This window comes from Acidovorax sp. JHL-9, assembly GCF_000426205.1.
Taxonomy (GTDB): Bacteria; Pseudomonadota; Gammaproteobacteria; order Burkholderiales; family Burkholderiaceae_C; genus Acidovorax; species Acidovorax soli.
Genome location: NZ_AUEX01000022.1, coordinates 1 through 57,310, shown reverse-complemented (window position 1 = coordinate 57,310; position 57,310 = coordinate 1). Strand labels below are relative to the sequence as shown.

46 protein-coding genes, 1 rRNA gene and 1 pseudogene (1 of these 48 cut by a window edge) are annotated in these 57,310 nt (G+C 66.2%); 12 read left to right on the top strand and 36 right to left on the bottom strand.

Annotated elements, in window-relative coordinates:
• Nucleotides 1–5,888, bottom strand: partial view of an excinuclease ABC subunit UvrA gene (locus K225_RS0114220; RefSeq protein WP_026437041.1) — the 5' portion only. 67 nt of this gene lie to the left of the window's left edge; 5,888 of the gene's 5,955 nt are visible here — the first part of the coding sequence; it begins with the start codon at nt 5,886–5,888; its stop codon lies beyond the left edge, outside the window.
• A 209-nt stretch (nt 5,889–6,097) separates the two neighbouring features.
• On the opposite strand from K225_RS0114220, the gene K225_RS0114215 reads away from it, so the two are divergent.
• The gene (locus tag K225_RS0114215) at nt 6,098–7,216 is read left to right on the top strand and encodes an ABC transporter substrate-binding protein (RefSeq protein WP_034712783.1); all 1,119 of its coding nucleotides are present in this window, start codon (nt 6,098–6,100) and stop codon (nt 7,214–7,216) included.
• A 148-nt stretch (nt 7,217–7,364) separates the two neighbouring features.
• Nucleotides 7,365–8,480 (top strand): ABC transporter substrate-binding protein, encoded by a 1,116-nt coding sequence (locus K225_RS0114210; RefSeq protein ID WP_026437039.1) that lies wholly within the window; start codon nt 7,365–7,367, stop codon nt 8,478–8,480.
• A gap of 405 nt (nt 8,481–8,885) precedes the next feature.
• On the opposite strand, the gene K225_RS0114200 is transcribed toward K225_RS0114210, so the two are convergent.
• The 4 genes from K225_RS0114200 to K225_RS22240 form a co-directional block, all read right to left on the bottom strand.
• Nucleotides 8,886–9,893: a porin gene (locus K225_RS0114200; RefSeq protein WP_026437038.1), complete on the bottom strand. Its 1,008-nt coding sequence runs from the start codon at nt 9,891–9,893 to the stop codon at nt 8,886–8,888.
• 242 nt (nt 9,894–10,135) lie between these two features.
• Entirely contained in the window at nt 10,136–10,318 is a 183-nt protein-coding gene (locus tag K225_RS0114190; RefSeq protein WP_026437037.1) for a hypothetical protein, read from the bottom strand.
• A 143-nt stretch (nt 10,319–10,461) separates the two neighbouring features.
• Nucleotides 10,462–12,135 carry an MFS transporter gene (locus tag K225_RS0114185; RefSeq protein WP_026437036.1) on the bottom strand — a complete coding sequence of 558 codons (1,674 nt, stop codon included), beginning with the start codon at nt 12,133–12,135 and terminating at the stop codon, nt 10,462–10,464.
• 95 nt (nt 12,136–12,230) lie between these two features.
• Complete coding sequence (locus K225_RS22240; protein ID WP_155885282.1) at nt 12,231–12,500, bottom strand: hypothetical protein; 270 nt, start codon at nt 12,498–12,500, stop codon at nt 12,231–12,233.
• Between K225_RS22240 and K225_RS0114180 the strand changes: the two genes are divergently transcribed.
• Both K225_RS0114180 and K225_RS0114175 read left to right on the top strand, forming a co-directional pair.
• The gene (locus K225_RS0114180) at nt 12,499–12,807 is read left to right on the top strand and encodes a DUF485 domain-containing protein (RefSeq protein WP_026437035.1); all 309 of its coding nucleotides are present in this window, start codon (nt 12,499–12,501) and stop codon (nt 12,805–12,807) included. The two genes, K225_RS22240 and K225_RS0114180, sit on opposite strands and share 2 nt — an antisense overlap.
• Before the next feature lie 32 nt (nt 12,808–12,839).
• Nucleotides 12,840–14,549 (top strand): cation acetate symporter, encoded by a 1,710-nt coding sequence (locus K225_RS0114175; RefSeq protein ID WP_034712794.1) that lies wholly within the window; start codon nt 12,840–12,842, stop codon nt 14,547–14,549.
• A gap of 1,050 nt (nt 14,550–15,599) precedes the next feature.
• Here K225_RS0114175 and K225_RS0114170 read toward each other — a convergent pair.
• The 5 genes from K225_RS0114170 to K225_RS0114150 are packed head-to-tail and all read right to left on the bottom strand — an operon-like array spanning nt 15,600 to nt 19,494.
• Nucleotides 15,600–16,235 carry a 3'-5' exonuclease gene (locus tag K225_RS0114170; RefSeq protein WP_026437033.1) on the bottom strand — a complete coding sequence of 212 codons (636 nt, stop codon included), beginning with the start codon at nt 16,233–16,235 and terminating at the stop codon, nt 15,600–15,602.
• Nucleotides 16,232–18,052: a putative nucleotidyltransferase substrate binding domain-containing protein gene (locus K225_RS0114165; protein ID WP_026437032.1), complete on the bottom strand. Its 1,821-nt coding sequence runs from the start codon at nt 18,050–18,052 to the stop codon at nt 16,232–16,234. The genes K225_RS0114170 and K225_RS0114165 overlap by 4 nt, the downstream gene beginning before the upstream one ends.
• A 43-nt stretch (nt 18,053–18,095) precedes the next feature.
• Entirely contained in the window at nt 18,096–18,737 is a 642-nt protein-coding gene (locus tag K225_RS0114160; protein ID WP_026437031.1) for a 2-hydroxychromene-2-carboxylate isomerase, read from the bottom strand.
• Nucleotides 18,734–19,009: a DUF1289 domain-containing protein gene (locus K225_RS0114155; protein ID WP_026437030.1), complete on the bottom strand. Its 276-nt coding sequence runs from the start codon at nt 19,007–19,009 to the stop codon at nt 18,734–18,736. The genes K225_RS0114160 and K225_RS0114155 overlap by 4 nt, the downstream gene beginning before the upstream one ends.
• A complete protein-coding gene (locus K225_RS0114150; protein ID WP_034712779.1) occupies nt 19,006–19,494 on the bottom strand; it encodes a YbaK/EbsC family protein in 489 nt (162 codons plus the stop codon). The genes K225_RS0114155 and K225_RS0114150 overlap by 4 nt, the downstream gene beginning before the upstream one ends.
• A 110-nt stretch (nt 19,495–19,604) precedes the next feature.
• Here K225_RS0114150 and K225_RS20855 point away from each other — a divergent pair, with 110 nt between their 5' ends.
• Complete coding sequence (locus K225_RS20855; RefSeq protein ID WP_051248968.1) at nt 19,605–21,332, top strand: diguanylate cyclase; 1,728 nt, start codon at nt 19,605–19,607, stop codon at nt 21,330–21,332.
• Between the two features lie 30 nt (nt 21,333–21,362).
• Here K225_RS20855 and K225_RS0114140 read toward each other — a convergent pair whose 3' ends face one another.
• Both K225_RS0114140 and K225_RS0114135 read right to left on the bottom strand, forming a co-directional pair.
• On the bottom strand, nt 21,363–22,271 hold the full coding sequence (locus K225_RS0114140) for a hydroxymethylglutaryl-CoA lyase (protein ID WP_026437028.1): 909 nt from the start codon (nt 22,269–22,271) through the stop codon (nt 21,363–21,365).
• A 100-nt stretch (nt 22,272–22,371) separates the two neighbouring features.
• Nucleotides 22,372–23,289: a LysR family transcriptional regulator gene (locus tag K225_RS0114135; RefSeq protein ID WP_026437027.1), complete on the bottom strand. Its 918-nt coding sequence runs from the start codon at nt 23,287–23,289 to the stop codon at nt 22,372–22,374.
• A gap of 99 nt (nt 23,290–23,388) precedes the next feature.
• Here K225_RS0114135 and K225_RS0114130 point away from each other — a divergent pair, with 99 nt between their 5' ends.
• The 3 genes from K225_RS0114130 to K225_RS0114120 all read left to right on the top strand — a co-directional run bounded on the left by K225_RS0114130 (nt 23,389) and on the right by K225_RS0114120 (nt 26,319).
• The gene (locus tag K225_RS0114130; protein ID WP_026437026.1) at nt 23,389–24,372 is read left to right on the top strand and encodes a 3-hydroxyacyl-CoA dehydrogenase family protein; all 984 of its coding nucleotides are present in this window, start codon (nt 23,389–23,391) and stop codon (nt 24,370–24,372) included.
• A complete protein-coding gene (locus K225_RS0114125) occupies nt 24,369–25,217 on the top strand; it encodes a 3-keto-5-aminohexanoate cleavage protein (RefSeq protein ID WP_026437025.1) in 849 nt (282 codons plus the stop codon). Before K225_RS0114130 ends, K225_RS0114125 begins: the two co-directional genes overlap by 4 nt.
• A gap of 73 nt (nt 25,218–25,290) precedes the next feature.
• On the top strand, nt 25,291–26,319 hold the full coding sequence (locus K225_RS0114120) for a tripartite tricarboxylate transporter substrate binding protein (RefSeq protein ID WP_034712776.1): 1,029 nt from the start codon (nt 25,291–25,293) through the stop codon (nt 26,317–26,319).
• 25 nt (nt 26,320–26,344) lie between these two features.
• Here the strand turns inward: K225_RS0114120 and K225_RS0114115 are convergent, their stop codons facing one another.
• The 5 genes from K225_RS0114115 to K225_RS0114095 form a co-directional block, all read right to left on the bottom strand.
• Entirely contained in the window at nt 26,345–27,265 is a 921-nt protein-coding gene (locus K225_RS0114115; RefSeq protein ID WP_026437023.1) for a glyoxylate/hydroxypyruvate reductase A, read from the bottom strand.
• A gap of 63 nt (nt 27,266–27,328) precedes the next feature.
• Entirely contained in the window at nt 27,329–29,356 is a 2,028-nt protein-coding gene (locus tag K225_RS0114110; protein WP_026437022.1) for an acetyl/propionyl/methylcrotonyl-CoA carboxylase subunit alpha, read from the bottom strand.
• Nucleotides 29,357–29,358: 2 nt separating this feature from the next.
• Nucleotides 29,359–30,078, bottom strand: coding sequence for a DUF4126 domain-containing protein (locus tag K225_RS0114105; RefSeq protein ID WP_026437021.1), 720 nt, complete (start codon nt 30,076–30,078; stop codon nt 29,359–29,361).
• A 16-nt stretch (nt 30,079–30,094) separates the two neighbouring features.
• Nucleotides 30,095–30,874, bottom strand: coding sequence for an enoyl-CoA hydratase/isomerase family protein (locus K225_RS0114100; protein ID WP_026437020.1), 780 nt, complete (start codon nt 30,872–30,874; stop codon nt 30,095–30,097).
• A 16-nt stretch (nt 30,875–30,890) separates the two neighbouring features.
• Nucleotides 30,891–32,498, bottom strand: coding sequence for a carboxyl transferase domain-containing protein (locus K225_RS0114095; RefSeq protein WP_026437019.1), 1,608 nt, complete (start codon nt 32,496–32,498; stop codon nt 30,891–30,893).
• 255 nt (nt 32,499–32,753) lie between these two features.
• Between K225_RS0114095 and K225_RS20850 the strand changes: the two genes are divergently transcribed.
• Nucleotides 32,754–33,842 carry an AraC family transcriptional regulator gene (locus K225_RS20850; protein WP_051248965.1) on the top strand — a complete coding sequence of 363 codons (1,089 nt, stop codon included), beginning with the start codon at nt 32,754–32,756 and terminating at the stop codon, nt 33,840–33,842.
• Between the two features lie 134 nt (nt 33,843–33,976).
• A complete protein-coding gene (locus K225_RS21485) occupies nt 33,977–34,861 on the top strand; it encodes a LysR family transcriptional regulator (protein ID WP_026437018.1) in 885 nt (294 codons plus the stop codon).
• A gap of 7 nt (nt 34,862–34,868) precedes the next feature.
• Here the strand turns inward: K225_RS21485 and K225_RS0114080 are convergent, their stop codons facing one another.
• The 3 genes from K225_RS0114080 to K225_RS0114070 form a co-directional block, all read right to left on the bottom strand.
• Complete coding sequence (locus tag K225_RS0114080) at nt 34,869–35,822, bottom strand: tripartite tricarboxylate transporter substrate binding protein (protein WP_162143895.1); 954 nt, start codon at nt 35,820–35,822, stop codon at nt 34,869–34,871.
• A gap of 60 nt (nt 35,823–35,882) precedes the next feature.
• Nucleotides 35,883–37,958, bottom strand: a complete 2,076-nt coding sequence (locus K225_RS0114075; RefSeq protein WP_026437016.1) for an acetate--CoA ligase family protein — start codon at nt 37,956–37,958, stop codon at nt 35,883–35,885.
• Between the two features lie 82 nt (nt 37,959–38,040).
• Complete coding sequence (locus tag K225_RS0114070) at nt 38,041–38,835, bottom strand: SDR family oxidoreductase (protein ID WP_034712770.1); 795 nt, start codon at nt 38,833–38,835, stop codon at nt 38,041–38,043.
• A 619-nt stretch (nt 38,836–39,454) separates the two neighbouring features.
• Here K225_RS0114070 and K225_RS0114065 point away from each other — a divergent pair.
• Complete coding sequence (locus tag K225_RS0114065) at nt 39,455–41,104, top strand: AMP-binding protein (protein ID WP_026437014.1); 1,650 nt, start codon at nt 39,455–39,457, stop codon at nt 41,102–41,104.
• A 210-nt stretch (nt 41,105–41,314) separates the two neighbouring features.
• On the opposite strand, the gene K225_RS0114060 is transcribed toward K225_RS0114065, so the two are convergent.
• The 6 genes from K225_RS0114060 to K225_RS0114035 all read right to left on the bottom strand — a co-directional run bounded on the left by K225_RS0114060 (nt 41,315) and on the right by K225_RS0114035 (nt 47,190).
• The gene (locus K225_RS0114060; protein ID WP_026437013.1) at nt 41,315–42,286 is read right to left on the bottom strand and encodes a tripartite tricarboxylate transporter substrate binding protein; all 972 of its coding nucleotides are present in this window, start codon (nt 42,284–42,286) and stop codon (nt 41,315–41,317) included.
• 19 nt (nt 42,287–42,305) lie between these two features.
• Nucleotides 42,306–44,213, bottom strand: a complete 1,908-nt coding sequence (locus tag K225_RS0114055) for an aconitase family protein (protein WP_238323239.1) — start codon at nt 44,211–44,213, stop codon at nt 42,306–42,308.
• 176 nt (nt 44,214–44,389) lie between these two features.
• Nucleotides 44,390–45,277 carry a LysR substrate-binding domain-containing protein gene (locus K225_RS0114050; protein ID WP_026437011.1) on the bottom strand — a complete coding sequence of 296 codons (888 nt, stop codon included), beginning with the start codon at nt 45,275–45,277 and terminating at the stop codon, nt 44,390–44,392.
• Between the two features lie 11 nt (nt 45,278–45,288).
• Complete coding sequence (locus K225_RS0114045; protein WP_026437010.1) at nt 45,289–45,990, bottom strand: DUF4197 domain-containing protein; 702 nt, start codon at nt 45,988–45,990, stop codon at nt 45,289–45,291.
• 26 nt (nt 45,991–46,016) lie between these two features.
• Complete coding sequence (locus tag K225_RS20840) at nt 46,017–46,727, bottom strand: HAD family phosphatase (RefSeq protein ID WP_034712765.1); 711 nt, start codon at nt 46,725–46,727, stop codon at nt 46,017–46,019.
• Nucleotides 46,728–46,776: 49 nt separating this feature from the next.
• On the bottom strand, nt 46,777–47,190 hold the full coding sequence (locus K225_RS0114035; RefSeq protein ID WP_026437009.1) for a YchJ family protein: 414 nt from the start codon (nt 47,188–47,190) through the stop codon (nt 46,777–46,779).
• A gap of 33 nt (nt 47,191–47,223) precedes the next feature.
• On the opposite strand from K225_RS0114035, the pseudogene K225_RS21780 reads away from it, so the two are divergent.
• A pseudogene (locus K225_RS21780) lies at nt 47,224–47,361 on the top strand (YetF domain-containing protein); the annotation flags it as partial.
• 89 nt (nt 47,362–47,450) lie between these two features.
• Here K225_RS21780 and K225_RS0114025 read toward each other — a convergent pair.
• The 10 genes from K225_RS0114025 to rrf all read right to left on the bottom strand — a co-directional run.
• Nucleotides 47,451–48,581, bottom strand: a complete 1,131-nt coding sequence (locus K225_RS0114025) for an acyl-CoA dehydrogenase family protein (RefSeq protein WP_026437008.1) — start codon at nt 48,579–48,581, stop codon at nt 47,451–47,453.
• A gap of 35 nt (nt 48,582–48,616) precedes the next feature.
• The gene (locus K225_RS0114020; RefSeq protein ID WP_026437007.1) at nt 48,617–49,285 is read right to left on the bottom strand and encodes an SDR family oxidoreductase; all 669 of its coding nucleotides are present in this window, start codon (nt 49,283–49,285) and stop codon (nt 48,617–48,619) included.
• Between the two features lie 284 nt (nt 49,286–49,569).
• Entirely contained in the window at nt 49,570–50,955 is a 1,386-nt protein-coding gene (locus K225_RS0114015; protein ID WP_081679695.1) for a carbohydrate porin, read from the bottom strand.
• 110 nt (nt 50,956–51,065) lie between these two features.
• A complete protein-coding gene (locus K225_RS0114010) occupies nt 51,066–52,259 on the bottom strand; it encodes an acetyl-CoA C-acyltransferase (protein WP_026437005.1) in 1,194 nt (397 codons plus the stop codon).
• 37 nt (nt 52,260–52,296) lie between these two features.
• Nucleotides 52,297–54,096 carry a bifunctional isocitrate dehydrogenase kinase/phosphatase gene (gene aceK, locus K225_RS0114005; protein ID WP_026437004.1) on the bottom strand — a complete coding sequence of 600 codons (1,800 nt, stop codon included), beginning with the start codon at nt 54,094–54,096 and terminating at the stop codon, nt 52,297–52,299.
• A 46-nt stretch (nt 54,097–54,142) separates the two neighbouring features.
• A complete protein-coding gene (can, locus tag K225_RS0114000) occupies nt 54,143–54,802 on the bottom strand; it encodes a carbonate dehydratase (protein WP_026437003.1) in 660 nt (219 codons plus the stop codon).
• 34 nt (nt 54,803–54,836) lie between these two features.
• Complete coding sequence (locus K225_RS0113995; RefSeq protein WP_026437002.1) at nt 54,837–56,027, bottom strand: isovaleryl-CoA dehydrogenase; 1,191 nt, start codon at nt 56,025–56,027, stop codon at nt 54,837–54,839.
• A gap of 36 nt (nt 56,028–56,063) precedes the next feature.
• Nucleotides 56,064–56,447, bottom strand: coding sequence for a PaaI family thioesterase (locus K225_RS0113990; RefSeq protein WP_202900051.1), 384 nt, complete (start codon nt 56,445–56,447; stop codon nt 56,064–56,066).
• Between the two features lie 115 nt (nt 56,448–56,562).
• Nucleotides 56,563–56,961, bottom strand: coding sequence for a MerR family DNA-binding transcriptional regulator (locus K225_RS0113985; protein WP_026437000.1), 399 nt, complete (start codon nt 56,959–56,961; stop codon nt 56,563–56,565).
• 260 nt (nt 56,962–57,221) lie between these two features.
• Nucleotides 57,222–57,310, bottom strand: a 5S ribosomal RNA gene (rrf, locus tag K225_RS21480); the annotation flags it as partial.

Below are 57,310 nucleotides of genomic sequence, written 5' to 3'. Positions count from 1 at the left end.
GTGGCCGCCGCCACGATGCGGCCACCCGCATTGCCGCCCTCCGGTCCCAGGTCCAGGATCCAGTCGGCCTCGGCGATCACATCGAGGTCGTGCTCGATCACCACCACGCTGTGGCCGCCATCGACCAGGCGGTGCAGCACGCGGATGAGCTTGTCCACGTCGGCCATGTGCAGGCCCACGGTGGGTTCGTCCAGCACATACAGCGTGTGCGGCGCCTTCTGGCCCCGGCGGCCGACCTCGTCGCGCACCTTGGTGAGCTCGGTCACGAGCTTGATGCGCTGCGCCTCGCCGCCGGACAGCGTGGGCGAGGGCTGGCCCAGCGTGAGGTAGCCCAGGCCCACGTCCTTGAGCAGCTGCAGCGGGTGCGCGATGCTGGGCATGGTGGCAAAGAAGCCCACGGCCTCGTCCACCTCCATCTGCAGCACGTCGCCAATGCTCTTGCCGCGCCAGGTCACGGCCAGCGTCTCGGGGTTGAAGCGCGCGCCGTGGCAGGTCTCGCAGGGTACCTTCACGTCGGGCAAAAAGCTCATCTCGATCGTGCGCACGCCCGCGCCTTCACAGCTCGCGCAGCGGCCTTCGCCGGTGTTGAAGGAAAAGCGCCCGGCCGCGTAGCCGCGTGCCTTGGCCTCCAGCGTTTCGGCAAACAGCTTGCGGATGGTGTCCCAGAAGCCGATGTAGGTGGCGGGGCAGCTGCGCGGGGTCTTGCCAATCGGCGTCTGGTCCACTTCGAGCACGCGGTCGATGCTCTCGAAGCCCGACAGGCCCGTGCAACCCACCAGTGGCGGCGCCTTGCCTGCGTCCATCGCATCACGGCCCGCCTTGGTACTGCGCTGCTGCACCCAGGCCTGCACGTTGGCCAGCAGCACGTCGCGCGCCAGCGTGGACTTGCCCGAGCCGCTCACGCCCGTCACCGCCACCAGGCGGTGCAAGGGCACGGTGGCCGTCACGTTCTGCAGGTTGTGCAGCTGCGCGCCATGCACCGTGAGCCAGCGCATGGCGGCGCGCTCCCTGGCCTCGGCGAGTGCGTCGGCGGCCAGCGCTGCAGCCTGGGCGGCGCGCTTCTTCACTGCCGCGCTCTGCCGACCGGTTGGCGCTGCCGCCTCGGCCTGGGCGAAAGCCGCCGTGGCCTCGGCGCTGACCTCGCTGGCCACCATGCTGCGGCGCAGTTGCAGCGGGTGCTTCATGGCGTGCAGCAGGTAGCGGCCGGTTTGCGAATCTTCGGCGCCCGTGATGTCGGCCACGCTGCCCTGCGCCACCAGGCGCCCGCCGCGCTTGCCCGCGCTGGGGCCGATGTCGATGATGTGGTCGGCGCGGCGGATCGTGTCCTCGTCGTGCTCCACCACCACCAGCGTGTTGCCCTTGTCGCCGAGCTTGTGCAGGGCGTTGAGCAAAATCTGGTTGTCGCGCGCATGCAGGCCGATGGTGGGCTCGTCGAGCACGTAGCACACGCCCTGCAGGTTGCTGCCCAGCTGCGCTGCCAGGCGGATGCGCTGGGCCTCGCCACCGCTGAGCGTGGGCGCGCCCCGGTCCAGCGTGAGGTAGCCCAGGCCCACTTCTTCGAGGAATTCGAGGCGGCTCTGGATCTCTGGCACCAGGTCGCGCGCGATGTCGGCCTCGCGGGCCGTCATGCCGCCTTCGGTGCGCAAGGATTCCACCCAGCGGCGCACGTCCGTGACGGACAGGGCTGCAATGTCGGTGATGCCCACGCCCGCAAACCGCACGGCGCGGGCCGTGGGATTGAGCCGCGTGCCACTGCAGCTCGGGCATGCGGTATCGGCCAGGTCTTCCACCTCGGGCTCGGCAAAGGTCTGCTCGCGGCCTTTTTCCTTGTCGTCCTGCACCGAGTCGTCGAACACCTTGCGCTGGTCCTTGGTGAGCTTGACGCCCGTGCCCACGCAGTCGGGGCACCAGCCGTGCTTGCTGTTGTAGGAGAAAAGGCGCGGGTCCAGCTCGGCATAGCTGGTGGCGCACACGGGGCAGGCACGCTTGGTGGAGAACGCCTGCAGCTGGCCTATGCCAGCGGTGGCAGCTCCGCTCTCCATGGCGGCGGCCAATGTGCCGATGCTGCTCAGCACATGCACCACGCCCTTGCCGTGCGTGAGCGCATCCGCCAGTGCTGCACGCAACGCAGCCTCGTTCTCGGGCAAGACATCGAGGCTGGCCACGGGCAGCTCGATGGTGTGCTCCTTGAAGCGGTCGATGCGCGGGAAATTGGTGGTGGGCAGGAAGTTGCCGTCCACCCGCAGGTGCGTGTAGCCGCGCGGGCGCGCCCAGTCGGCCAGCTCGGTGTACACGCCCTTGCGGTTCATCACCAGGGGGCTCAGCAGTCCGATGTGCTGGCCGCGGAACTGGGTGAGCAATTGCGCGGCGATGCTCTCGGGCGTCTGCGGCTGCACGGCGGCGCCGTCCTTGACGCAGTGCTGCGTGCCAAGCTTGACGTACAAGAGGCGCAGAAAGTGCCACACCTCGGTGGTGGTGCCCACGGTGGACTTGCGCCCGCCGCGTGACAGGCGCTGCTCGATGGCGACGGTGGGCGGGATGCCGTAGACCGCATCCACCTCCGGCCGCCCGGCCGGCTGCACGATGGAACGCGCATAGGCGTTGAGCGATTCGAGGTAGCGGCGCTGGCCTTCGTTGAACAGGATGTCGAACGCCAGCGTGGACTTGCCCGAGCCGCTCACACCCGTCACCACGTTGAATTGGCCGCGCGGGATGTCCACGCTCAGGTTCTGGAGGTTGTGTTCCTTGGCATTGACGATCTCAATGGCATTTTTGGCCGCTGGCGCTTGATTCATGAGCGCAAGTCGCTCCGATTGGCGCAGTACAGCGGCTTTTTCATGCACCGAATGGCCGCCCACGCCCAGCGCCAGTTCGTAGTCGCGCAGCGCCTGCCCGGTGTGTGAAGTGGCATGCGCCCGCACGTCTTCGGGCGTGCCCTCGGCCACGATCAGGCCACCCGCATCGCCGCCTTCGGGACCCAGGTCGATGAGCCAGTCGCTCGCGCGGATCACGTCCAGGTTGTGCTCGATGACGATGAGCGAGTGCCCCGCATCGATGAGCTTGCGCAGCGCACGCATGAGCTTGGCGATGTCGTCAAAGTGCAGGCCCGTGGTGGGCTCGTCGAATAAAAACAGCGTGCCCTTGCGTGCGACGGCTTGGCGGGATTTGGAGGCTGTCTTCGCCGCCTCGGCCAGGAAGCCTGCCAGCTTGAGGCGCTGCGCTTCACCGCCGGACAAGGTCGGCACCGGCTGGCCCAGCGCCACGTATTCCAGCCCCACGTCCACGATGGGCTGCAGCGCGCGGATCACGTCGCGGTCGTTGACGAACAAGGCTGCGGCTTCGGCCACGGTCAACGCCAGCACATCGGCCACATTCAAGGTCCGTCCACCCCGCTCGATGGCGATCTCCAGGATCTCGGGCCGGTAGCGCTTGCCATCGCAGTCCGGGCAGCGCAGGTACACGTCCGACAAAAACTGCATCTCCACATGCTCGAAGCCCGAGCCGCCGCAGGTGGGGCAGCGCCCGTCGCCGCTGTTGAAGCTGAACTTGGCGGCGGTGTAGCTGCGCTGCTTGGACAGCGGCGCCACGGCGAAGAGTTCGCGGATGCTGTCCCAGGCACCCACATAGCTCACGGGGTTGGAGCGGGCCGTCTTGCCAATCGGCGACTGGTCAACGAACACCACATCCGACAGGTGGTCGGCGCCCAGCATGCGGTCGTGCGCGCCCGGCGCATCGGTGGCCTTGCCGAAGTGGCGCAGCAGTGCGGGGGCCAGCACGTCCTGGATCAGGCTGGACTTGCCGGAGCCGCTCACGCCCGTCACCGTGACCAGGCGCTGCAGCGGGAATTCCACCGTCACATCGCGCAGGTTGTGCTCGCGTGCCCCTTCGAGGATGAGGCGCGGCGTGGCGTCGGTCACCATGCGCTTGAAGCCGAAGCCCACATGCTTGCGCCCGCCCAGGTACGCACCCGTGAGCGTGTCGGCCTTGCGCAAATCGGCCGTGGTGCCGTCGAACACGATCTGCCCGCCCAGGCGGCCGGGGCCGGGGCCCATGTCGATCATGCGGTCGGCCGCGAGCATCACGGCCGGGTCGTGCTCCACCACCACCAGGGTGTTGCCCGCATCGCGCAAGCGCAGCATGGCCTCGGTGATGCGGTGCATGTCGCGCGGGTGCAGGCCGATGCTGGGCTCATCCAGCACGAACAGCGTGTTGACCAGGCTGGTGCCCAGCGCCGTGGTCAGGTTGATGCGCTGCACCTCGCCGCCGGACAGCGTACGGCTTTGGCGGTCCAGCGTGAGGTAGCCAATGCCCACGTCGCACAGGTATTGGAGGCGCGTGGTGATTTCTTCGTGCAGCAGTTTGAGCGCCTGCGCATCGCCACCCTTGGCATCGTCACCCACGGGCAACTGCATGCGCGCAAAGAACTGGCGCAGGCGGGCTATGGGCAGCAGCATCAGGTCGTGCAGGCACAGGCCCGGCAGCGCCTCGAGCTGCTCGCGCGACCATTGCACGCCCTCGGGTAGGAAGCGCTGAAACTGTTGGCCCCCACGCTCGGCACTATCGTGTCCTCGCTGCCCCCCAAGGGTGCTGCCGCCGCTTGGGGCGGCCCGGCGCAGCGGCGGCTCCAGCACCGCGTCGGCGTCTTCCTTGCGGCCGATGCGCCAGAGCAGGCTCTCGGTCTTGAGGCGCGCACCCGCGCAGGTGGGGCACGGCGTGTAGCTGCGGTACTTGGACAAGAGCACGCGGATGTGCATCTTGTAGGCCTTGCTTTCCAGGTACTCAAAGAACCGCTGGATGCCGTACCACTGCTGGTTCCACTTGCCGTTCCAGTGCGGCGAACCGTGGATGACCCATTTCTTCTGGTCGTCGGTGAGCTTGTTCCAGGGCGTGTCGCGCGGGATGCCGGCCGTCTCGGCATGGCGCATGAGGTCGTCCTGGGCCTCTTTCCATGCGGGGGTCTGGATGGTCTTGATGGCCCCGGCACGCAGCGTGAGCTTGTCGTTGGGGATGACGAGGCCGTAATCCACGCCGATCACGCGGCCAAAACCCCGGCAGCTGTCACACGCGCCCACGGCGGAATTGAACGAGAAGGCCGACGGGATGGGGTCGCTGTAGCGCAGGTCGCTGTCGGGGCAGTGCAGGCCGGTGGAAAAGCGCCACAGCTCAGGCTCGCCCTCATCCACCAGCCGGTACACGTTCAACCGCCCTGTGCCGCGCTTGAGCGCGACCTCGATGGCCTCGATCACCCGAGACTTCTCGGCATGGCCCAGCCGGAACCGGTCCGCCACCACATCGAGCACCCTGCGAGGGCCGGTGGGGGTAGCCATTTCGCGCTCGGCCTGCACCTTGGTGAAGCCGCTGGCGGACAGCCATTGCTCCACCTGTTCGGCCGAGGTGTTGGCGGGGAGTTCGACCGGGAAGGTCAACACGATGCGTGGATCACCGGCGGCGGTGCAACGCGTGGCCAGCTCGGCATAGATGGTCTCGGGCGAGTCGTGCCTGACGGGCTGTGCGGTCTGCTTGTCGAACAGCTGCCCCGCGCGTGCGAACAGCAGCTTCAGGTGGTCGTTCAGCTCCGTCATCGTGCCCACGGTGGAGCGGCTGGAGCGCACCGGGTTGGTCTGGTCGATGGCAATGGCCGGCGGCACACCCTCTACCTTGTCCACGGCGGGCTTGTCCATGCGGTCCAGGAACTGGCGCGCATAGGCGCTGAAGGTTTCCACATACCGGCGCTGGCCCTCGGCATACAGCGTGTCGAAGACCAGGCTCGACTTGCCTGAACCGCTGGGGCCCGTGACCACCGTCAGTTCGCCCGTGCGGATGTCCAGGTCCAGGTTCTTGAGGTTGTGCTGGCGTGCGCCGCGGATACGGATCAGTCCCTGGGTCATGGAGGCGGTCTTTCGGGTGTGAGGCGGGACATTCTAGAGACGCACTCGGTGTTTTCGCCTGCATGCGCCGATTACCCCCGAGGCGCACTGCGGCGCTTTTGGCCGTGGACAAAGCAGGTGCCATGGAGCCGTTGCTGGCGGAAAGCAGGTGTTCCGGCCCGACACATCGGTTTAGACTGCGGCCTCCCATACAACAAGAGGAGACCGTTATGACAAAACAATGGCAACTGCGAGCGGCTGGCATGGTCCTCGCGCTGGCAGCCAGTGCGGCCAGCCATGCACAGATCCTGATCGGCCAGACGGCCGGCTTCACGGGCCAGGTGGCCGCTGGCGTGAAGGAGACCACCGACGGTGCATTGCTGTACATGGACGCCGTCAACGCCAAGGGCGGCGTCAATGGCCAGAAGATCGAACTGATCTCCCTGGATGACAAGTTCGACCCCAAGCTGGCGGCAGAAAACGCACGCACGCTGATCGAAGACAAAAACGTCTCGGCCCTGTTCCTCAACCGGGGCACGCCCCACACCGAGGCCATCCTGCCGCTGCTGGACAAGCATGGCGTGGCGCTGGTGGCGCCTTCCACCGGCGCCATGGTGCTGCACCAGCCGGTACGCAAATACATCTTCAATGTGCGCGCCACCTACCAGCGCGAGGCTGAAAAGGCGATCACCCACCTGACCTCCATGGGCATCAGCCGCGTGGCCCTGGTGTATGCGGACGACAGCTTTGGCGCCGACGGCATCCAGGGTGCGCAGAAGGGCCTGGCGGCCGCCAAGCTGACGGCCGTGGCGTCCGAAAAGTACGACCGCGCCAAGCCCGACTTCACGCCCATCGCCACCAAGGTGGCCAAGGCCGACGCGCAGGCGGTGCTGATGGTGGCCTCGGGTTCGGCGGTGGTCGATGCCGCCAATGCGCTGCGCACGGCGGGTTCGGCCGCGCAGATCGTGACGCTGTCCAACAACGCTTCCAGCGGCTTCATCAAGAGCCTGGGGGCCAATGCGCGGGGCGTGATCGTGACCCAGGTGTTCCCCAATGAACGGGCCATGACCTACGCCATGGTGAAAGAAGCCCAGGATCTGGCCAAAGCCAAGGGCCTCGGGGATATCAGCCCGGCCATGCTGGAAGGCTTCGCCGCCGCCAAAGTGCTGGTAGAAGGCCTCAAGCGCGCAGGCCCCAAGCCCACCCGCGAAAAAATCCAGACCGCACTGGAGAGCCTGCGCAAGTTCGATCTGGGCGGCCTTGAAATCAGCTACGCACCCGACGACCACACGGGCCTGGACTTTGCCGATCTCGCCATCATCGGCACGGACGGCAAGTTCCGCCGCTGAAACCCGCCCCCGCTGCTCGACCCTTGCAATGAATATTCGGGACAGGAGATGGGCCTGGGTTTCTGCGGCCACCCAGCTGTCAGGATTTCCTCAGTGCCCGCTCCTGGCCTCCGGCCTAAACTCTTGCCGATCAGATGAAGGACAACGCATGAAAAAATGGAAACCCTTGCTGGCGGCCTGCGCACTCGCCGCAGGATTGGCGGGCCACAGCATGGCCCAGATCGTCGTAGGACAAACGGTGGGTGTCACGGGCTCCGCCGCCATCACCGTCAAAGAGTCCATGCAGGGTGCATCGCTGTATCTGGATGCGGTCAATGCACAGGGCGGTGTGGGCGGCCAGAAAATCGAGCTGGTGGTGCTGGACGACAAGTTCGACCCCAAGCTCACGCTGGAAAACGCCCGCACCCTTATCGAGAAACATGGCGCCATTGCGCTCTTCATGACACGCGGCACCCCGCACACGCAAGGGATCGTGCCGCTGCTTGACGCAGCCGGCGTGGTACTGGTGGCCCCCTCCACCGGAGCGATGGCATTGCACAAGCCGGTCAGCCGCCACGTGTTCAATGTACGGGCGCCCTACCAGCAAGAGGTGGAAAAGGCCGTCGGGCACCTGAACACACTAGGGGTTCAGCGCATCGGCGTCATCCATGTCGATGACAGCTTTGGTACCGATGCGCTGGACGGCGCACTGAACGGCTTCAAGGCCCACGGTAGCCAGGCCCTTTTCATTGAAAAATTCGATCGTAGCAAGCCTGATTTCAGCGCCATTGCACCCCGTGCCGCCAAGCAGCTCCCACAGGCCGTGATCTTCATTGGCACAGGCGCAGCGGTGGTGGATGGCATCAAGGCCTTGCGCGCAGCCGGCATGGCCGGCCAGATCGTGACCCTGTCCAACAATGCCTCTGGCGGTTTCACCAAGGCCCTGGGCGATCAGGCACGGGGCGTTGTGGTCACCCAGGTGTTCCCATCGGAGCGATCCATCAATTACCCGCTGATCAAAGAGGCCATGGGCCTGGCCAAGGCACGTGGCGTTGATGAACTGACACCGGCCATGGTCGAGGGTTTCGTCAATGCCAAGGTGTTGGTCGAGGGTCTGCGCAGGGCAAGCCCCAAGCCGGACCGCACCCGCCTGCTGGCCGCGCTGGAAGGCATGCGCAAGTTTGACCTGGGCGGCCTGGAGCTGTCTTACAGCGCTACCGATCACAGCGGCCTGGCCTTCACGGATCTGTCCATCATTGGAGCGGATGGGCGCTTCAAGCGTTGAGCCACCGCCCGCGCCCAAGGGATTATGGGTTCGCGATCCCCCGGTGATCTCACCGGGGGCGCTCGATGCCACCCGGCTGGCTGCTTCCACCCCGTGCCGGCAGGTCGCCAGCCTTGCCTTCCGCCCGGGGCGCCCTCCATGAACGGCACGGGTTCAGCCCAAGCAGCGGTCTTTGCGCGATGGGATGCAAGGCGCGGTGTGCGGCCAATAGCCCCGCTATCGGCAAGCGCCGCAAAGGCCCGCTGACTGCCCTGCCCCAGGGCATCCATTCCTGGTTCACGCCGCCGGGATCGATCCCCTGCCGAGCAGAAATTGCATGCCCATGAAAAAGGCCTTGCATCCGAAGATGCAAGGCCTTGACGAATTCCATTCCATCAGCTGGCAAAGCCAACTGACCGTCGGGAATTAGAAGTTGTGGCGAACGCCCACTGCAACGGAGCTGAAATCGTCGCCGCGGTGGGTCACGTTGTAGTTGGCACCTGCACTGTTGTTCACACGGGTGTAGTAACCGTACACCTTGGTGCGCTTGCTCAGGTTGTAGTTGTAGCCCACGGTGTACTGGGTCGCTGCCGAGTCGGCAATGTTGCTCCAGCTGTTGGCGCGACCCACATTCAGGTGGAGTTCCGAAGCACCCATGGTGTACATACCGGCCAGGCGGAAGTTGTTGCGGGTACCGCGAAGGACCTCGTCATTGCGCTGGTAGTAACCGCCCACGACAAATTGACCGAAGCTGTACAGAGCGCGCAGACCCAGCTGTTTGTCATCGCCGACCTGGCTGTAGCCGGCACCCATGGCCAGAGCACCCAGGTCATAGTTGGCGGCCAAATCGTAGCCATTCTTGTTGTTGGTGCCTGCAACCTTCTCGTGGAAGGACACGGCGCCCTCCAGCGTCAGGCCACCCAATTTGGGGGCGCGGTAGGCGAGCTTGTTGGTCGTGCTCAGGTTGCGTGCGTAGCTGCCGCCGAACCACACGGGATCCTGGTACAGGGCGTCAGAAGACGAACCGGTATCGTGGTTGTGCAAGCCCACATAGTCAGCCGTCGCGTAGTACGACTCGGGGGTGAAGTTGCCCAGGCGCACCATGCCGAAGCCGCCCGACAGGTTCACTTCCGAATGGCGTGCGAAGCTCATGCCGGTGGTAGGGTGGGTCCAACCCGAACCCGTGCCGGTATCAGAGTTGAAACCCGATTCCAGCTGGAAGCCAGCCTTCAGGCCGCCACCCAGGTCTTCCGTGCCCTTGAAGCCGAAACGGGAGGAGTTGTTGAACATGCCGGTCTTGGAAACGTCGCCATCCTTCTGACGTTCGACGGTGGTGTTGACGCGGCCATACAGCGTGACGCTGCTTTGGGCCATTGCAGCGGTGGTGCCGGCAACAGCCAGGACAGCCAGAACAACGCGGGTCATTTTTTGCATGAATATTCCTTCGATACAGATTGCCATCAGGGGCGCACAGGCAGCTTCAGTTTTTGACTTGACCGCCGAGAATGCTTGGGGTCTCGATCTTATGGTCCGCCACGTTTTGATGCACTATTTGCTGAAATTTTGATGACACAAGTGATGTGCCGCCACAACAGTTGGTACTCCCTCGGATTGACCGCCCTCATGCGGGGCGCAATCCGCAGCCTGCGCACCAAAACATGAATGGGTGTTAACCCTTACTTCGCGCTGGCCGCAGGCGCTGGCGCAGCGGGCACAGGGGCGCTGGCGGGCGTTTCCGGCGCACTCAGGGAATCGGCACCGTGTTTTTCACCAGACATGTCCACCTTGTCACCGGCCTTCATGATGACGAACAGCGACAGCGCCGCAAAAAGCACGAAACCTACAACGATCTTCCACATGACTTCTATCTCCTGGTGATGGGGGTTGCCTGTTCAACAAAAGGGCCTCGCACACTGCCATTCCGCGCTGCGAGGCCTTTTTCTGGAACACAGTGCCTGCCCCGCTGGCGAGGCAGGCACTGGGTGCACTTGCGGTGCGTGCGTCAGTCGTTGGCGTAGATGTCCACGTCCTTGGTTTCACGGATGAACAGCGTGCCGATCACCAGGGTCATGCCCGCGATGATGATGGGATACCACAGGCCGTTGTACATGTTGCCGGTCTGCGCCACGATGGCAAACGCCGTGGTGGGCAGCAGGCCGCCGAACCAGCCGTTGCCGATATGGTAGGGCAGGCTCATCGAGGTGTAGCGGATGCGGGTCGGGAACATTTCCACCAGCATGGCGGCAATCGGCCCGTACACCATGGTCACCAGCAGCACCAGCCAGAACAGCAGGACCACCACCAGGCCCTTGTTGGTCTTGGCCGGATCCGCCTTGGTCGGGTAACCAGCCCGCTTCAGATCGTCGGCCACTTCCTTCTTGAAGGCGGCGATGGCCTTGGCGGACGCTTCGTCGAACTTGAGGTTCACCACATTGCCGGTAGGCGCCTCGACCGTCTTGTCACCGATCTTGATCACGGCCGGTGAACCGGCGGGGCCTGCCACGTTGTCATAGCTCACCGAGTTCTGCACCAGGTAGCGCTTGGCAATGTCGCACGAGCTGCGGAAGTCGATCTCGCGGGCCACCGGGTTACCCTGGAAGGAGCACGATGCGGGGTCGGCAGTGACCACCACGCCAGCCGTCACCTGTGCCTTGGCAAGATCAGGATTGGCCGCTTCGGTCAGCATCTTGAAGACCGGGAAATAGGTCAAGCAGGCCAGCAGGCAGCCGGCCATGATGATGGGCTTGCGGCCAATCTTGTCCGACAGCGCGCCGAACACCACGAAGAAGGGCGTGCCCAGCAGCAGGGCGGCGGCAATCAGCAGGTTGGCGGTGGTGTTGTCCACCTTCAGTTGTTGCGTGAGGAAGAACAGCGCGTAGAACTGGCCCGAGTACCAGACCACGGCCTGGCCCGCCGTCAGGCCCACCAGCGCCAGGATCACGATCTTCAGGTTCTTCCACTGGCCGAACGATTCGGACAGGGGTGCCTTGGAGGTCTTGCCCTCGGCCTTCATTTTCTGGAAAGCCGGCGACTCCGACAGCGACAAGCGGATCCACACCGAGATGCCCAGCAGCAGGATAGACACCAGGAACGGAATGCGCCAGCCCCAGTCCTGGAACACCGCCTCACCCAGGCCCAGGCGCACACCCAGGATCACCAGCAGGCTCAGGAACAGGCCCAGCGTGGCCGTGGTCTGGATCCAGGAGGTGTACGCACCGCGCTTGCCGTGCGGGGCATGCTCGGCCACATAGGTGGCGGCACCGCCGTACTCACCGCCCAGTGCCAGGCCCTGCAGCATGCGCAGCGCGATCAGGATGACCGGGGCCGCGACGCCGATGGTGGCGTAGCTGGGCAGCAGGCCGACAATGAAGGTCGACAGGCCCATGATCAGGATGGTGACCAGGAAGGTGTACTTGCGGCCGATCATGTCGCCGAGGCGGCCGAACACGATGGCGCCGAAGGGCCGCACCAGGAAACCTGCCGCGAAGGCCAGCAGCGCAAAGATGAAGGCCGCGCCTGCATCCAGGCCGCTGAAGAACTGCTTGGCAATGATGGCTGCGAGCGAGCCGTAGAGATAAAAGTCGTACCACTCAAATACGGTACCGAGCGACGAAGCGAAGATGACCTTCTTCTCTTCGGCGGACATCGGCCGCGGTGCGGGATGTTGCGTTGCCATGGTTGTCTCCTGTGATTATTTGAATTTACAGGCACATACAAATTGCCTGTGGGCCCACTATCCGTGGCGCGACTGACATCGCTCTGACGCGTTCCTTACAGAACTTGACGCGAAACTTCCGCAATTCTTACGGCCTGGGTAGTAACCCTCGACTGGCATTTTTCGATGCGAAAAATCGCCTGGCGACCACCCAGCATCCAGGGTTTTCCCTCGACTGGCGCGCCACGGCTTTTGTCAGCAGGAAACCGCGGCAATGCGCCTTCGCGTAAGCACTTGGTCAGTGCGCCTTTGCAGAATCCAGCCAGCTTGACGGCCTTTCGCCCCACACCGCGGCGTGCAACACCACCTTGAGGAGAGACATCCATGAGCGACCCCATGGTCCAGAAAATACAGAGCCATCCGAAGTACCGGGAGCTGCGCACCAAGCGCAACCGCCTGGGCATCTTTCTGACGGCATTGATGCTGATCGTTTACTACGGCTACATCGCGCTGATTGCCTTCGACAAGAAGTTCCTGGCACAGCCCATTGGCAGCGGCGTGACCTCGCTGGGCATTCCGATCGGCATGGGCGTGATCATCTTCACCATCGTCATCACCGGCATCTACGTGCGCCGCGCCAATGGCGAGTTCGACACCCTGACCAAAGACATCCTGAAGGACGCATCGAAATGAATGCCACCAAGAAACATGCAGGCTGCGCGTTGATGCTGCTGGCCCTGCTGGCCCTGCTGGCGGCGGGCGGCGCGCACGCGGCCGGCGCCGACCTGGGCCAGGCCGCCAAACAGGCCACCAACTGGACGGCCATCATCATGTTTGGCGCCTTCGTGGCCGGCACCTTGTGGATCACCAAATGGGCGGCGGCCAAGACCAAGTCGGCCGCGGACTTCTACACCGCCGGTGGCGGCATCACCGGCTTCCAGAATGGCCTGGCGATTGCGGGTGACTACATGTCGGCCGCCTCGTTCCTGGGCATCTCGGCGGCCGTGATGGCCACCGGCTACGACGGGCTGATCTACTCCATCGGCTTCCTGGTGGGCTGGCCCATCATCACCTTCCTGATGGCCGAGCGCCTGCGCAACCTGGGCAAGTTCACCTTTGCCGACGTGGCAGGCTACCGCTTCCAGCAGGGCCCCATCCGCGCCTTTGCCGCATCGGGCACGCTGGTGGTGGTGGCGTTCTACCTGATCGCGCAGATGGTCGGTGCCGGCCAGTTGATCAAGCTGCTGTTCGGCCTGGAATACTGGATGGCCGTGGTCATCGTCGGCGCGCTGATGATGATCTACGTGCTGTTTGGTGGCATGACGGCCACCACCTGGGTGCAGATCATCAAGGCCTGCCTGCTGCTGGCGGGCGTGAGCTTCATGGCCTTCATGGTGCTGGCACAGTACGGCTTCAGCCCCGAGGCGCTGTTCGCCAAGGGCGTGGAAGTGCGTGCCGCCATTGCCGCCAACACGGGCAAGACGCCCGAGGAAGCCGCCAAGGCGGGCCTGTCCATCATGGGCCCGGGCGGCTTCATCAAGGACCCCATCTCGGCCATCTCGTTCGGCATGGCGCTGATGTTCGGCACCGCCGGGCTGCCGCACATCCTGATGCGCTTCTTCACCGTGCCCGATGCCAAGGAAGCGCGCAAGTCCGTGCTGTGGGCCACGACCTGGATCGGCTACTTCTACATCCTGATCTTCATCATCGGCTTTGGCGCCATCACCCTGGTGCTGACCAACCCCGAGTTCGCGGACGTGGTCAAGGGCGTCATCCACGGCGGCGCGGGCACGGCCAACATGGCGGCCGTGCTGGTGGCCAAGTCGGTGGGCGGCAACATCTTCTACGGCTTCATCTCGGCCGTGGCGTTCGCCACCATCCTGGCTGTGGTGGCCGGCCTCACGCTCTCGGGCGCCTCGGCCGTTTCGCACGACCTGTATGCCACGGTGTTCAAGAAGGGCAAGGCCGACAGCGCCTCGGAACTGAAGGTCTCGCGCATGACCACGCTGGCCCTGGGCGTCATCGCCGTGGCGCTGGGCATCGCCTTCGAGAAACAGAACATCGCGTTCATGGTGTCGCTGGCGTTTGCCATCGCAGCCTCGGCCAACTTCCCGGTGCTGTTCCTGTCGGTGCTGTGGAAGGACTGCACCACGCGCGGCGCGGTGATCGGCGGCTTCCTGGGCCTGATCTCCTCGGTGGGCCTGACCATCGTGTCGCCCTCGGTGTGGGAAGCCACGCTGGGCAACCCGGCCGGCTCGGCACTGTTCCCCTACACCTCGCCGGCGCTGTTCTCCATGACCATCGGCTTTGTGGGCATCTGGTTCTTCTCGATCACCGACAAGAGCGCCAACGCCGCACGCGAGCGCGCCGCGTTCCCGGCGCAGCAGGTGCGCTCGGAAACGGGTCTGGGCGCGGCCGGGGCTTCAGGGCACTGACTGGAAGCCACGCTGCGCAGACTGGCATGGCGGTTCGCCCGCTGTGCTGCTTCGACCGGGCCTTGTGCCCGGTTTTTCGTTTTTATGCGGTGATAGCTATTGTTTTTGTAGTTAGTGGTGTGCTTTGGTTGAGGTCGGAGGCCGGGTCTCGCCCCGGCGGGCGAGGTACTTTTCTTTGCTTCGCCAAAGAAACGTACCCAAAAGAAAGGCGACCCACAGTCTGCGACCCCCACGCTATGCGTGGGGGCAAACCTGCGTCGGAGCGGTTGCGGGGTGCGCCGTGGAACTCGCTTTGCGCTGCGCGCGCCGCTCGGACAACCACGGCGAGTCAGTTGACGAGGCATGGGCGCACTGGCGCCCATGCTCACCCCGCAACCGCTCCGCCGCAGGCGCAGCCAGATGGGTGGGGCAAAACATCCACACGGGCCATCGCTGCGCTCGGCCCAGGTTGCGCAGCGCGAGGCGCTTGCGCCCGCGAGAGGGGGCCGAGCGCAGCGATGGCCCGTGGGGCTGTTGGTTGTTTGGCTGCCCCAAGCCCTTCTGGCTGCGCCTGGGGCGCGCAGGGCGCGGGGTGGCGGGTGTGCCGCAGGACACACCCGCTTCGTCAACTGACTCGCCGTGGTTGTTTGAACGGAGCGCTGCAGGCGCGCAGTGAGTTCCACGGCGCACCCCGCACCAGAGCACCCCAGGTTGCGGGTTTTTGGGGTCAGACACCCATTTCACTGCGCACCGCACCCCTTCGGGGCGAGCCGTAGGCTCGGTGAATTGGGGCTCTGACCCCAAAAACCCGTCGCAGACAGCAGGGTCGCCTTTTCTTTGCTTACTTTCTTTTGGCGAAGCAAAAGAAAGTGAGTCGGCCGCCGGGGCGAGACCCGGCCTCCGCACTCAACACAAGCCCCCCGCCAAAACCCACGAACAAGCCAAGGCTTCGACAAGCTCAGCCCGAACGGTCGGGGAAAAATCTGCTGTCAAGAACAATAGCTACCCGCGCTTGATACATCAGCGCCATAGGCAAAATCCGCCAAACAACGCCATATCGCCAAAATCGACTCACCCCCCACGCAACTGCCGCAGCTTGATGAAAGCCAACGCCGCCATCACCGCATCATTGAGCGCGTCGTGCGCATCGCGCTGGGGCAGGCCCAGATCGTCCATCAGGGTGGCGAAGCGCAGGTCGATGTCGGCGTTGGCCTGCTGCTGGTAGGGCGGCAGCTGCCGGAACTTGTGTTCGTAGTACAGCGCCGACACCTCGATCCTGGGCTGCGGCAAGCCCATGCCCAGCAGGGGCCACAGGGCGCGGTTGAGCATGGCCACGTCGAATTCGAGAAAGTAACCCACCAGGGGCCGGCTGCCGATGAAGTGCAGCAACCGGTGCAGGGCCTCCTGGAGGGGCAGGCCCTGGGCTACGTCGGTGCTGCGCAGGCGATGGATGCGCACGCTGTCGGCCGGTACGCCTTTATCGGGGCGCACCAGCAGTTCCAGCCGCTCGCTGGTCAGGATGCGCTGGCCCACAATGCGCACGGCGCCGATGGCGATGATTTCATCGCTGCGCCGGTTCAGGCCCGTGGTTTCGCAATCGAGCGCCACCCATTCATCGGGCGGTGGCGGATCGAACAGGAAGGCGTAGGCCGGGTCGGCCAGGTGGTACTGCAACCAGGCGCGCCGCAAGCCTGCGAACGGGTTCACAGCACGTCCAGCTTCAGGCGCTGGTGCAGCAACAGCTTGAAGCGCTTGACCACCGCCAGCGCGTCCTTGAGCAGGTCGCGCTCCAGGCTGCTCAGGCGCTCGGGATCGACGTTGCCGGTGACCGGGCGCCCGGTGTCGAGCTCGGCCAGGCCGGCCTGCAGGCGCAGGCCCATCAGGAAGTGCAGGCTCTGGACCAGCGCATCGCCCAGCGCCGCGTCGATCACGCCGGCCTCCGCCAGCGCGGCGATGCGCTCGGCCGTGCCGGTGGCGGCCACGCGCCGCGCCAGGGCCAGGCTGCGCACGCCGTGCACGATGGGGAAGATGCCCGCTTTCTTGAGGCTGATGGCACGGCCTTCGTCGCTCAGGCCGAACAGGCGGCTCCACCATCCGGCGGGACCGCCGAAGTGGTCCACCGCCGCGGCAAAGCGGGCCAGCATGGCATCGTTGTCGGTAGCCAGCGCCATCACGCGCTCACGCACGGTGGCCAGCAGCGTGGCATCGCCCGCCACCGCATGCGCATCGAGGAAGATGGCCAGCTGCAGCAGGCTGTCGCCCTCGGGCTGCAGCAGCCACTGGCGCACGCGCTGGCTGAAGGCACTGACCGTGCCGCGCCAGTCGGGGTTGCTGACCATGATGCGGCCGGGGCACTCGGGGTAGCCGAAGCTGGCCAGCACCCCGGAAAAGCGCTGGCAGATGGCATCGAGGTCGGGCGGCGCGGTGTAGCCGTCGCGCAGCACCAGGCCATTGTCCTGGTCGGTCTTGAGCAGCTGCTCGCCGCGCCCCTCGCTGCCCATGACGAACAGGCAGCTGTTGGCCACCAGGTCGGCCGGCGCCACCATGTGCCAGGCGCGCTCGAACAGCCGGGCGTTGAGCTGCTGCACCAGCCGGGCCATCAGGCCGATGCGCGTGCCGCCACGGTACAGCGCCGCAATCAGTCGCGTGATCTGCGCCGCCGCCTGCGCCAGCGCCGGCAGGTCCTGTGCATGCTCGATCTGCACCGTGATCAGGTGCGAGTGGTTGGCCAGGAAGCTGAACAGGTCCAGCGCCTCCAGGATGCCGCGCACCTGGCCGTCGTCCTGCACCACCACCAGGCGGTGCACGCGGCGACGCAGCATCAGCGCCATGGCATCGCCCAGCGGGTCCGATGGCCGCATGGTCACCACCGGGCTGCTGGCCAGCGCGCCCACGGCCAGCTGGGCCAGCGGGCGGCCATCGAGGATGGCGCGCTGCAGGCCGGTATTGGTGAAGATGCCCAGCGCCCCGCCGGGCAGGCCCGTGACCAGCACGCTGGTGGTGCGCTGGGACTGGAACAGCCGCACCACCGCGACGATGTCGGTGGCGGCATCCACGGTGTGCGCCGGGCGCAGGAAGGCCTGGTCCACGCGCGCCAGGGTGAGCGACTGGCGCTCGTGCTGGTCGGCCCGCTGCGCCAGTGCGCTGAGCTTCTGGCCCAGGTCCGAAAACAGCAGCGCGCCAAAGGTGGTGTTGCGCGCGATGAGTTCGTTGACCGCCGCGCGCGCGAGCTGGTAGGCCACCACCTCCTCGGCGGCCACAAAGCGGCTGCCCACGCGCCCGGTCATCAGGCCACAGCCGTCAAAGCAGTCGTCCGGGCCGTAGGTGGCCAGCACCTCGTCGCCCTCGGTCTGGGTGACATGGCCCTTGATGATGACGAACAGGTGCGTGGGCGCCACGCCCACGTCCAGCACCACGGCGTCCCCGGGGAAGTAGGCGATGTCCACGCTGGCGCGCACCAGGTGCTGCTCGTCCAGGCTCAGGCAGTCGAAGGGCGAGGCGTTGAAGTTGAAGGCATTGGGCATGGTGGGGCGATGCGTGGGCCGTACGGGTCAACGGCCACTCCATTCAACCCGGCAGGCCTTGCGCCACGCTTGCAGCGGTGTCCCAGTCGTGCTCGAACCAGCGGTCGCCTTCGAGGCAGGCGCGCAGCATGGGCAGGCTGTCATAGCCCCAGAAGACCTTGCCATCGACCTCGAAGGCCGGCACGCCGAAAACGCCACGCGCGGCGGCGGCCTCGGTGTTGCTGCGCAGCAGCGCCTTGGCGCGTGCGCCGTCGTCATCACCGGGCTTGCGCTGCGGCTCCAGCGCGGCCGCCAGTTCCGTGAGGCGCTGTGCATCCAGCGCCTCGTGCCCGCCCTGCCAGACATGGCGGAACACGGAGCCCGTGACGAAGCGGTTGATGCGGCCATCCTCGCTGCAGGCCAGGGCCTGGCGCAGCAGCGGCAGCGGGTTGAACGGGTGGCGCGCCGGCATCGCCAGCGGCACGCCGATCGAATGGCCCAGCCAGACGGCATGGCGGTAGGTCCAGGCGCGCTTGGGCACAATGCCGGCCGGCCCCGGGTTGCCATGTTGCTGGAGCAGCGCGCCCAGCAGCACGGGCCGGTATTCCACGCTGTGGCTCAGGCCCTCCAGCACCTCGGGCAGGCGCTCGAAGGCCAGCCAGGCGTAGGGCGAGACAAAGTCCAGGTAGAACGTGATGTGCTTCATGTCGGCTCCTTGGCCACACCTTCGGGAGGAAAGGGGATGCCGGCGCGCTGCGCCAGCCGCGCCCAGATGGCCAGGCGCTCGGCGCTGTCGGCCTGCGCCCAGGCGCGGATTTCGGGGATGGTGCGAAAGCATCCTTCGCAACGGCTGCGGTCTTCGGTCATGCGGCACACCGAAATGCAGGGCGAAGGGACCACCTCATCGGACCCCGCATCAAAATAGCCCGCAGCGGTTAACAGATGAGCGCGAGCAGCTATTGCTTCTGAAGCACTCATGCCCCCACCTCCTGGGCCACGTCCACCACCGGGGCGCCGGTCAGGCGCTGCAGATCCGAGGGGTGCAAGGGGAACACGCCGTGCGGGTGCCCGGCCGCCGCCCACACCACGTCAAAGCGCAGCAGGTCCTGGTCGATCAGCGTGACCGGCGGCGTGGCATGCGCGATGGGCGACACGCCACCAATCGAGAAGCCCGTGCGCTCCTTCACAAACGCGGCATCGGCCCGGCCGATCTTGCCCACATGGGCCTCGACCTTCTTCTCATCCACGCGCCGGTCGCCCGAGGTGATGACCAGCACCGCCGCATCGTCGCTCTTGCGCCGGAAGATGATGCTCTTGGCCACCTGCCCCACCAGAATGCCCAGCACATCGGCCGCCTGCTGCGCGGTGCGCGCGGCGTCGTCAAGCATGCGGGGCATGTGGGGGTGGCCCGCGGCCTGCAGTGCGGCGGCCACGCGTTGGGTGCTTTCAGGAAAATCGGTCATGGCAGGCAGGGCGGTGCGCGCGCCGCGTGAAAGGTGAAGCCAGAAGGCACACACCGCCGGAACACAGCGTACACACGGTTACAGTGTGAATCTTGTTGCCTCCATTGTCCATGAAGCTGCTCCGCGCCTGCCTGCTCCTGTGCCTCTTCCTTGCCAGGCTGTCCGTGGCCGGGGCCGGGGCCGCGCCCATCGTCCTGGATGACCACCCGCAAGGGCTGGCGCTGCAGGAGACCGGCCAGCTGCTGTGGCTCACGGATGACAGCGGTACGCTGACACTGGACGAGGTGCGGCAACCCGCCCACGCCAGCCGCTTTCAGCCCGCTCCGCCCACGCAACGGCACGACGACAGCGCCCAGCCCCACTGGTTCAAGGTGGTGCTGGAGCAACGCGCCGAAACCGGCGACTGGGTGCTGGCCACACAGACCACGGCGCTCAAGGACGTGCGCTTTCATGGCCCCTTCGACGCCACCGGCCGGGCGCTGGCGCCGCCGGTGCACACCGGCCTGTCACAGCCGTTCGCCACCCGGCCCCTGGGCAGCGAGCGCTATGTGATGCGCCTGCAACTGCCCGGCCCGGGCGTGTACACCGTCTATGTCCGGCTGCTGGGCGAAACGGCCCCCAGCCTGGGCCTGTCGGTCTGGGACACCGCCGAATACCTGCAGTGGCGCCAGCACAAGCGGCTGTTCGACGGCATCTGCTACGGCATCCTGATCGCGCTGCTGGTCTACAACCTCGTGCTCGCAGGCATCTTCCGCGACGCCACCTACGGCTTCTACATCGGCCAGTGCGCCTTTGCGCTGCTGACGCTGGCCAGCTTCAACGGCCACGCGGCGCACTACCTCTGGGGCCACTGGCCCTGGTGGCAGGAGCGCGGTCACGTGGTGCTGCCCAGCCTGTGGCTGCTGTTCGGCGCGCTGTTCGCGCGCAGCTTTCTGGACACGCGGCGGGTGCCATGGCTGGACCGTTTGTTGCTGACCTGGGGCCTGCTGGCGGTGTTGGCAGCCGTACTGGGGCTGCTGGGCCGGTTCGACGCCGCCCAGACCGCCAACGAGATCGTCGCCAGTGCGGGCGTCCTGCTCGCCGCGGTGGCGGCCGTCATCATGCTGCGGCGCGGCTTCATCCCCGCGCAGTGGTACCTGGGTGGCCAGGTGCTGCTGTTCCTGTCGGTGCTGGGGGTGGTGCTGGTCAACTGGAGGGTGATCGATGCACCGTTCCTGCTGGCCAACGGCCTGCAGATCGGCGTGGCGGCCGAGCTGGTGGTGTTCGCCATCGCGCTGAGCCAGCGCATCAGCGGCCTGCGCACGTCCCAGACCGCGCTGCGCCTGCATGCCGCCCACCTGGCACAGGCCGCCGCCACCGACCCGCTGACCGGCCTGGTCAACCGCACCGGTCTGGCGCATGGCGCCACGCCGGTGCTGGCCGATGGCGCTGCACACGCCCTGATGCTGCTCGATCTGGACCGCTTCAAACCGATCAACGACACGCACGGCCACGACGCGGGCGATGCAGTGCTGCGCGCCGTGGCCACACGCCTGCAGGCCCAGTTCCGCGCCGACGACATCGTGGCCCGGCTGGGGGGCGACGAATTCGTGGTCCTGCTCGCAGATCCCTTGCCCGATGAACAGCTGGAGGTGCTGGCCCGCCGCGTGGACAGCGCGGTGCGCCAGCCGGTGGATTTCCAGGGCCAGGCACTCACCGTGGGTGCCAGTACGGGCATCGCCCGCAGTCCGCAGGATGGCCGCACACTGACCGAACTGATACGCTGCGCCGACCAGGCCATGTACCAGGCCAAGCAGACCGGCAGCGGACATGCCTTCTGGAGCCGGGCGACGACCTGAGAGCCTGGGGCGGGGATGCGCCCCCGCGCGTCAGTGCTTGCGCTGATTGAGCAGCGCCACGGCCACACGCGAATTGGGCTTGCGGCCCAGAAAGTCGCTGATGTAGGCCCCGGCATCGATGAGCCGGTCCAGGTCGATGCCGGTGTCAATACCCATGCCCTGCAGCATGTACACCACGTCTTCGGTGGCCACGTTGCCGGTCGCACCCTTGGCATAAGGGCAGCCGCCCAGCCCGGCCACGGACGACTGGAAGTTCCACACGCCCAGCTCCAGCGCGGCCAGCGTGTTCGACAGTGCCTGGCCGTAGGTATCGTGGAAGTGGCCCGAGACTTCGTCGATGCCAAAGTGCTGCAAGGTCGCCTCCAGCGCCTTCTGTACCTTGCGCGGCGTGCCCACGCCGATGGTGTCGGCCACATCCACGCGCTGCACGCCAATGCCCTGGAGCAGGCCGGCCAGGTAGGCCACGCGCTCGGGGGCGATGTCGCCTTCGTACGGGCAGCCCACGGTGCAGCTCATGGCGCCGCGCACACGGATGCCGGCGGCCAATGCGGCCTCCACCACGGGCGCAAAGCGCTCGATGCTCTCGGCAATGCTGCAGTTGATGTTGCGCTGGCTGAAGGCCTCGCTGGCGGAGCCGAAGACGACGATTTCGTCGGGCTGGTCCAGCACCGCCGCCTCAAAGCCCTTGAGGTTGGGCGTGAGCACCGAATACGCCACGCCGCTCTGGCGGGTGATGCCGCTCATCACCTCGTGGTTGTCGGCCATCTGCGGCACCCACTTGGAGCTGACGTAGCTGGTGACTTCGATCTCTTTCAGGCCCGCCTGCTGCAGGCGGTGCACCAGCTCGATCTTGACGGCGGCGGGCACCGGGGTCTTTTCGTTCTGCAGGCCGTCGCGGGGGCCAACGTCGATGAGGCGGACGCGGGAGGGAATGCTCATGGGGCTACCAGATGGTGAGATCAAGAAATGCTGCCATTGTCTCGCCAGCGCCGCCGCAGGGCCACCCCATATCCTGCCAGACCATTCGCCGGACGTGCCATCAGCCAGCTTGGGTGTGATCACCCTCGACCTCTTGCCGCAACAGCGCCACCATGGCCTGCGCTGCCAGCGAAAGCGGCCGCCCGCGCAGCGTGATCAGCCCGATGGGCCGGTGCAGCACGGGCGCCTTGAGCGGGCGCGTGACCACCTCGGGCCTGCGCACCACCTGGGCGGCCAGCTCGGGCAGCGCGCTCACCCCCAGCCCCGCCGCCACCATGGCCGCAATGGTGGCCAGGTGTTCCACCTCGTAGCGGGGTTCAAAACGGATGCGGTGCGTCAGCAAGGCCTCTTGCGCATACTGCCGCACGCTGGTGCCTGCGGGCATGGAGATGTGGGGCAACTCGGCCACGTCGGCCCAGGCAACGGCGCCCCGCCCACGGGCCAGCGGGTGCGTGCGCGGCATCAGCAGCACAAACCGGTCGGACACCAGCGGGGCGTAGTCCAGGTCCGCATAGGCGGGGTTGGCGGCGGTGAGGGCAAAGTCCACCCGCCCGGCCCGCACCATGTCAAACGCCGGACCGGCCAGGCTGTCAAACAGCTCCATCTGCACGCCCGGGTGCTGCACGGCAAACCGGGCAAAGGCCCGTGGCACCGCCCCGGCCGCCAGCGACGGCAGGGCCGCCAGCGCAACGCGGCCCACCTGCAGCTGCGCCACCTCCTGCACGCGGCGCACGGTCTCGTCCATCTGGTGGCGCAGAAACCGCGCCTGCTCGGCAAACACCTCGCCCGCCAGCGTGAGCTGCACGGTGCGCGTGGTGCGCTCGAACAGGCGCACGTCCAGCATTGCTTCCAGCCGCGCCACCGTGCCCGACACCGCCGACTGCGACAGGTGCATCTGCAAGGCCGTGCGCCGAAAGCTCAGCGTCTCGGCCAGCGAGAGGAACACATCCACCTCGCGGGCAGACCAATTGATCTTCATAACCGATCAGTCTATCGAAAAAGACGTCTGGACCGCGCAATGCAGGATACCTAGACTGCGTTGCACGTCAGCACGCCAAAGCAAAAGACTGGAGACAAGATGGAAACAAGTTCGCCTCGCAACGCACACACCGTGGTGGTGGGCGGAGGCACCATGGGGGCCGATGTGGCCGTAGTTCTGGCGCGCGGGGGCGCCCACGTCACGGTGGTAGACCCCCACACCGACCGCCGCAACCGGCTGCTGCCCCACATTGCCCAGGAGCTGGCGACGGCCGGCCAGGCCACCCATGCCGGCCCGGTGCAGGTGTGCGCCAGCCTGCAGGAGGTGGACTGGACCGGCGTGGTGCTGGTGGTGGAGTGCATCACCGAGCAACTGGCCGCCAAGCAGCAACTGTTTGCCGAGCTGGAAGCCGTGGCGCCCCCCAACGCCGTGCTGGCCAGCAACAGCTCGGGCTTTCCCATCAGCGCCATTGCCCAGGGCCTGGCCACGGCGCAGCGCATGCTGGGCCTGCACTTTTTCATGCCCGCCCACCTGGTGCCCCTGGTGGAAGTGGTGCTGGGCGAGCGCAGCGACCCCGCCCTGGGCACCTGGCTGCACGCCTTCATGCGCGGCTGCGGCAGCGTGCCGGTGCTGGTCAAGAAGGACAAGCCGGGCTTTCTGGCCAACCGCATGCAGCACGCGCTGTCGCGCGAGGCGTTTGCGCTCATCGATGAAGGCATTGCCTCGCCCGAAGACGTGGACGCCGCCGTGCGCTTCGGCTTTGGCTTCCGCTTTCTGGCGGCCGGGCCGGTGCTGCAGCGCGACCATGCGGGCATCGAGATCCACACCGCAGCCGCGGCCACCATGTACCCCACCCTATCCAACGCCGATGTGCCCGCCCAGGCCCTGCGCGACAAGGTGGCCCAGGGCCAGTTGGGCATGAAAACCGGCAAAGGCTTCTTTGATTGGCCCGAAGACCGCAAGCAGGCCGAGCGCGCGCGCTACGACACGCTGCTGCGCCAGGGCCTGGCCCTGCTGGCCAGCGAGCTGCCCGCCATCGAGCCCCCTACGGACAACCCCTCGAACCACGGAGCCCGCGCATGAGTGCATCACCCGCCACTTCCAGCCAGTGGGCCGACCCGCTGATCGTGACCGTGGCGCCCAACGGCGCCTACAAGCAGCCTGCCGACCACCCGGCTGTGCCCATCACGCCCGCCACGCTGGCCGCCACCGCCAGGGACTGCCTGGATGCGGGCGCGGCCATGCTGCACATGCACATCCGCGATGCGCAGGGCCGCCACAGCCTGGATGTGGAAGGCTACCGCGAGGCCCAGCGCGTGGTGCGCCAGGCCGTGGGCGATGCCATGGTGATCCAGATCACCAGCGAGGCCGCCGGGGTGTACCAGGCACCGGCGCAGATCGCCATGGTCGAAGCCCTGCAGCCCGAGGCCGTGTCCATCGGCCTGCGCGAAATCGACAAACCCGAGATCGGCGAGGCCGGGCTGCAGCGCTTCTTCACCGGCCTGGCCCGGCAGCACACCATGGTGCAGGTCATCCTGTACGACGTGGCCGACCTGCGCCGCTGGCAGGCCTTGCGCGCCAGTGGCGTGGTGCCCGATGCGCCGTGGTTCCTGCTGTTCGTGCTGGGCCGCTACAGCGCGGGCCAGACCTCCAGCCCGCGCGACCTGTTGCCGTTTCTGAACGCCCATGACGGCAACGAGCCCTGGGCCGTGTGCGCCTTTGGTGCGGCAGAAAACGCCTGCGTGGCCGCCGCCGCAGTGTTTGGCGGGCATGCGCGCGTGGGGTTTGAAAACAACCTGCTGTGCAAGGATGGCAGCGTCGCCCCCGACAACGCCGCACTGGTGCGCCAGGCGGTGGAAGCCGCACAGGCCTTGGGTCGCCCGCTGGCCACCGCCGCGGACATCCGGCAGCGCTTTGGCGCGCACTGAGAGCCCCGTTCACTTCATCCATCGACATCAACCCGCAGCAGACGGGCTTTATCCATCCCCGCAGGAGACCGACATGCACCACCGCCACCGTTCCTCAGCCATGCCTCGCGCCACCCGGCGCACCGTGCTGCACGCAGCCTTGGCCGTCCCCCTGGCCCTGGGCCTGGCGGGCCAGGCCGCCGCGCAGGCGGCGGCCACCGCCTTCCCCAGCAAGACCATCCGCTTTGTGGTGCCCTACCCGCCCGGCGGCCCCACCGACCTGATGGCCCGCATGCTCCAGCCCGAGCTGCAAAGCCGCCTGGGCGTGCCCGTGGTGGTGGACAACAAGGGCGGCGCCGGTGGCAACACCGGCAGCGCCGAGGTGGCCAAGCAGGCACCTGCTGACGGCCACACGCTGCTGCTGGCGGCCAGCGGGCCGATGGCGGTGAACCCCTCGCTCTACGCCAGCATGCCGTTCAACCCGCTGACCGATCTGGCACCGGTGATCCAGCTGTCGGCCTTTCCGCTGGTGCTGGAAGTCCACCCCTCGCTGGGCGTCAAGACACTGGCCGAATTTCTGGCCCTGGCCAAGGCGGGCAAGCCGGTGCTGAGCTACGCATCCGCGGGCAACGGCACGCCGCAGCACCTGGCGGGCGAGCTGTTCAACACCACGGCCGGCGTGAAGATGGGGCACATCCCCTACCGGGGCGCAGGCCCCGCACTCAACGACCTGATCGGCGGGCAGGTGAACCTGATGTTCGACATCGTCGGCAGCTCCCTGCCCCACATCCAGGCGGGCAAGCTCATCCCGCTGGCCGTCACATCGAGCGAGCGCGCCAAGGTGCTGCCCAACGTGCCCACCATGGCCGAGGCTGGCATTGCGGGCTACCAGATCACGGGCTGGCATGGCATTGCGGTGCGCGCGGGCACACCGCAGGCCACCATCGACAAGCTCAACGCCACGGTCAACACGATCTTCAAGGAGCCCGCCTTCCGCGCCAAATGGGAAGCCATTGGCACGCCCGTGGTGGGAGGCAGCGCCGCCGACTTTGGCGCGCTGATCAAGGCCGACGCGCAGCGCCTGGGCAAGCTGGTGCGCGATGCGGGCGTGACGGTGGATTGACCACCGCCCGGCGGGGTGCCCTGGCTCAGTAGCCGCGCGCGGGGTTAACAATGCCCGCCACGGCCTCGCCCCGCTCCAGTGCCGCCATCTTGCGTGCGATCTGGGCAATGCTCTCCTCGCGCAGCGTGCGCGCCGAGGTATGCGGCGTGACGGTGATGCGCGGGTGGTTCCAGAACGGGTGGCCGGCGGGCAGCGGCTCGGTGCGGAACACATCGAGCGTGGCGCCCGCCACATGGCCGCTGTCGATGGCGGCAAGCAGGTCTTCGTCCACCAGGTGCGCGCCGCGCGCCACGTTGATGACGTAGGCCCCGGGCTGCAAACGGGCCAGCGTGTCTTGGTTGATCACGTTGGCCGTTTCGGGGGTGAGCGGCAGCAGGTTGACCAGCACGCGGCTCGCGGCCAGAAAATCGTTGAACTGGTCCGCTCCCGCAAACGCGCGTACACCCTCGATGGCCTTGGGGCTGCGGCTCCAGCCGTTGATCGGAAAGTCAAACTGCGCCAGCGCCTTGGCCACGCGCTCGCCCAGCACGCCCAGGCCCATCACGCCAATCGGGTATTCGCTGCGCAGGCGGGGCTTGCGGTAGCCCCAGCGGCCCGCCTGGGTGTCTGCCTCGTAGCCGTCGAACTCGCGGAAGTGGCGGATGACCGCGTGGCACACATATTCGGCCATCTGCACGGCCATGCCGGCATCGTCGAGCCGCACGACCAGGGCGCCAGGCGGCAGGCGCAGCTTGAGCAGGGCATCCACGCCCGCGCCGATGTTGAACAAGGCCTTGAGCGCCGGCTGCTCGTCCATGAACTGCTGGGGCGGTGCCCAGACCACGGCGTAGTCGGCCTGCGGGGCGCCGGGTTGCCACACGGAGATGTCAGCGCCGGGCAGCGCGGCGGCCAGGCCCTGGAGCCAGGGCTCGGCCTTGGTGTCGGTACAGCAAAAGGTGATTTTCATGGGGCCCAAGCGTAGCCGCATTGGGCACCCCGCGCTGTCACGCGCGGGGTGCCCCGATGGGTCTTACGCTTTCTCGGCCACCACGAGCTTGAGCAGCTCGGCCCCTTCGGCCACCTGGTCGCCGGGCGCGTACAGCAGCTCCTGCACCACGCCATCGGCCGGGGCGGCAATGGTGTGCTCCATCTTCATGGCTTCCATCACCGCCAGCGGCTGACCCTTGGTCACGGCATCGCCCGCCTTCACGGCAAACGAAACCACCTTGCCGGGCATGGGGGCCGTCAGGCGCCCGCCTTCGGCAGCCGACTCGCCGGAATGCGCCAGCAGGTCGATGGCGGTGATCTGGGTAGCGCCCAGCGGGGTGAAGACATGGTCCACCTCGCCTTGCGCATACACGGCTGCGCGCGTGCGCTGGCCGGCGAACTGCAGTTCGATTCCGTCGGGCTTTGCCGCAAACACCAGCGGACCAGCCACGGCGGCATCGCCCTCGCCGATTGCCAGGTGAAGACTGCCACCACGCTCGTAGGTCAGCCAGGCCTTGGCGTGCTCGCCACCAAACTCGAACTCAAAGCGGCGCTGCACCACGCCGTGCGTGTGGAAACCATCGCGGCGGCTGAACGGGTCCACACCTTCGCTGGCGCGCTCGCGCAGCAGGGTTTGCGCCACGGCCGCCGCGGCGGCCAGGGGCAGGCCCACGCTTTCCTGTTGGAACAGCACGGCCTGCTCGCGCGGGATGAGGGCGGTGTCGAGGCGGGCCTCGGCGAACGACGCGGTGCGCGCCACGCGGCGCAGGAACTGCACATTGGTCGCCAGGCCCACGATGTGGGTCTGCGCCAGGGCCTCATCGAGCCGCGCCAGCGCCTGTTCGCGCGTGTCGCCGTGCACGATGAGCTTGGCCACCATGGAATCGTAGAACGGGCTGATGGTGTCGCCCTCGCGCACACCGTCGTCCACACGCACATCGGCGCGCGCAAAGCTGCTGTGCGCCGGCTTGCGGTACACGTGGAGCGTGCCTGTGGCGGGCAGGAACTGGTTGTCAGGGTTCTCGGCGCAGATGCGCGCCTCAATGGCGTGGCCAGTGAGACGCAACTGGTCTTGCTGCAACGGCAGGGGTTCGCCGGAGGCGACGCGCAACTGCCACTCCACCAGGTCCAGTCCGGTGATCGCCTCGGTCACCGGGTGCTCCACCTGCAGGCGCGTGTTCATCTCCATGAAATAGAACTTCATCTGCTCGGGGTGCTCGTAGCCGCCCGGTTGCTCGACGATGAACTCCACCGTGCCCGCGCCCACGTAGTGCACGGCGCGCGCGGCGGCCACGGCGGCTTCGCCCATGCGGGCGCGCAATTCGGCAGTCATGCCGGGGGCGGGCGCTTCTTCCAGCACCTTCTGGTGGCGGCGCTGCACCGAGCAGTCGCGCTCGAACAAATAAACGCAATTGCCATGCGTGTCGCCAAACACCTGGATTTCGATGTGGCGCGGGCGCTGCACGTATTTCTCGATCAGCACCGCATCGTCGCCAAAGCTGTTGATGGCTTCGCGCTTGCAGGAGTCGAGCGCCGCCGCAAAGTCCTCGGCCTTGTCCACCGCACGCATGCCCTTGCCACCGCCACCGGCGCTGGCCTTGATGAGCACGGGGTAGCCGATGCGGTCGGCCTCGGCCTGCAGCAGGGCGCGGTCCTGGCTGGCGCCGTGGTAGCCGGGCACCAGGGGCACCTGGGCCTGCTCCATCAGGCGCTTGGACTCGGCCTTGAGGCCCATGGCATTGATGGCGCTGGCAGGCGGGCCTATGAAGACCAGCCCGGCATCGGCGCAGGCCTGGGCGAAGTTTTCGTTCTCGCTCAGAAAGCCGTAACCGGGGTGGATGGCCTGCGCGCCAGTGGCTGTGGCGGCCGCCAGAATGACTTCCCAGCGCAGGTAGCTTTCCTTGGGCGCGCTGCCACCAATGTGCACCGCCTCGTCGCAGGCGGCCACATGCTTGGCACTGGCGTCGGCATCGGAATACACCGCCACGGTTTTCACACCCAGGCGGCGGGCAGTGGCGGCAACTCGGCAGGCAATCTCGCCACGGTTTGCAATGAGGATCTTGTTGAACATGTTTAAGCCACCTTGGCTGAGCCAGAAAAGAAAGAGGAAAGGCGCCGCACCACGGCGTGCAGAAACTTGAACAGCACCACCAGCAGCAGCACCGAAGCGATCACCATCGCCACCAGCGCGATGCCGAACGCCACCGGGTACTGCGTGGCCAGCCACACCACGGCCACCACCAGGCCGTCCTCCAAGAACGACAGGCCCCAGTTGGAAAAAGGCTCGGGCGAGGTGTTGGCGGCCGCGCGCGTGGTCATCTTGGTGGCCAGCGCCGTGGCCGAGAGCGAGCCGCCCAGCAGCCCCGCCGCAATCGCCATGGTGGCGTTGTCGGCGCCAAACACACCAAAGGCCAGCGCCGCCCCCGCAGGCACGCGGATGAAGGCGTGCACGGCGTCCCAGGCACTGTCCAGCCATGGCAGCTTGTCGGCAAAGAACTCCACCAGCAGCATGAAGCCGCTGACCAGCAGCACCATCGGGTGCTGCAGCATGGCCAGGCCGGGTGGCAGGGGCATCCAGCCCAGCACGCCCATCATGCCGACCAGGAACACCACGGCATACAAACGAAAGCCGCTGGCCCAGCCCAGGGCGGCCGCCAGGGCCAGCAGGCTGGGCATGTCGAGTTGGGCGGTCGCCCTGGCCGCCGCATCGCCCACGGCCCGCGCGGTGCCGCCATCGACATGCAGCCCCAGCGTGTGGAGCCACTGCACGATGTGGAGCCAGAGGGTGTCCATGGCCTGCGGGTACCGATCAGCCCAACCAGTTTGGCTTGCGCTTGTTGAGGAAGGACTGCACGCCTTCCTTGCCTTCATCGCTGGCGCGGATGTCGGCAATGGCTTCCACCGTGGCGGCGATCAGGCGGGCGTTGATCTCGCGTTCTGCCACGTCCATCACCAGCTTCTTGCACACGCGCACGGCATGGGGACTGGCGCTGGCCAGGGCCTTGAGCAGCTCGTCCACCTTGGCGTCGAGCTGGACGGCAGCCACCACCTCGTGCACGAAGCCGATGCGCAGCGCCTCGGCCGCGCCAAAACGCTCGGCCGTGAGGAAGTAGCGGTGCGCGGCGCGCGCCCCCATGGCACGGATCACATAGGGGCTGATGGTGGCGGGGATGAGGCCCAGCTTGACCTCGCTGAGGCAAAAGCCCGCCGTATCCACCGCCACGGCCATGTCGCACGCGGCCACCAGGCCCATGCCACCCGCGTACACGTCGCCCTGCACGCGCGCGATCGTGGGCTTGGGGCACTCGTAGATCACGCGCAGCATCTCGGCCAGCTTGCCCGCGTCGGCGATGTTCTCGTCGCGCGTGTAGTCGGCCATGCGGCGCATCCAGTTCAGGTTGGCACCGGCGCAAAAGGCCGGGCCCTCGGCGGCCAGCACCACGGCGCGCACGCCAGCGCGTGCACCCACCTCGGTGAAGGCGGCGGTGATCTCGGCGATGACCTCGTCGCTGAAAGCGTTGCGCACCTCGGGCTGGGTCAGCGTGATGGTGGCGCAGGGGCCGTCGTAGCGGATGGAAAGGGCAGACATCGGTATTGCCTCCGGCTTACATGCGGAACAGGCCGAACTTCGTATCCTCGATCGGCGCATTGCGCGTGGCGGCCAGGCCCAGCGCCAGCACACGGCGCGTGTCGGCCGGGTCGATCACGCCGTCGTCCCACAGGCGGGCCGTGGCGTAGTAGGGATGGCCCTGGTCTTCGTACTGGCGGCGGATGGGGGCCTTGAAGGCTTCTTCTTCCTCCATGCTCCACTGGCCACCCTTGCCCTCGATGCCATCACGCTTGACGGTGGCCAGCACGCCGGCCGCCTGCTCGCCACCCATCACGCTGATGCGCGCGTTGGGCCACATCCAGAGGAAGCGGGGCGAGTACGCCCGGCCGCACATGCCGTAGTTGCCCGCGCCGAAACTGCCGCCGATGATGATGGTGAACTTGGGCACGCTGGCCGTGGCCACGGCGGTGACCATCTTGGCGCCATTGCGGGCGATGCCTTCGTTCTCGTACTTGCGGCCGACCATGAAGCCGGTGATGTTCTGCAAAAACACCAGCGGGATCTTGCGCTGGCAGCACAGTTCGATGAAGTGCGTGGCCTTCAGGGCTGACTCGCTGAACAGGATGCCGTTGTTGGCGATGATGCCGACCGCCATGCCTTCGATGCGCGCAAAGCCCGTGACCAGCGTGGTGCCGTAGCGCGCCTTGAACTCGTCGAACTCGCTGCCGTCCACGATGCGGGCAATGATCTCGCGGACATCGAAGGGCTTGCGCGTGTCCACGGGGATCACGCCATACAGTTCTTCTGCTGCAAATACAGGCGCCACTGGTGCTTTATCGGCAGGTGCTGGAACCTTGTTCTTATTCAAGTTTTGCACTGCGTTGCGCGCCAGCTGCAGTGCATGCATGTCGTTCTGCGCCAGATGGTCGGCCACACCCGACAGGCGCGTGTGCACGTCGCCGCCACCCAGGTCTTCGGCGCTCACCACCTCGCCCGTGGCGGCTTTCACCAGCGGCGGGCCGCCCAGGAAGATGGTGCCCTGGTTCTTGACGATGATGGACTCGTCGCTCATGGCCGGCACATAGGCACCGCCGGCCGTGCAGCTGCCCATGACCACGGCAATCTGCGAGATGCCCAGGGCACTCATGTTGGCCTGGTTGAAGAAGATGCGGCCGAAGTGGTCGCGATCCGGGAAGACCTCGTCCTGGTTGGGCAGGTTGGCGCCGCCCGAATCCACCAGGTAGATGCAGGGCAGGCGGTTCTGCTGCGCCACTTCCTGCGCGCGCAGGTGCTTCTTGACGGTGAGCGGGTAGTAGGTGCCGCCCTTCACCGTGGCGTCGTTGCACACGATCATGCAATCGACGCCACTCACGCGGCCGATGCCCGCGATCAGGCCGGCGCCGGGGGCGTCGTTGTTGTACATGTTCAGCGCGGCCAGCGGCGCCAGTTCGAGGAACGGCGTGCCGGGGTCCAGCAGCATCTGCACACGCTCGCGCGGCAGCAGCTTGCCCCGGGCCACATGCTTGGCGCGCGCGGCGTCACCGCCACCCTGGGCGACCTTGTCGAGCTGGACGCGCAGGTCATCGACCAGCGTTCGCATGGCGGTGGCATTGGCCAGAAAATCGGCCGAGCGGGCGTTGAGTTGGGTGTCGAGAATGGTCATGCTGTGGTGCTCTGGTTGCGCTCCATCCATGGGTCTTGCCGGGCGGCACCCATGGCGATACGTATCTTGAACTTTCGCATCCTGTCTGTCACCGCCATCGTGCCCCCGGCGCCAACAGGCTGGCGGTTATTCTGCTTTCCGGATTGCACACCGCCGCAAACAGTGGGTAGCGCCCCGCAAGCATAGAAGCCTGGCACCGCGCCGGGTTGCCACAAAGGTTGCAAATCGTGCCACGAATGCGGCACACTTTGCGGCGTGAAATCCCTTGACCCTACCGCAGACTCCCGGCAGAAGCCGTTCGCTGTCGCCAGCGCCCCGGCCGCTACCCCCATTGCGTTCGTGCGCGCAATTGCGCTGGCTTACGAACGCCGTGGCCTGAGCCCCGCCCGCGCCCTGGACCAGGCACAGATTGCGCCGCAGCTTCTGGAAGACGACCACGCCCGCATCACTGCCTGGCAGATGGAGCAGGTGTCGGACACCGCCATGCAGGAGCTCGACGACGAGGCCCTGGGCTGGTTCAGCCGCCGCCTGCCCTGGGGCAGCTACGGCATGCTGGCGCGCGCGTCCATCAGCGCCCCCACGCTGCAGGTGGCACTGGCCCGATGGTGCCGGCACCATGGGCTGCTGACCGACGATATTGCGCTGCAACTGGGCACCGAGGGCGATACCGCCACCCTGGCCATCACCGAAGCCCGCGACCTGGGGCCGCTGCGCGAGTTCTGCCTGGTGTCCATGCTGCGCAACGCACTGGGCCTGTCGTGCTGGCTGGTGGATTCGCGCATTCCGCTGCTGTCGGCGCAGTTGGCGTTTGCGGCGCCCGCGCATGCCGAGGCGTATGGCGTGCTGTTCCGCGCGCCCGTCACTTTCAGCGCAGCACCCACGGCCGTCACCTTCGACGCCCGCTACCTGGCCCTGCCCCTGCGACGCGATGAGGCGGCCCTGCGCCAGATGCTGCAGCACGCCCTGCCGCTGACGGTGCTGCAATACCGGCGCGACCGCCTGCTGGTGCAGCGCGTGCGCCAGCTGCTGGGGGCGCCGCAGAGTGTGCCGGGCGCGCACGCCGCCACCGCCCTGCCCCAGCACAGCGCTGACACCCTGGCCCACCTCCTGCATGTGTCGCCCCGCACGCTGCACCGCCAGCTCAAGGAAGAAGGCGCCACGCTGCAGGGCCTGAAGGATGAGGTGCGCCGAACCCGCGCGGTAGAACTGCTGCACCGCACCCAGCGCCCCATCAAACAGGTGGCCGAGGCGGCGGGGTTTGTGAACGAGAAGAGTTTTATCCGGGCGTTTCGGGCCTGGACGGGGCAATCGCCAGCGGAGTTTCGGAGGCTGGTGCGGGTATAGGGGGATACGGGACAGGTGCACTGATACTCAGTCGTCACATGCATAGTGCAGAGCCTTTGGCAATCTCGAGGCCGACCCACCCTGCCGGTCGACCCGCATTTGCCATGGAGCTGGGCCGAAGTGGGAAATAGACAATGAAGCTAAGCCAAATCGAGTGTTTTATTGCGGTGGCGAAAGCCGGTCACTTCGGCAGAGGTGCAGAGACCATTCACCGTTCCCAGCCCCCTGTCAGTCGACAGATACGGCTGCTTGAAGAGGAGCTTGGCGTGGAGCTGCTCGCCCGCAAGCCCACCTGTGTTGAGTTGACTGTGGCCGGAAAAGCATTCTTGCTCGAAGTCGAGCAAGGCATGCGTCACCTGGCCAGTGGTGTGCGCGCCGCCAGAAATACTGTGCGCCCCCAAACGGCGAAGCTGCGGATCGCCACCACCCCGAGCGTCATGCTGGGAATATTCTCTGCCGTGCTGGCGAAATTCCAGCGGCGCTTTCCAGAGTATGGCTTTGACCTGATCTCCGCGGACAAGAGTTCGCAGGTGAGCATGCTGCTGGAAGGAAAAATAGACGTGGCAGTCGTGCGATCCCTCACCCATGCGCAAGGCATATCCGCCATACGTTTGATCAATGAGCCCATAGCAGCGGCATTGAACTCCGATCATCCTCTCGCCACTCGCAGCCAGCTTGAAGTCAAGGATCTCTCGCCATTTCCGCTCATCATTTACACCGGTCGATTTTCACCGAGTGTGGCGGACCAGCTGATAGAGCTTTGCAAGAAAGCCGGGTTCATCCCGGAGGTTCAAGCTGAAGCCGCAGATATGCAAAGTGCGGCGTTCATGGCCTCGCTGTCCTCGGGCATCGCACTGGTCGCCGCGTCGCTGCAAAACATGGTCACCCCGAATCTGGTGTACCGGCCCGTGCTCCTGGAAGCGGAGCCTGTCACCATGCCGCTTTACCTCCTGCATCGAGAAGGAGATAAAGCGAGGAGCCTGCATGATTTGATTGCCTGTGCGACGCGAGATGATTGATGGCGGTTCAGCTGGGCTGGATGCCCAGTTCAGGAATGCGTTGCTTCCAGAAACCGCGATCGGCTTTCACCATGGACGAAAACTCCTTGCGCGTCATTTTGAGCGGTTCAACCCGGATGCTGGCAAAGCGCTGGATGAGTTCGGGGTCGGCCCAGGCTTTTTGCACGGCGTCATTGACACGATCGATGGCCGCATCGTTCAAGCTGGCGGGCGCCAGCAAGCCATACCACCACCGGATCTTGTATTCCGGCACGCCGCTTTGGGCAATCGTCGGGACGCCCGGCAGCAGCGGGGATGCTTCGGTCGCAGCGACTGCGAGAGCTTTCAACCTCTTGGCAGCGATGAAAGAGCTGGCCGAAGTGGAGCTGTCAAACATCATGTCGATGCGGCCTGCAATCAGGTCTGTGACAGCTGGCGCCGAGCCCTTGTAGGGCACATGTTGCACATCGATGCCGGCCTGGTGCATGAACAATGCTGCCGTCAAATGCAGGGACGTTCCATTGCCCGCGCTCCCATACGTGAGCTTGCCCGGATGCCTCTTGGCATAGCGAATCAGATCGCCCAGATTGTTGAAGGGCGAATCTGCAGGAACCACCACCACGTTCGGCACCACGCCAATGGAAGCAATGGGCTTGAAGTCATCCAGTGGATCGAATTTGAGGCCTGCGTTCAACTCGGGATAAAGCGTATGGCCCATCGCCGTCATGAGCAGCGTGTGCCCATCGTTGGCGCGCAATACGGACTCGGTGCCCAGAACACCCCCGGCACCTGGCTTGTTCTCGATGATGACGGCCTGCCCCAGAGATTCCGTCAGGTTGGGGGCCATTGCGCGGATCATGGCGTCGATGGCGCCCCCGGGCGGAAAGGGCACCACAATCCGCACGGCCTTGGTCGGCCAGTTCACGGTCTGGGCGGTTGCCGGCAGCGGCATCAGTGGGGCCACCGCCCCACAGAGTGCCATGCAGAGTAGGGAACGCCGTGCTGTTTTCATCGTGTTGTCTCCTGGTTTTTTGGGGTCGAATCAATGGACGGCCATTAATGCATCAACGGCCACTCCACCGCGGTCATGGAGGATGACTGGGTTCACATCGATCTCGCTGATCCAGTGGGCGTTGGCTGCAATGGTGCGGGAGACCTTGACCACCATGTCTGCGAACGCCTCGATGTCACGCGCCATCGCTCCGCGAACGCCTGTCAGCAGGGGGTAGAGTTGCAGCTTGGCAAGCTTTTCAAGCACCTCATTGCGACCCACGGGTGCCTGGCTGACCGCTACATCCTTCAGCACTTCCACCCACACCCCGCCAAAGCCGTACACGACCATGGGGCCGAACTGAGGGTCCAGGCGGGCGCCGATGATCATTTCGGTTCCCGGCTGCACCATGGGCTGCACCGAGAACTTCAGGGCTTGGCCTTGCGGCAACAGCGATCGGCATGCGGCCTCGATTTCCCTGCAGGCCTGCTCGACCGCCCGGGCGTCTTTCAGGTTGAGCTTGACGCCACCCACGTCCGTCTTGTGGGGGATCTGTGCTGCATCGACCTTGATCACCACAGGGTATCCAATGGCCTCTGCGGCTTCGACGGCGCTGGCTGCGGAGCCCACGCAGATATCCTCGCTGACCGGGAAACCGAGTTGACCCAGAATGCCCTTGGCTTCGCGTTCCGACAGTGTTTTGCTTCCCTCCTGAGGGCGAATTGCAGGCACCGCGAACCCGTCCAGCACCTCCTGCTGGCGCTCAGCGCCCAGGGATTGGCGGCGCTGGTGGTAATCCGCCCACGCGCGGTGTGCGTGCATGCATCGGTCCAATGAGCGGAACACCGCCAGCGAGTCGCTGCGGTCGTACACGCCAGATCCCACCCCTTCGTACCACTCATTCATCCATACCAGCGACAACGGAGTTTCGATTCGCCGTGCGAGGTCCACCAGGGCTTGGGCGCGACCAATCGCCGCCTGTCCATGGGCAGATGGCATCAGGACGATGACGCTGGAGAACTGCGGGTCTTGGGCAAAGATCTGGACACATTCCTGGTACATCGATGGATCTCTGATCGATTCAGCCGTCACGTCCGCTGGATTGGCAATGGCTGCGAACGAAGGTAGCCGGGCAGCAAGCTCCCGCCGGGTCTTTTCCAGAGGGGCCGGCAGTTTCAGTTGGTAAGCGTCAGCCTTGTCCGCCGCCATCACGACAGATCCGCCCGACCCGGAAATGATGCCTATCCCATCCCCCTGGGGTTCCTGATGGCCATGGCGCGCAAAGAACACGGCCGTCTCCAGCAGCGCTTCGAATGCGTGAACCTGGATCGCGCCGGCCCGGTAGAAAACTGCCTCATAGGCGGCCTGGTCTCCAGCCAGCATCCCCGAATGCGAAAGCGCGGCGCGTTGACCCGATGTGCTCGTCCCAATTTTGTAAACGACTACCGGCTTGCCGGCGATGAAGGCATTGTGCAGGGCGGCGGCAAAGCGCTGGCCGTCCGGAATGCTCTCGAACAGCAAGGCTATCGCCTTGGTTGCCCCATCCTCGATCAGATAGTTGATCAGGTCTGCCAGATCCACGTCACAGGAGTTTCCTGTCGAGATCAATTTGCTGAATCCCACTCCGCGATGCATGGCTTGCAGCACCACGTAGCCCAGAGCGCCGCTTTGGCCAATGACGGCCACATCGCCGCGGACCATGGGCAGATCAACGATGCTGGGCAAGATGTTGCACGCCGCACCGGTGTGCACATTGACGACACCGGTGCAATTGGGACCCAGCAGCCGAATACCCAATGCCTGCGCCTGCTCGACCAGCCGAGCTTGCTTGGCACGGCCCATGTCGTTGCCCAGGTCGGAGAAGCCTGAGGAGAAGACGATGGCGTTCTTGATGCCCGCCTTCGCTGCGTCTTCGAGAACTCCGGGCACCAGGTCCGCCGACACCGCAATGCCAAGGCAATCCGGCACCTGAGGCAATTCGCATAGCGAGGCGAAGCAGCGCCTGCCTTCGATGCCACCGCTGGCGTACTGCGGATTGACGGGATAGACCTCGCCCTGGAAATGCTTGACGAGGTTGCGGACAACTGCTCCGCCAAACGACCCTGTCTTGGGGGAGGCGCCGACCACGGCAACGCTTCTCGGGTTGAGAACAGGCTCAAGGAAATGCATTGTTTGCGAACCCTTTTGACATGCGACTCGAACCCGTGATTCAGACCCAGGCCCGCTTGAGCCAGCGACCGCCGTCTACCGAGAGGTCGCAGCCGGTGATGAAATTGCCGGCCTCGGACGCCAGATAGACGGCGGCATTGGCAATGTCATCGGTATGCCCGAACGAGTCCAGGCAGAGCCGGTCAAGCTCCTTCTGCGCCTGGCCACGGTCTTCATACAGGCGCTTCACGCCTTCCGTGTTGGCGATGGGGCCGGGCAGGATGTTGTTGACCCGGATGGCGTATGGCCCCCACTCCACCGCCAGGGACCTGGTCAGCGCGGTGACGCCTGCCTTGGCCGAGGCCGCATGCGCGCTTCCGGGCCAACCCGAGGCTGCCTGGGCGAGCGAGATATTGATCACGCGGCCTCCCCATTTCGACTGCTGGAGGCCGGTCAGGCTGGCATGGCAGAAGTTGAAGGTTCCATGGAGGTCGATATCCACGACTGCGCGCCAGCCATTGGGGGAGAGCGCTTCAAATGGGCAATGGAAGTTGCCGGCGGCGTTGTTGATCAGGACATCGATGCGGCCGAACTGCTGCATGACCTGATCAACGAGGGCCGTCGTGCCTTCGTAGCTCCGCACGTCGGAGGCAAAGGCAAGTACCCCATTGCCGTGCGGTTCGAGTTCGGCCTTGGCGTGGGCCAGCTTCTCGGCATCCCTGCCGACCAGCACCACATGCGCACCGAGCGCCTGATAAGCGGCCGCCATGCCGAATCCGAGTCCCGAGCTTCCGCCCGTGATGATCGCGACGCGGTCCTGCAGAACATCATCCTTGAAAACACTCGAGGTCGTCATAGCCATCCATGCGCTGTAATGGCTCTGACTCTAGAGACCCGCCCGCCCGGGGTGATCTAACGTTGCGCAGACCGTGATTCAAAAATTGAATCACCAGACCCAGGGGGCAATCGCCTGCGCAGAATCAATGACCTCAACCGATCGCGCGGTGTCCGCCGCGAAGGCCCTGGAGCAGAGTCAACACCGTGCCCCTGTTTCTGTTGGTAAATGGGGCAATCGGCCTTGTTCCTCGGCATGGGCGCAATGATGGTCCCTTCGACCCCAATCCCATCTCGCCACTGCGCCAAGGCGTGCTTGAGCCTGTTGACGATCTCCCAGGGGTCGCGCAGCGGTCTTTGCGCGATGGGATGCAAGGCGCGGTGTGCGGCGCCAATAGCTCCGCTCTTGGCAATCGCCGCAGCGCAGCAGACCGCCCGCAAAGACCACTGCGCCAAGGCTTGGAGCGGAATCGGGCGATTGGGCGGCTCCAGAGATTGGTCACAATCCGCCACAGACGCATCTGCCAAGAACAACACCCAGCTTGCCCGAGCGAATCCGCCGCCATGCTCCACGCCCACCACCGCGTCAGCCCCCGCCCGCGTACGACATCTGATCCTGATTGCCACAGAAATCCCACGCCATGATCTCCATCGACGACCACACCACCATCGCCGACGCTTTCCTGCGCGCCGCTGCCGCCTACGGCCCGAGCAGCCTGCTGGCCGTGCCCGCCAACCCGGCGCGCAGCTACGACCCGCAGGGCCGCGAAATCAGCTATGCCGAAGCGGCCGCGCAGGTGCAGGGCCTCGTGCAGCGCTACCGCGCCGCCGGCTACGGCCTGGGCCACCGCGTCGCCCTGTTTCTGGAGAGCCGGCCCGAGCACATGCTGCACAAGCTGGCGCTGAACAGCCTGGGGGTGTGCGTGGTGCCCATCAACCCCGACTACCGCCCGCGCGAGCTGGCCTATCTGATCGACCATGCGCGCGTGGACCTGGTCCTGGCGCTGCCCACGCGCCTGCCCGCCGTGCAGGCCGCGCTGGCCGAGGCGCGCCACCAGCCGCCCGTGGCCACGGCGGGGGATATGGAAAGCGAGACGGTTGCGCTGCCGGCGCCAGCACGGCCCGCACAGCCCGGCGCCCCCCAGGCCGACACGCCCGCCAGCATCCTCTACACCTCGGGCACCACCGGCCAGCCCAAGGGCTGCGTGCTGTCGCACCGCTATGAGCTGGCGGCCGGCGACTGGTATGCGCGCCGGGGCGGCATGGCGGCCATCCGCGAAGGCCAGGAGCGGCTGTACAACCCGCTGCCGCTGTTCCATGTGAACGCCTCCATCCTGTCGTTCTACTGCATGCTGCTGACCGGCGGCTGCCAGGTGCAGACCGACCGCTTTGCCCCCTCGCGCTGGTGGCAGGAGGTGTGCGAGAGCCGCGCCACCATCGTGCATTACCTGGGCGTGGTCGTGCCCATGCTGCTGGCCCAGCCGGCCAGCCCGCTGGAGCGCGCGCACCGCGTGCGCTTTGGCTACGGCGCCGGTGTGGAGCCGCAGCTGCACGCGCTGTTCGAAGAGCGCTTTGGCCTGCCACTGGTCGAGCTGTGGGGCATGACCGAGATCGTGCGCGTCATCTCCGACCACCACGCACCGCGCCAGGTGGGCACGCGCGCCTTTGGCCGCGCCGAGCCCGGACTGGAAGTCTGCGTGGTGGACGAAGCAGGCGTCGAGGTGGCCGACGGCCAGCCCGGCGAAATGTGGGTGCGCCACAGCGCCGCCACGCCGCGCAAGGACTTCTTCAGCGGCTACCTGGACGACCCCGAGGCCACCGAGGCCGCCTGGCGTGGCGGCTGGTTCCACACCGGTGACATCGTCACGCGCGACGCCAGCGGCATGCTGCGCTTCATGGACCGGCGCAAGAACATCATCCGCCGCTCGGGCGAGAACATTGCCGCCGCCGAGGTCGAGGCGCTCTTGCTCACCCACCCGCTGGTGCACCAGGCGGCCGTGCTGGCCGTGCCCGATGCCGTGCGCGAAGAGGAAGTGCTGGCCTGCGTGGTACTCGACCCCGCTGCGGCGGCGGACGTGGCGCACGGCGACGCGGCGCGCACCCTGCAGGATTTCTGCCTGCGCGAGCTGGCTTACTACAAGGCGCCGGGCTGGTGGTCGTTTGCCGACGAGATCCCCACCACCGGCACGCAGAAGATACAGAAGCACCGCATCTTCCCAGCCGGCAGCGACCCGCGCACGCTCGCCGGCATGGTGGACCTGTGCGCGCGCAAGAAGCGGCCGGTGGGGTGAGCGCTGCGTATCAAAAAAGAGAGCTCCCAACGCAGTCAGCACTCCACCTCGGCCGCGCACGGCAGGTGGTCGTGGCACGGATCGCCCACCGCACCGACCAGCGCCTCGAATGCGAACCCGCGCCGCGCAAGGCCTCCAGCACACGCTGCGCCTGGGCCATCACCTCGGGGCCGATGCCCTCTCCGGGCAGGAACGCGATGCGTGCCACGCTCAGTCTTTCACCGCACCGGCCTTTTGCACCAGGGCACCGTGCTTGGCCAGTTCGGTCTTGAAGAATGGCTCGGTCTTTTCCGGCGACATATCCACGGGTGCAATGCCCTGGGCGGCCAGAATGTCCTGCACCTCTTTCAGCGCCAGCGTGGTGCGCACATCCTGGTAGAGCTTTTGCACCAGGGGCTTGGACAGCCCCGCCGGCCCGATCAGCGCCAGCCAGGCATCGAAGCTGTAGTTCGGCAAGCCCGACTCGGCCAGCGTGGGCACATCGGGCAGCACCGTGGAGCGCTGCGTGGTGGACACACCCAGCGCCCGCAGCTTGCCGGCCTTGACATGTGGCGCCGCCGCCGTGACCGACAGAAAGGCCAGCTGGATCTGCCCGCCGATCAGGTCGGTTGTCAGCGGCCCGGTGCCGCGGTAGGGTATGTGGGTCAGGAAGATGCCGCCTTCGCTTTTCAGCAATTCGGCCGCCAGGTGCAGCACGCTGCCATTGCCCGCCGAACCATAGTCCACCTGCCCCGGATGGGTCTTGGCATAGGCCACCAACTCCCGCAGGTTTTTGACGGGCAGGGTGTTCGTCGCCACCAGCACCAGAGGGACTGTGCCGACCACCGTGATCGGCGTGATGTCCTTGAGCGAATCGAAGGGCATCGTCTTGTAGATCGCCGGGTTGATAACGTGGTTGGACGACACCAGCGCCAGCGTGTTGCCGTCCTTGGGCGCACGCACCAGCTGGGTGGTTCCCGACACGCCGCCGGCACCCACGAGGTTGTCCACCACCACGGGCTGGCCAAGTGCCCGCGCCAGGGGCTGGCCCAGCGCCCGCGCCAGCGTGTCCACGGTGGAGCCCGTGGTCAGCGGCACGATCAGGCGCACGGGCTTGTCGGACTGGGCCTGCGCCCAGGGCATGGCTGCCGCCAGCGCGGCGGCCAGGACGGCCCGCCGGCCCTGAAGAATCAATGCGTTCATTGTTGTCTCCTGTCGTTGTTCATGGATGCCTGGCCTGCAGATCGGCAAAGGACAGCAGCTCACCGGCGATGGCGCTGGCGGCCACCGTGGGCGGGCTGGCCAGCCACACCTGGCCCGGGCCGCCACGGCCGGGGAAGTTGCGGTTGATGGCGCTCACCGTCACCTGCTCCTTGCGCACCGAGCCCCCCGGGCCGCAGTTGCCACAGGCGCCGCAGGAGGGCTGCAGCATGCGCGCACCGACCTTCTCGAAAGCGTCCATGTAACCCGCGGCGATGCAATGGTCGCGCACCGCCGTGGTGCCAAACTGCAGGAACAGCTCCACTCCCGGGGCCACCTTCAGTCCGCGGTCGGCGGCCCAGCGCAGCACGGCGTGGTAATGCACGAAATCCTCGCGCTTGCCGGCGGTGCACGAGCCGCCGTAGGCAATGTCGATGCGCAAACGCGCTCGCAGGCTGGCCAGCGGCAGGCCGTTGCCGGGGTCGCCCGGGGTGGCCACCATGGGCGGCACGGCGGCACAGTCGATGCGCAGAGTATGGACATGCAGCGCGCCCGCATCGCTGTGCATCCAGGGCTCGATCACAAAATCAACGCCCCGCCGCTCACGCAGGAAGCGCACGGTTTCCGCGTCGGGCGCCACGATGCCGGTGAAGCCCCCCATCTCGGCCACCATGTTGGTCAGCGTGGCGCGCTCGTCGGTGGCCAGGTGGGCAATGGCCGTGCCGCAAAACTCGAACACCTTGCCCAGCCCACCTCCCTCGCGGATGTAGGGCTGCGCCAGCAGGTGCAGCACGATGTCCTTGGCCGTGACGCCGGGCGCCGGGCAACCGTCCAGCACCACCTGCAGGGACTGCGGCACGGTGAGCCGCACGGCGCCCGTGACGAAGGCATTGGCCATGTCGGTCGTGCCCACGCCGAATGCCACGCAGCCCAGCGCGCCGCTGTGCGGCGTGTGCGAATCGGTGCCCACCACCACCTGCCCGGGCAGCGCGTAATGCTCGGCCACCATGGCGTGCGAGATGCCTGCGCTCTGGTCACCATCGCCGCGTGCGGCCTCGTCCTCGGTCAGCGTGCGGTGCGTGCGCAGGCCGTAGCGCATGGCGAAAGCCCGCTGCGCCTCGACCATGCGCTGCACATTGGGCACTAGCCCGGCGCGCACATGCGCGGGGCTTTCCTTCACATAGGAGGTGTGGTCCTCAAACACCACCACGGACTCGGGGGCGTGCAGCACCAGCGGTTCGCCGAAGGTGGCGTGCAGCATGTGCGCGGCCATGCCGGTGTAGTACTCGTGGATGAAGCGCCAGTCGGCGCGCACAAACGCGCCGGCACCCGGCGCGGGGTGCGGCTCGGTCAGCGCGGTGCGCAGGGCATGGCGTGCAATGATTTTTTCGAACAGCGTGCGCGGCGCACCGCCCACCAGCGCAGGTGCCAGCGCCACGTCGCGCATCCAGCGCTGGCCGAATGGCAGCAGGCCGCCGCTCTTCAAGATGGCGGCCGCCAACGCATCGCGCCCCTGCACCAGATCCCGGATGGCGATGGCCTCGCCACGCTCGATGCGCCCGACGAGGCTGAAGTCGGTGGATGTGAACAGCCCAATGTTGTCGGCATTCTGGCGGTAGATGCGCTCAAAGCTCTCGGCGATCACCAGGCGCACGCCCGCCAGCTTTTCCGCTGCGGGGCTGTGCTCTCGCGACGAGCCCTTGCCATAGCGCTTGCCCGCCACCACCACGCTGAAGCCGCCTTCGCGGATGGCGTTGGCACGCACCGGCAGGCTGCCGCCGGCCTGGAAGCCGGTGTAGGGGTAGCGGCCCAGCGCGTCGTCGTAGTGCGTCAGGATGGGCAGCGGCGTGATCTCGTCGGTCGACACGTCGTCGCGCAAGGCCCCGGTATCCACCAGCGACAGGCGCTCGCCCGCCATCTGGCGCGCCATGCGCTCGGCCGAGGCGCACAAATACAGGATGGGGCCGCTCAGGCGGATCGATGGTTCTTCATGGGACATGGCCGCATGATGGGCAGCCCAAGGCCCCGCTGCCAAGCTCCATTGCGGCACAGGGGGTCGCGCGTTTTGCGTGATCCCTGGAAACCCTCACCGTGCGCACGGCGGCATCAACCGCGCCACGCCTCGATGACGGCCTGCACCGAGCGCAGCCGGGGCGTCTTGCGCGGCGCGTAGATGCACAGCTCGCGCGCAGCCCAGGGCTCGTCCAGCGGACGGCGCACGAAACGGCGGCTTCCGGCGTAGGCGGCCGCGGCGCTGTGCGGAATGATCGCAATGCCCATGCCCGCCTCGACCATGCGACACACCGCATCAAAACTGCTGACCGACACCGCCATCTGCAGGGGCTGGCCCGCGGCAAAAGCCTGTGCATGGACAAAGCGGTCCAGCGAGCCGCCGCTGCGCACGCCGATCAAGGGGTAGGCCATGGCCTCGGCAAAGCGCACAGCCCGCCTGCGCGCCAGCGCATGCCCGCGCGGCAGCACCACCAGCAGCGGGTCGCTGGCGAAATGCCAGCGCTCGATGCTCTGCGGCACCTCGGTGTGCACCCCCAGGCCGATGTCAGCACGGTCGTCCAGACAGGCGCGCACCACCTCGGGCGTGTCCTGCTCGTGCAACGACACCCGCACATCGGGGTACTGCGCCAGCAGGGCCTGGAGGCGCTCGGGCAGAAAACCCACCACGGCCGACATGTTGGCCCACACGCGCACATTGCCCGCCACGCGCCCGCCGAGCGACTGCACCTCGCGCGCCAGCTGCTGCAGCTCGCGGTCGATTTGCAGCCCGCGCCCGAACACCAGCTGACCCGCGTCCGTCAGCACCACGCCACGGGGGGAGCGCACCAGCAGCGGGGTGCCAAACGCATGTTCCAGGTCCGCCAACCGGCGGCTCAGCGCCGAGGGTGCAATGTGCTCGCGCGCCGCCGCGCGCACGATGGAGCCCTCCTGCGCCGCAGCGGCGAACAGGCGCAGGCTGTAGGCATCAATGCGGCGGTTCATCGAACCAGGGCCTACTTCAGCGCCCCAAACACCTTCTTCAGAATGGCGCTGCCCGCCGCGGCCGGGTTCTGGCGCAGCTTCTGCTCCTCCTCGCCAATCACCAGGAACAGGCCATCCAGCGTCTTGCCGGTCACGTACTGCTCTATGGTCGCGTCTTCCTTCTTCACCAGCCCAAAGCCCGCCGCCTTGCCGGCGAAAGCGTTGTACTGCTGGGCCAGGCCCACTTTCTGCGTGGCCTGGGTGACCACGGGCAGAAACTTCTGGCCCAGCGGGGCGCGGGTCTTTTCAGAAAAGAACTGCGTCACCGAGGTGTCGCCACCGGTCAGGATGTTCTTGGCGTCGGTCACCGTCATGCTGCGCACGGCGCCGACCAGCAGGTCCTTGCCCAAGGGCACGGCGGCCTCGGCGGCGCGGTTGATCGATGTCTCCAGCTCTTCGATGCGCTTGCCCTGGCCGAATTTCTTCATCAGCCTGGCGGCGTCTTCCAGGTAGCCCGGCAGCGGGATGCGCACCTTGGGGTTGTTCAGGAACCCGCCCGACTGGCCCAGCAGGCCCACGGCTGCCAGCGCGCCCTGTTCCAGCGCAGCCTTGACGCCGCTGCTGGCGTCGGCATTGCTCAGATCACCGAGCGACAGCGCCTGCGCCTGCGCCCGCGTGGTAGCCAGCAGGATCAGGGCGGCCAGGCCGGAAGTCTGGAATTGTCGTCGCTGCATGGAATGCTCCTTGGAAGTGAAAACGTTCAAGCGGCCCCAGTGTGCCGCGTCTGCGCCAGGCCATGCAAGGCGCCCCCGTCCAGCAGCGCCGGCAGCTCGCCCATGTCGGCCATCACATGCACGGCGCCGGCTGCGCGCAGCGCCGCGGGCGAGCCGTGGCCCACGGGCGACGGGCTGTAGCCCACCACCGTGGCGCCCGCAGCCACGCCGGCAGCGACGCCGGTCACCGTGTCTTCGACCACCAGGCAGCGTGCGGGCGGCACCCCCACGGCGGCGGCCGCGGCCAGGTACACATCGGGCGCGGGTTTGGTGGCCGGCATTTCGTGGCCGCTGAAGATGCGGCCGGCAAAGTACGGCGCCAGGCCCACCTTGTCCAGCTGCATCTCGACCTTGAAGCGATCCGCGCCCGAGGCGCAGGCGATGCGCCCCTGCAGCCGCGCATGGACGGCACGCACCGCCTCCACCGCGCCTTCAATGGCCTGCAGCTCGGCCTCCAGCCGGGCGTTGCGGCGCGCGTAGAACGCGGCCATCCAGGCGTCGGTGAGCGGGCGGCCGGTGTGCGCCGCTATGCGCGCGGCCTCGCTGCGCACCGTCTTGCCGATGAAGACCTGCATGCACTCTTCGGGGCTGATGGCCCAGCCGGCCTCGTTGAGCATGGTGCAGAGCACGCCGTTGGTGATGGGCTCGCTGTCCACCAGCACACCATCGCAGTCGAACAAGATTGCTTCGAATTTCATCGCTTCAGGCACTTTACGGATAGTGGTTTCAGGCCATTTTGGTTGGGAATCAGCGGCTGTCGCCATCCACGTAGTACCAGCGCCCGGCTTCGCGCACGAAACGGCTCTTTTCATGCAGGCGCACGGCGCGCCCGGCCACGCGGTAGCGGGCCACAAACTCGACCTCGGCGTGGTCGGCGTCCAGCACGCGGTGGCTGCGCACTTCCAGGCCCAGCCAGTGCGCCCCGGGTTCGAACGCAAGCGTGGCCGGGCGCTGGCTGGCGTGCCAGGTGGCCAGCAGGTAGTCGCCCCGCTCCCGCACGAAGGCGCTGTAGCGCGAGCGCATCAGCCGCTCGGCGTCGGGCGCGGGCGTGGCATCGAAATGCTCCACATAGCGGCCGCAGCAGTCGGTATAGGCCAGCGGGGTGCGGCGGTGCGACAGGGCGCCGCAGGGACATGGCAAGGTGTTCGAAAGCTGGGGCATGGCGTTGCTGTGCGGACAAGAAACGAGGCGCGGATGCGCAAGGAGCTGCTGACCCCCACCGATGTGGAAGCCGCCCTGCGCGCGGGTGGTTGCCTGGACGCGCACGAGGTGGAGCGCGCCACCATCGAGCCCCACGGGCAGATCACGGTGGTGCTCAAGCGCCGGGGGTGATACCGGCAGGAATCAGGTGATTGTCGGCTCTGGCGCTTGTCCATAAAGCACCTGCAGCTATTTATTTGGCAGCAAATTTTTGCCAACCATCAGGCCAGTGCGCGCTGGATGATGATTTTCTGCACGTCGCTCGTGCCCTCGTAGATCTGGCACACGCGCACGTCGCGGTAGATGCGCTCCACCGGGAAGTCATTGACCACGCCGTAGCCGCCCAGCGTCTGGATGGCGGCGCTGCACACGCGCTCGGCCATCTCGCTGGCGAAGAGCTTGGCCATGGCGGCTTCCTTGAGGCAGGGTCGGCCCGCGTCGCGCAGCGCGGCGGCGTGCCAGATGAGCTGGCGCGCGGCCTCGATCTGCGTGGCGCAGTCGGCCAGGCGAAAGCCCACGGCCTGGTGCTGGAAGATGGGCTGGCCGAAGCTTTCGCGCTCCTTCGAGTACGCCAGCGCTGCATCGAACGCGCTGCGCGCCATGCCCACGCTCTGCGCGGCGATGCCGATGCGGCCGCCCTCCAGGGCACCGAGCGCGATCTTGTAGCCCTCGCCCTCGGCGCCGATGAGGTTCTCGGCCGGGATGCGGCAGTTGTCGAAGTTGATCTGCGCCGTGTCGCTGGAATGCTGGCCCAGCTTGTCTTCGAGCCGCGCCACCACATAGCCGGGGTTGCTGGTGGGCACGAGGAAGGCGCTCATGCCCTTCTTGCCCGCGCCCTTGTCGGTCACGGCGATGACGATGGCGACATGGCCGTTTTGGCCGCTGGTGATGAACTGCTTGACGCCGTTGATCACGTACTCGTCACCCTCCTTCACCGCCGTGGTGCGCAGCGCGGACGCGTCGGAGCCCACATGCGGCTCGGTCAGGCAGAACGCTCCGAGCATCTGGCCCTGCGCCAGCGGCGTAAGCCAGTCGCGCTTTTGCCGGGCGTTGCCGTAGCGCATGAGGATGGCGTTGACGGGGCAGTTGGTCACCGAGATGGCGGTGCTGGTGCCACCGTCGCCCGCGGCGATTTCTTCGAGCACCAGGGCAAGCGTGACATAGTCCAGGTTGGCGCCGCCAAGCTCCTCCGGAACGCAAATGCCGTAGGCGCCCAGCGCGGCCAGGCCCCGGTGCGCTTCCTTGGGAAAGTGGTGCTCCTTGTCCCAGCGAGCGGCGTGGGGCCAGAGTTCGGTCTGGGCAAAGTCGCGCACGGCGTCGCGGATCATTTCCTGGTCTTGGGTCAGCAGCATGAGGGATGTCTCCAGAGGTCGTTGTTCAGAGAAATTTACCAGTGCGCGGCGCGGCGGCCGTCGTGGTGCAGCAGGCGCCCCTTGTCGGCGGCAGTGACACCGGCCACGGTGGCGCGCAGGCCGCGCACACTGTCTTGCACGGTCAGGGCAGCGCCCGCACCGCCCATGTCGGTCTGCACCCAGCCGGGGTCGATGGTGATGAGCGTCGCCTGCGGGTAGCTGTGCTGGGCCGCCGCCACTGCCATGTTCAGCGCGGCCTTGCTGGTGCGGTAGAGCCACGAGTCGCTGCCCGGCACGCTGCCGATCTGTGACATGGACGAGGACAGGAACGCAAACACGCCCTGCGCCTCGGCCACCAGCGGCGCCACTTGCGGAATAGCCTGCATGGCGCCCAGCACATTGATGTGCATGACGGCATCAAAGTCCTGCTGCGTGGGGGGCGTGAGTGCGTTCGGGCGGCGGATCACGCCTGCCACATACCAGGCGGTCTCGATCTTCTCGCCATCGAGCTGCCAGGCCAACCCGCTCACGCTGGCAGGGTTGGCCACATCCACAGTGAGCGCCTCGGCGCCCAGGGCCTGTACGCGCTCGCGGCCGGCGTCGTCGCGCACGGTGGCAATCACGCGGCGGCCCGCCTCGGCGTATTGACGCACCAGCTCCAGTCCAATGCCGCGCGATGCGCCGATGATGAGTATGGATTTCATGGTTCAGAGATTTGAGCAAAACAGGGGCTAGCGCTTGCCGATCCAGCGTTAAAAGCCATCCAAGGCGATGCAATGAGTTCCATCCCATCACGCCTCGCCCAGTCCCCGAGCGGCACGGGGCCAGAGGGGTCCTGGGCGATGGCGCGCATGGCGTGGCGGATCACTTCCTGTGCTCGGTTCAACAGCATCTGTGGTGTCTCCGGGATCGTGTTCAAGGGGCTGCGGGAGCCCCGCATTGACGTGAACGTCAATTATCAGGCCCAACCCGGCGGTGGGGCCCGATGTCAGAACTCGCTGTGCCAGCGCAGCGAGTAAACCTGTACCGGCCCCCGGTCGCGGTTGTAGCCGGGGTGGACCAGGTGCTGCGCCCCCAGCGAGAATGCCGACCGCAGCGTGCCGGCCGAAGTAACCACATCCGGCAAGGTCCAGCGGTAATAGGCTTCGAGCACCTGCTCGGGGCCATAGTTGAGCCGGCCATCGCCCAGAAAGAAGCCCTGGCCGCCCGCCGCCAGATAGCTGCGGTGCGGGCGCGACAGGCCATTGGCCGCCCAGGCCACGCCCCAGCGGTCCTTGCTGCGGCCCCACGCGGCGCCGGTGAACTGCCCCCCCAGCGACAGCTGCTGGTCTATCTCGGTAAATGCATAGGTTTCAGACTGGCCATTGTTGCGGCTGGCACGCAGGAACAGGCCGGCCTCCTCGCCCAGGGGCGCCTCCAGCGTCACCCCCCAGCCGGTCTTGCTTTGCGCACGGCGCACCCATGCCACATCCGGCGTCCCCCCCAGGGCGAGGGCATCGTCAAAGCGCCCCATCACCGCCCGGTTCCGGTACAGCAGCAGGCGGGCGCGCAATGGGCCGGCAGGCAGCAACACCGGCAGATCGGACTCCACCTCCAGCTGGTCTCCGTAGTGCTGGCGCCAATGGCTGTCGAGTGCCAGACCGTTGGATTCGCGCGGCAACTCCATGCGGGCGGCGCGCACGGCCCAGGTGCTGGTGCGGTATTCGATCATGGCCCCCACCGAGTAACCCCGGGCATCCGCAGCGTAGTCCCAGGCGCCATGCGTGAGGAAAGACCAGTTGAAGAACTGCTCTCGCGGGTCTTTGGCGTAAGGATTGTTGTCAAAGTAGTCGAGCAGCGAGAAAGCCCCTGCGCGCACCGTCCAGCGACTCGTGCGCGATGCTCCGCCCAGTTCGTTGAAATCGGCGGGGATGGTTTCGGCGTCACCACCGGTCGCCCAGCGCTGCTGCACGAACATGCGCGCCCGGTACACCGACAGGTTCGCTCCCGAGGTACGGGCCAGTTCGCCGTTGGACAGCCCCCCGGCACCCGCCAGGTGCGACAGCGGCACGCCCTGCGCAGCTTCGGGGTTGAAGTGGGCCTCGGCCCCCTGCCAAAGGCGCACGCCCAGATCGCCGGTGGTCGTGAACGAGTAGGACTTTTCCCGACCCGGAACCAGGCTGTTGGGGCCGGTGTAGGGCGCAGCAAAGGCCGGCTTGGCCTGCCAGGCCCAGGTGGCTTGCGCGTGCCACGCCACGGGGGGTGGGGCCGCAGGCGCCTCCACGGCTTGTGCCGCCACGCGCCAGGGCGCGGCGGCCACCAGCAGCAGCGCCACCGTGGCTGCCAGCGGCATGGAACGAGCGTGGCGCCGGGCCGGCAGAAGTCTGGACATCATGGCGCGCGAGTGTAGCGCCGGCCCATGACGCCCTGACAATGGCAGCCTTCCCACAGAAAATAGCCGCAAGCGCTTTTACAGCAAGCGCCAGCAGCTGTGTTTTCGGGAGATCAGATCAGCTCCAGGGCAACGGCCGTGGCCTCGCCGCCACCAATGCACAGCGTGGCCAGGCCCTTGGTGAGGCCGCGCGCCTTGAGCGCATACACCAGCGTGACCATGATGCGCGCGCCGCTGGCGCCAATGGGGTGGCCCAGCGCGCAGGCGCCGCCATTCACATTGACCTTGTCGTGCGGCAGATCCAGCTCCTTCATGAGCGCCATGGGCACCACGGCAAAGGCTTCGTTGATTTCCCACAGCTGCACGTCGCCCACGGCCCAGCCGGCCTTGGCCAGCGCCTTCTGCGTGGCACCCAGGGGGGCGGTAGCGAACCACTCGGGCTCCTGTGCGTGCGTGGCGTGGCTCACGATGCGGGCCAGGGGCTTGCAGCCGAGTTTCTTCGCGGTGGACTCGCGCATCATCACCAGCGCGGCGGCGCCGTCGTTGATGCTGGAGCTGGAGGCCGCGGTGATGGTGCCGTCCTTCTTGAAGGCGGGCTTGAGCGTGGCGATCTTGTCGAGCTTGACCTTCGCCGGCCCTTCGTCCACCGAGACCACGGTCTCGCCCGCGCGGGTCTTGACGGTGACAGGCACGATCTCGGCCGCGAACGCGCCCGACTCGGTGGCGGCCTTGGCGCGCTGCACGCTGGCCGTGGCAAAGGCGTCCTGCTGCGCGCGCGTGAACTGGTACTTGGCGGCGCAGTCTTCGCCAAAGGTGCCCATCGAGCGGCCGGGCTCGTAAGCGTCTTCCAGGCCGTCGAGCATCATGTGGTCGAAGATGCGGTCGTGGCCCAGGCGGTAGCCGCCGCGGCCCTTTTGCAGCAGGTAGGGGGCGTTGGTCATGCTTTCCATGCCGCCCGCCACCATGACGTCGTGCGTGCCGGCCAGCAGCATGTCGTGCGCGAACATCGCGGCCTTCATGCCCGAGCCGCACATCTTGCTCAAAGTGACGGCGCCCGCCTCCTTGGGCAGCCCCCCCTTGAACGCCGCCTGGCGCGCGGGCGCCTGGCCCTGGCCTGCCATCAGGCAGTTGCCGAACAGCACTTCGCCCACCTGGTCGGGCGACACACCAGCGCGCTCGATGGCGGCCTTGATGGCGGCGCCACCGAGGTCGTGTGCGGCCAGGCTGGAAAAATCGCCCTGCAGCGAGCCCATGGGGGTGCGCGCGGCGCCGACGATGACGATGGGGTCTCGGTGGGATACAGACATGGGAAGGCTCCTTCGGTTTGAGGGGAATGCGCGATGGTCAATGGGCGGCATGCGGGAAGCGCCGCTCGGGGTCGTAAGGGAAAACGTCGTACACATGGCCGGCCTGGATGCGCTCCTTGTGCGACTGCCAGAAAGCCACGTCGAGCAGATCGGCATGGTGCCGCATGAACACGGCGCGCACAGCGTCGTTGCCCAGCAGGAAGGGGCCGAAGGTCTCAGGAAAAACATCGTGCGGGCCGACGCTGTACCAGACCTCGCCACTCATCTCTTCCTCTTCGTTGCGCGGCGCGGGCACGCGGCGGAAGTTGCAGTCGGTGAGGTATTCGATCTCGTCGTAGTCGTAGAACACCACCTTGCCGTTGCGCGTGACGCCGAAGTTCTTCCAGAGCATGTCGCCGGGGAAGATGTTGGCGGCCACCAGGTCCTTGATGGCGTTGCCGTACTCGATCACGCTGCGCTCCATCTGCCGGTAGGCACGCGGGTCGTCCAGGCCGGTGTCGAAGGCCTCCTGCAGGAAGAGGTTGAGCGGAACCATGCGCCGCTCGATATAGAGGTGCTTGATGATGACCTCGGTCTGGCCGTCGCCATCACGGTCGCTGATTTCGAGCTGGCTCGGAGCAAACCTTTCGATCTCGGCGATCAGCGCGTCGTCAAACCGGTCGCGCGGAAAGGCGACCTCGCTGTACTCCAGCGTGTCGGCCATGCGGCCCACGCGGTCGTGCTGCTTGACCAGCAGGTACTTGGCCTTGATCTGCTCGCGCGTGGTTTCCTTCTGGTGCGGGAAGTAGTCCTTGATGAGCTTGAACACATACGGAAAGCTCGGCAGGTCGAACACCAGCATCACCATGCCCTTGATGCCGGGCGCGATGCGGAACTGGTCGCTGGAGTGCTGGAGGTGGTAGAGGAAGTCGCGGTAGAACAGCGTCTTGCCCTGCTTGGCCAGGCCCAGCGCGTTGTAGATCTCGGCGCGCGGTTTCCTGGGCATGAGGCTGCGCAGGAATTGCACGTAGGCACTGGGCACCTCCATGTCCACCATGAAGTAAGCGCGCGCGAAGCTGAACAGCATCTGCAGGTCGTCTTCACCAAACAGCGCAGCGTCGATGAACAGCCTGCCGCTGTCGTCGTGCAGGATGGGCAGCGCAAACGGCACCTCGTTGAAGCCGTTGATGATCTTGCCCACCACATACGCGCCCTTGTTGCGGTAGAACAGGCTGCTGAGCACCTGGATCTGGAAGTTGGTGCGCAGCCTGACCTTGTCGAGCCGGCCGCGCATCGCGTTCACCACGCAACCGGCATCGCGCGCCAGATCCACAAACTCCCGCTGGAGCTGGAAGTTGTCGATGATGCGGTGCAGCGTGTCCACCAGGTTGTCGCGCGAGGGGTAGTAGGCCCGGTAGGTGGGGCGCGCAGCGGGCTCGTCGTTTTCGATGTATTCGGTGCTGACCGCAGGCCGCACAAAGATGAAATCGTTGTGGAAATGGGTGCGGTGCAGGATCTTGGTAGTGACCGAGTTGAAGAAGGTCTCGGCCAGCTCGGGCTGGTGGTGGTTCACCAGCAGGCCGATGTAATGCAGCTTGATCTGGTGCCACACGTCCATGGGCTGCGCGCCGGCGCCGAATTCCTTTTCGAGCCGGCGCACGCACTCCTTCACGCGCAGGTCGTAGAACTCGATGCGCTCGCGCTGCGCCCGCTGCTGGCCGTGCCAGTCGGCGGTTTCAAAGCGGTGCTTGGCCCGCGCGGACTCGGTGCGAAACAGCCGGTAATGGCGGTTGAACCCGTCCATCATGGCCTTGGCGATGCCATAGGCCTGCGGGGCATCCAGCCGTTGCGGAAACATGGCGGGGTCTCGACCGTCGCAGTACAGGCGAACAGGCGTTGCCGGGCTACTGCCTTTTGACGGCAGCCACTCCGGCAATCGCGGCCTTGTAGAGCGAATCCAGCCCTTCGGTGCTGTCGACGGTCATGTGCAGGTTGTTGATGAGCCCGTCTTTGAGGCCATAGCACCAGCCGTGCAATGTCACCTTTTGCCCACGGCCCCAGGCATCCAGCATCACCGTGGTCTGTGCGATGTTGACCACCTGCTCGATGGCATTGAGTTCGCACAGCACATCGTGGCGCCACTCGGGGGCGGTGGCGGCAATCAGGTCACGGTGGCGATCGCGCACGTCCTGCACATGGCGGATCCAGTTGTCGGCCAGGCCCACGCGCATGCCCTCCAGCGCCGCCAGCACACCGCCGCAGCCGTAGTGCCCCACCACCATGAGGTGCTCGACATGCAGTTGGTCCACCGCGTACTGGATGGTGGACAGGCAGTTCAGGTCAGTGGGCACCACCACGTTGGCCACGTTGCGGTGCACGAAAATTTCACCGGGCTCCAGGCCTGTGATCTGGTTGGCAGGTACGCGGCTGTCCGAGCACCCGATCCACATGTATTTGGGCTTTTGCTGGGCCATCAGGCCCGTGAAAAAGCCAGGCCGCTCGCGCTCCATCTGGGCGGCCCAGGCGCGGTTGTGAACAAACAGGTCTTCGACGGATGAGGGCATGCTGTCCTTGACAGGTGAGTGAAAAAAAGGGAACTCAGCAGGTTTCTGCGAAAAGCTCGCGGCCAATCAGCATGCGGCGAATTTCGCTGGTGCCGGCACCGATCTCGTACAGCTTGGCATCGCGCCACAGGCGGCCCAGCGGATATTCGTTGATATAGCCATTGCCACCAAACACCTGCACACCCTCGCCCGCCATCCAGGTGGCCTTTTCGGCGCACCACAGGATCACGCTGGCGCAATCCTTGCGCACCTGGCGCACATGGTCGGTGCCCAGCATGTCGAGGTTCTTGGCCACGGTGTAGGCAAACGAGCGTCCCGCTTGCAGCACGGTGTACATGTCCGCCACCTTGCCCTGGATGAGCTGGAATTCACCGATGCTCTGGCCGAACTGCTTGCGGTCGTGGATGTAGGGGATCACGTTGTCCATGACGGACTGCATGATGCCCAGGGGGCCGCCGGTGAGCACCGCGCGCTCGTAGTCCAGCCCGCTCATCAGCACCTTCGCGCCCATGTTCAAGCCCCCCAGTACGTTGGCCGCGGGCACCTCGACGTTGTGGAACACCAGCTCGCCCGTATGGCTGCCGCGCATGCCCAGCTTGTCGAGCTTTTGCGCAATGCTGAAACCAGGCATGCCCTTTTCGATCAGGAATGCCGTGACCCCGCGCGCGCCCATCTCGGGCTCGGTCTTGGCGTAGACCACCAGCGTGTCGGCGTCCGGGCCGTTGGTGATCCACATCTTGCTGCCGTTGAGCAGGTAGTAACCGCCCTTGTCCTCGGCCTTGAGCTTCATGCTGATCACGTCGGAGCCCGCGCCAGGCTCACTCATGGCCAGCGCGCCCACATGTTCGCCGCTGATGAGTTTGGGCAGGTATTTGGTTTTCTGCGCCTCGTTGCCATTGCGGTTGATCTGGTTCACGCACAGGTTGCTGTGCGCGCCGTAGGAGAGGCCCACCGAAGCGCTGGCGCGGGAGATTTCTTCCATGGCCACCATGTGGGCCAGGTAACCCATGGCCGCACCACCGTATTGCTCGGGCACGGTGATACCCAGCACGCCCAGTTCACCCATCTTGCGCCACAGATCCATAGGGAACTGATCGTTGCGATCGATCTCGGCTGCGCGTGGCGCGATTTCCGCCTGCGCGAAATCGCGGACCGCGTCCCGCAATGCGTCGATGTCTTCTCCCAACTGGAAATTGAGGCCTGGAATGGCGGCGGGCATGCTCATGAATGTCTCCTCGGAATGGTGGAATGGTGTTGCAGTTCAGTGGCGGATGTTTTCGCGGCCTGTAATGGCCATCAAGGTACAAGCCATGGTGGCCACCAGCTTCTCTTGCGTGCCTTCGAGTGCATAGGCACGCCCCTCGCAAACGGTGATCGTGCGCCCCGGCTTGAGCACCCGCCCCTCCATGCGAAAACGCTCACCACGCGCCGGGGCCAGAAGATTGATCTTGAACTCGATGGTAAGAACCGCAGCATCTTCTGCCATCAGGGTGAATCCGGCATACCCACAAGCGGAATCCAGGGCCGTGGCGACCATGCCCGCATGCAGAAATCCGTGCTGCTGGGTCAGACCAGCGGCCCAATCCATTTCGATATCCACAGCACCGGGAGCAACCAGCCCCAAGCGCGCTCCGAGCGTCTGCATGGCGCCCTGGCGCGCAAAACTCTCATGCACCCGCGCCGCGTAAGTGGGCGTCTGGACATCGAAAGGTGGGGTGCTCACACGGCCTCCTGATTGACGTTTACGTAAACGTTAATTATCAACCATTTTTCATTTCTGTTTTCAGCAGCAGGGCACGCGCTTCCTTTTCGTGTTCCCGAACCTCTTCCAGGTTGGCCTGCAGATCAGCCATCTGATCTTCCAGCTGCCGCCGATGCACCACGAGCACATCCAGGAATTTTTGCAACTGCACGCCTGTATCGCGCGGGCTGTCGTAGAGGTCAATGATCTCCTTGGCCTCGCTCAATGACAAGCCAAGGCGCTTTGCCCGCAACGTCAACCGCAGCCGAGTGCGATCCCTCGCGCTGTAGACGCGACTGCGGCCTGCCGGCCCATTGCGCTCAGGCTGCAGCAAGCCCATGTCTTCATAAAAGCGTATGGCACGCGTTGTGAGGTCAAACTCTTTTGCGAGGTCGCTAATGGTGTAGGTAGAGGCCATGGTAGAGCAGTGTTGCACGGTAGTTTCTCGCAAGATCGCCACCTGCAACTAAGCAGTCTTTCAGTGCAACATGTTTTCAACGTTTACGTAAACGTCAATCGTAGCGCAATTGTCCCCATCTATGCCACAAGACTGCGCAGCGCAAAGACTGGTGCGAGACAGGCGGCTCCGGCGATGTGCGTATTGGGAGTGAAAACTGGGCGCCAAAAAGCAGAAACGCCCCACTCAAATGCTGAGTGGGGCGTTACTGGGCTGTAAGAGCCTGACGATGACCTACTTTCACACGGGAACCCGCACTATCATCGGCGCAAAGTCGTTTCACTGTCCTGTTCGGGATGGGAAGGAGTGG

Bases quoted from the DNA above. Each gene is read 5' to 3' on its own strand.
- K225_RS0114095 (WP_026437019.1), bottom strand. From the start codon at position 32,498: ATGACCATTCTCGACACCCAACTCAACGCCCGCTCGGCCGATTTTCTG.
- K225_RS0114065 (WP_026437014.1), top strand. From the start codon at position 39,455: ATGATCTCCATCGACGACCACACCACCATCGCCGACGCTTTCCTGCGC.
- K225_RS0114150 (WP_034712779.1), bottom strand. From the start codon at position 19,494: ATGACCGATTTTCCTGAAAGCACCCAACGCGTGGCCGCCGCACTGCAG.
- K225_RS0114200 (WP_026437038.1), bottom strand. From the start codon at position 9,893: ATGCAAAAAATGACCCGCGTTGTTCTGGCTGTCCTGGCTGTTGCCGGC.
- K225_RS0114155 (WP_026437030.1), bottom strand. From the start codon at position 19,009: ATGAGTGCTTCAGAAGCAATAGCTGCTCGCGCTCATCTGTTAACCGCT.
- K225_RS0113990 (WP_202900051.1), bottom strand. From the start codon at position 56,447: ATGCAGACGCTCGGAGCGCGCTTGGGGCTGGTTGCTCCCGGTGCTGTG.
- K225_RS20855 (WP_051248968.1), top strand. From the start codon at position 19,605: ATGAAGCTGCTCCGCGCCTGCCTGCTCCTGTGCCTCTTCCTTGCCAGG.
- can (WP_026437003.1), bottom strand. From the start codon at position 54,802: ATGCCCTCATCCGTCGAAGACCTGTTTGTTCACAACCGCGCCTGGGCC.
- K225_RS0114080 (WP_162143895.1), bottom strand. From the start codon at position 35,822: ATGGCACTCTGTGGGGCGGTGGCCCCACTGATGCCGCTGCCGGCAACC.
- K225_RS0114110 (WP_026437022.1), bottom strand. From the start codon at position 29,356: ATGTTCAACAAGATCCTCATTGCAAACCGTGGCGAGATTGCCTGCCGA.
- K225_RS0114055 (WP_238323239.1), bottom strand. From the start codon at position 44,213: ATGGCGCGCCAGATGGCGGGCGAGCGCCTGTCGCTGGTGGATACCGGG.
- K225_RS0114045 (WP_026437010.1), bottom strand. From the start codon at position 45,990: ATGCAGCGACGACAATTCCAGACTTCCGGCCTGGCCGCCCTGATCCTG.
- K225_RS0114160 (WP_026437031.1), bottom strand. From the start codon at position 18,737: ATGAAGCACATCACGTTCTACCTGGACTTTGTCTCGCCCTACGCCTGG.
- K225_RS0114215 (WP_034712783.1), top strand. From the start codon at position 6,098: ATGACAAAACAATGGCAACTGCGAGCGGCTGGCATGGTCCTCGCGCTG.
- K225_RS0114165 (WP_026437032.1), bottom strand. From the start codon at position 18,052: ATGCCCAATGCCTTCAACTTCAACGCCTCGCCCTTCGACTGCCTGAGC.
- K225_RS0114175 (WP_034712794.1), top strand. From the start codon at position 12,840: ATGCTGCTGGCCCTGCTGGCCCTGCTGGCGGCGGGCGGCGCGCACGCG.
- K225_RS0113995 (WP_026437002.1), bottom strand. From the start codon at position 56,027: ATGAGCATGCCCGCCGCCATTCCAGGCCTCAATTTCCAGTTGGGAGAA.
- K225_RS0114020 (WP_026437007.1), bottom strand. From the start codon at position 49,285: ATGAAATCCATACTCATCATCGGCGCATCGCGCGGCATTGGACTGGAG.
- K225_RS0114135 (WP_026437027.1), bottom strand. From the start codon at position 23,289: ATGAAGATCAATTGGTCTGCCCGCGAGGTGGATGTGTTCCTCTCGCTG.
- K225_RS0114140 (WP_026437028.1), bottom strand. From the start codon at position 22,271: ATGAGCATTCCCTCCCGCGTCCGCCTCATCGACGTTGGCCCCCGCGAC.
- K225_RS0114025 (WP_026437008.1), bottom strand. From the start codon at position 48,581: ATGCTGCTGACCCAAGACCAGGAAATGATCCGCGACGCCGTGCGCGAC.
- aceK (WP_026437004.1), bottom strand. From the start codon at position 54,096: ATGTTTCCGCAACGGCTGGATGCCCCGCAGGCCTATGGCATCGCCAAG.
- K225_RS0114190 (WP_026437037.1), bottom strand. From the start codon at position 10,318: ATGTGGAAGATCGTTGTAGGTTTCGTGCTTTTTGCGGCGCTGTCGCTG.
- K225_RS0114070 (WP_034712770.1), bottom strand. From the start codon at position 38,835: ATGACGACCTCGAGTGTTTTCAAGGATGATGTTCTGCAGGACCGCGTC.
- K225_RS0114035 (WP_026437009.1), bottom strand. From the start codon at position 47,190: ATGCCCCAGCTTTCGAACACCTTGCCATGTCCCTGCGGCGCCCTGTCG.
- K225_RS0114185 (WP_026437036.1), bottom strand. From the start codon at position 12,135: ATGGCAACGCAACATCCCGCACCGCGGCCGATGTCCGCCGAAGAGAAG.
- K225_RS0114180 (WP_026437035.1), top strand. From the start codon at position 12,499: ATGAGCGACCCCATGGTCCAGAAAATACAGAGCCATCCGAAGTACCGG.
- K225_RS0114050 (WP_026437011.1), bottom strand. From the start codon at position 45,277: ATGAACCGCCGCATTGATGCCTACAGCCTGCGCCTGTTCGCCGCTGCG.
- K225_RS22240 (WP_155885282.1), bottom strand. From the start codon at position 12,500: ATGGATGTCTCTCCTCAAGGTGGTGTTGCACGCCGCGGTGTGGGGCGA.
- K225_RS0114120 (WP_034712776.1), top strand. From the start codon at position 25,291: ATGCACCACCGCCACCGTTCCTCAGCCATGCCTCGCGCCACCCGGCGC.
- K225_RS0114010 (WP_026437005.1), bottom strand. From the start codon at position 52,259: ATGTCTGTATCCCACCGAGACCCCATCGTCATCGTCGGCGCCGCGCGC.
- K225_RS0114125 (WP_026437025.1), top strand. From the start codon at position 24,369: ATGAGTGCATCACCCGCCACTTCCAGCCAGTGGGCCGACCCGCTGATC.
- K225_RS0114105 (WP_026437021.1), bottom strand. From the start codon at position 30,078: ATGGACACCCTCTGGCTCCACATCGTGCAGTGGCTCCACACGCTGGGG.
- K225_RS0114130 (WP_026437026.1), top strand. From the start codon at position 23,389: ATGGAAACAAGTTCGCCTCGCAACGCACACACCGTGGTGGTGGGCGGA.
- K225_RS0113985 (WP_026437000.1), bottom strand. From the start codon at position 56,961: ATGGCCTCTACCTACACCATTAGCGACCTCGCAAAAGAGTTTGACCTC.
- K225_RS21485 (WP_026437018.1), top strand. From the start codon at position 33,977: ATGAAGCTAAGCCAAATCGAGTGTTTTATTGCGGTGGCGAAAGCCGGT.
- K225_RS0114115 (WP_026437023.1), bottom strand. From the start codon at position 27,265: ATGAAAATCACCTTTTGCTGTACCGACACCAAGGCCGAGCCCTGGCTC.
- K225_RS0114100 (WP_026437020.1), bottom strand. From the start codon at position 30,874: ATGTCTGCCCTTTCCATCCGCTACGACGGCCCCTGCGCCACCATCACG.
- K225_RS0114015 (WP_081679695.1), bottom strand. From the start codon at position 50,955: ATGATGTCCAGACTTCTGCCGGCCCGGCGCCACGCTCGTTCCATGCCG.
- K225_RS0114060 (WP_026437013.1), bottom strand. From the start codon at position 42,286: ATGAACGCATTGATTCTTCAGGGCCGGCGGGCCGTCCTGGCCGCCGCG.
- K225_RS20840 (WP_034712765.1), bottom strand. From the start codon at position 46,727: ATGAAATTCGAAGCAATCTTGTTCGACTGCGATGGTGTGCTGGTGGAC.
- K225_RS0114210 (WP_026437039.1), top strand. From the start codon at position 7,365: ATGAAAAAATGGAAACCCTTGCTGGCGGCCTGCGCACTCGCCGCAGGA.